Here is a 52,852-nt window from a genome sequence, read left to right as displayed (position 1 = left end):
GGGAGCAACGCCGGCGACCAACGCGGCCAATCCGGCGCCGCCGGCGACTGGAACCACACCGCCCGCGACTGGAACCACACCGCCCGCGACTGGAACCACACCGCCCGCGGCTGGCGCCACGCCGCCGGCCGCAGGCACGACGCCGCCCGCGCCGGCGACGGCCGAGGCGACCGTGCCGGTCGGGCAGAAGGCGATCTTCTATGAGGAGCGCACCAGCACCCAGCAGGGCACGGCCGAGCCCGGCAGCATCGTCTGGTCACTTGTGCAGGAGTCGCCCGGCGGCGATCTGCCGCCGGAGCCGGCGATCCGCGCCGAAGCGACGATCCCCGGCAAGAATATCCAGCTGCGCATGACGATCCGGCGCAACGCCGACCAAACCTTGCCGGCCAGCCATATCATCGAAATGATCTTTCTGACGCCGAAAGACTTCGACGGCGGCGGCGTCGACGGCCTTCTGCGCATTGCCATGAAGAGTTCGGAGCAGGATGCCGGCAGTCCGCTGATCGGTCTTCCGGCCAAGATCGGCGACGGCTTCTTCCTCGTGGCACTCAACGACACCAAGGCCGACGTGGACGCCAACCTGACGCTGCTGAGGGGACAGGCTTGGATCGACGTGCCGGTGGTCTACAAGACCGGACGCCGCGCGCTGCTCACCATGGAAAAGGGCATCCCGGGCGAGAAGGTGTTCGACGAGGCGCTGAAGGCCTGGGCGGCGAAGACGTCGGGGTGAGGTAAGGGCGACCCTCGGATTTTTTCGGTGATCGCAAACCTGCTACGGGATCAAAACAGGCGGTCCTTGGCCAAGGGCAGGCCGTGCCGCCTGACGTAATCATTCCAGCTATCGATGGCTTCCTTGTTCTCTTCCTGCCATCGACGCGTCTTTTCAGCCGACACCACAGCCGCGATAGCCGCCTCGGCGAGGCTGGACATGTCCATGCCCAATGCGTTGGCCTCGTCGATCAGCCGACAGTCAATCGAGAGCCCGACTGATTTCCGCTCAGATTTGGAACCGGGCCGAAGCATGTTGGAATCTCCGATCGCGCGTATCGTGAAACGCCACGAAGCTCGCAAGCAAGCTTGTCAGCCCTCCATCTCTTCCCGCAGCATCTCCAGCTCCAGCCATTCTTCCTCGAGCGCGGCGAGCGTCGTGCGCTCCTTGTCGAGCGCGGCGATGGTCTTCTGGAACGAGACGGGATCGCGGTCGTAGAAGGACGGGTCGGCGATGTTGTTCTCCAGTCGCGAGATCGAGGCCGTCACCGCCTCGATCTTCTTCGGCAGGGAGTCCAGCGCGAATTTCTGCTTGAAGGAGAGCTTTTTCGCAGGGCTCTTGGACGCTGGTTGTTCGGCTTTCGGCGAATTCTCGGCGGGTTCGGCCTTCGACCTTGCCTTGCGGTCTTCCAGCCTAGAGCCGCCGCGCTGCGCCAGCATGTCGGAATAACCGCCGGCATATTCGATCCAACGGCCGTTGCCCTCCGGCGCGATCACGCTGGTGACGGTGCGGTCGAGGAAGTCGCGGTCGTGGCTGACCAGGATCACCGTCCCGGCAAAGCCCGCGACCAGTTCCTGCAGCAGCTCCAGCGTCTCCATGTCGAGGTCGTTGGTCGGCTCGTCGAGCACCAGAAGATTCGCCGGCCGCGCCAGCACGCGCGCCAGCAGAAGCCGCGCGCGCTCGCCGCCCGAAAGCTCGCGCACCGGCGTGCGCGCCTGCTCCGGTTTGAACAGGAAATCCTTCATGTAGGAGACGACGTGACGCTGCTCGCCATTGACGAGCAGGTTCTCGCCGCGGCCGTCGGTCAGGCAATGCGCCAGCGTCTCCTGCGGGTCGACGGCCTCGCGTTTCTGGTCGAGCGTTGCGATCTCTAAATTGACGCCAAGCCGAACCGTGCCTGCGTCCGGCGCCAACTCGCCGGTCAGCATCTTCAAAAGCGTCGTCTTGCCGGCGCCGTTCGGGCCGACCAGGCCGACGCGGTCGCCGCGCTGGATGCGGGTCGAGAAACCCTTAACCACGGCGAGGTCGCCGAAGCTCTTGTCGATGGCCTTGGCCTCGATCACCAGCTTGCCGGATTCGGCGGCGTCGCTCGCCACCATGGTGGCGGTGCCCTCGGCGCCGCGATGGCTGCGGAAGCGCTGGCGCATGGTCTGCAATTCGCCGAGGCGGCGCATGTTGCGCTTGCGCCTGGCGGTCACGCCATAGCGCAGCCAGTGCTCCTCGCGCACGATCTGCCGGCCGAGCTTGTGCTGGTCGCGCTCTTCCTCCTCCAGCACCTGGTCGCGCCATTCCTCGAAATGGGCAAAGCCCTTGTCCAGCCGCCGCGTCTGGCCGCGATCGAGCCAGACGGTGGCGCGCGAGACGCGCTCGAGAAAGCGGCGATCATGCGAAATCAGGATGACGGCGGAAGAGGTGCGGGCAAGCTCTTCTTCCAGCCATTCGATGACTGACAGGTCGAGATGATTGGTCGGCTCGTCGAGCAGCAGGATGTCGGGCTCCGGCGCCATGACACGCGCAAGGGCCGCGCGACGCGCCTCGCCGCCGGAAAGGTCGTTCGGCCGTTCCTCGCCGGTCAGGCCGAGATGTTCCATCAAATAGGTGGCGCGATGCGGGTCGTCGGCCGGGCCGAGGCCGGCCTCGACATAGGCGCGCACGGTGGCGAAGCCATCCATGTCCGGCAGCTGCGGCAGATAGCGGACCGTCGCCGAGGGCTGCCTGAACACCTCGCCGTCCTGCGGCTCGATCATGCCGGCGGCGATCTTGAGCAGGGTCGACTTGCCCGAACCGTTGCGTCCGACCAGCGCGATCTTCTCGCCGGCGGATGCGCTGAGCGCCGCGCCGTCGAGCAGCGGGGTGCCGCCGAAGGTCAGTTTAATGCCGTCAAGATTGAGGAGTGGCGGCGCCATATCAGCTTTCTGGAAGGGGATAGGGGTGGGCCAGAAGCAGCGCCCGGCCGCGCTCCAGCGCGATGCCAAGCTGCCCTTTGACCTCGTTTGATATAGTGAGCGAGGAGCCGAACGCCACCTCGACGCGGTCGAGTGGCCATTTGGCGCCGGTGACCGTCAGCCCGGCGAGCTCCGAGAAGCCGAGCACCGAAAACAAGGTGCCGTCCGCATAGTCGAAGGCGGCGCTGCCCGGCAAAACGGGAACACCTTCCTGCGCGCCGCTGGTCAGCAGCACCGTCGTGCCCGCCTCGGCCAGCCGCACGGCCAGCGCCAGATGCAGGAAAGCATGGTCGGCGCGCTTGCCGCCGAAGGCGCCAGCCAGAACGAGGCTGGTGGCGCCACGCTTAAGCGCTTCCGCTATAGCGAGCTCGCCATCGGTGATGTCCTTCTCGGCCGGGAAGACCTTTCGGGGCACCGCGGCGAGATCATCCGGCAGGTTCGCCGGCACGGAATCGAAATCACCGACCCAAAGCTCCGGCATCAGGCCGAGCATGCGAGCGTGGCCGATACCGGCATCGGCGGCGATGACGCGTGAGCCTTCGATCTGACGTTCGAGCCGGGGCGTGCGGATAAGGTCGCCGCCAAGCAGGATGGTGAATGTGCTCATGGGCGTCGCCCTTACCAGCCCTGCCCGCGAAACGGAAGCCGGACAGCCCGCGCTTCGGTTGCGAGTCCGCTGCCCCGGGACATTATCTGCCCGGCAAACTTCCGCTTGCGCCGCGCTTCGGCCGGGCCTATCTGTCGAAACGCTCTAACGGGGTGCCGGACGTGATCCGGCTGAGAGGCAATCAAGCCAACCCGCCGAACCTGATCCGGTTTGTACCGGCGGAGGGATTAGACGTTTCGGACCATCCGGCGCCTCAATTCCTTGTCACCAGAACGAAGGAGGCGCCGATGCGCTCGCTATTGTCCCAGCTTGTTCTCGCAACCGGTCTTGTTTCGCTTCTGGCGGGCGTCGCGCCTGCCGAGGCAAAGGACAAGCTCACCGTCTATACCTATGAAAGCTTTACCGCCGATTGGGGGCCAGGGCCTGCCGTCAAGAAGGAATTCGAGGCCGAATGCGGCTGCGATCTCGAATTCGTCTCGGTGGCCGACGGCGTGGCGCTGCTCAACCGCGTCAAGCTCGAAGGCGCCGGCACCAAGGCCGATATCGTGCTCGGCCTCGACACCAATCTCACTGCCGACGCCAGGACTAGCGGCCTGTTCGCGCCGCATGGCGAAGTGTCCGGCATTGACGTGCCCGGCGGCTGGAAGGACGACACTTTCGTGCCTTTCGACTATGGTTATTTCGCCGTCGTCTATGACACGCAGAAGCTGAAGAACCCGCCGAAGAGCCTGAAGGAGCTGGTCGAGGGTAGCGGCACGGACAAGATCGTCATCCAGGATCCGCGCACCTCGACGCCCGGACTCGGCCTGCTCTTGTGGGTGAAGTCGGTCTATGGCGACAAGGCGCCGGAAGCCTGGGCCAAGCTCAAGCCGAAGGTCTTGACGGTGACGCCGGGCTGGAGCGAAGCCTATGGCCTGTTCACCAAGGGCGAGGCGCCGATGGTGCTCTCCTACACCACCTCGCCGGCCTACCACATGGTGGCCGAGAACACGGAGCGCTATCAGGCGGCCTCTTTCGAAGAGGGCGAATACCTGCAGATCGAGGTTGCCGGCATCACGACGACCGGCGCGAAGAACCCGCTGGCGCAGAAATTCATCGCCTTCATGACCGGACCGGAATTCCAGGACATCATTCCGGAAACCAACTGGATGTTCCCGGCCGGCAAGACCGACAAGCCGCTCAACCCGGCCTTCGACAAGCTGGTCAAGCCGACCAAGACCTTGCTGTTCAGCCCCGAGGAGGTGGCGGCCAACCGCAAGGCCTGGGTGGATGAGTGGCTGGCGGTGATGAGCAAGTAGGACGCAGGTGGCGCTTGAACACCCCTCTGTCCTGCCGGACATCTCCCCCGCAAGGGGGAGATCAAGCGCTTTGTCGGTTTCGCCAATCTCCTGCGCTGCAAGAGTGGCGCGGCGATCGAAGCTGCTAATCTCCCCCCTTGCGGGGGAGATGGCCGGCAGGCCAGAGGGGGATGGGCGGGAACTCGACGCGGATAATCCTTCCGCTCAAACCAAGCCCCTGTTTGGTTAGGGGAAATGCTGGCGTCCCGTCCCAAAGACTCTCGCGTCACCGCCGGTGTCGTCGCGCTGGCGGCCATCACGCTGCTCATCGGCGGTGCCTTCGCTGGGCTCGCTGTCGAAGCCGCGCAGGATCTCTCCGGCGCTGCCGCCGCCTTCGACGGCTACCTCCTGCGCGTTGCCCGCTTCACGCTGTGGCAGGCGGCTCTGTCGACGCTGCTCTCGGTCGCGCCGGCGCTGCTCGTGGCGCGCGCTCTGTCGAGGCATCCGGCTTTTCCAGGTCGCGGCCCGATCCTGCAATTGTTCACCGTGCCGCTGGCATTGCCAGCCATCGTCGCCGCGCTCGGCGTCTTGGCGCTCTACGGTCGCGCCGGATATTTTGCCGGCGCTTTCGCCCGGCTTGGCGGCGCAGAGTGGCCGGGAATCTACGGCCTCTCCGGCATCCTGGTCGCGCATGTCTTCTTCAACCTGCCCCTGGCGACGCGCCTGTTCCTCGAGGCGCTCGGCACCGTCCCCGCCGACCAGTGGCGGCTGGCGAGCCAGCTCGGCATGGGTGTCCGGCCGGCCTTCCGGCTGATCGAATGGCCGGTGCTGCGGGCGGCCCTGCCGGGGATTGCCGGGCTGGTCTTCATGCTCTGCATCACCTCCTTCACCATCGTGCTGACGCTGGGCGGCGGTCCGGCCGCGACGACGCTGGAGGTCGCCATCTACCAGGCGCTGCGCTTCGATTTCGATCCCGCGCGCGCCGTGGTGCTGACGCTGCTGCAGATCGCGCTGACCTTCATCGTGGTCGTCGCTCTCACACGGCTCGGCGCCAACACGGTCGGCGACGCCAATCTGCCGGTCGCGCCGCGCCGCTACCTTTCAGCGGGCCGGCTCGAAACCGTGCTGAATGCCGGCCTCATCGCGCTTGCCCTGCTGTTCGTCGCCGGACCGATGGCGGCGACGCTGCTTTCAGGCCTCGAGGCCGATCTCGGCCGGCTGGCGGGCGAGGAGGCGGTGCGCCGCGCGACCCTCACCAGCGCGGGCCTTGCCTTGCTTGCGGCGCTGCTCAGCGTGACGCTGTCGCTGGCGTTGATTGAGGCGCGGCGCGCGCTGGCCCTGCGCCGCCGCTCGGGGAACACCATGTCGCTGCTCGAACACGCCGCCGACACCGGCGCCGGCTTCGTGCTCGTGGTGCCGCCGATCGTGCTTGGCGCCGGCTGGTTCCTGGCGCTGCGCCATGTCACCGATGTTTTTGCCGTCGCCCCGGTCATGGTCGTCGCCGTCAACGCGGTGATGGCGATGCCCTTCGCCATCCGCGCCATTCGCCCGGCCTATGACGCGGCGAGCGAACGACATGAGCGGCTCTGCCTGGCGCTCGGCATATCCGGCTGGAACCGGCTCAGCCTGATCGACTGGCCGTCGCTGAGGCGGCCCTTGGCCACCGGCTTCGCCTTTGCCATGGCGCTGTCGCTCGGCGATCTCGGCGTGATCGCGCTCTTCGGCAGCGATTCCGTGCAGACCTTGCCCTATCTGCTTTTGGCACGCATGGGCAGCTACCGGACAGCCGACGCCGCGGGACTTGCCTTGCTGCTTGGCCTTGTCTGCCTGATGCTGGTGGTCGCCGCCGACCGGCTGGGGCGGGAAGGAAAGCGATGACGACGACCATTAAGGGCGCCGCCGCGCAAAAGCGCCTCACCGTCGCGCTGGATGACGTCTCATTCAGCTATGGCGAGTCTTCGTTTCGCTTCAATGCCGAATTCGCGGCCGGCAGGATCACCGCCATCATGGGGCCGAGCGGTTCCGGCAAGTCGACATTGCTCAATCTGATAGCCGGCTTCGAAACGCCCGACACCGGCAAGGTGCTGATCGGCGGCATCGATGTCGGCGACACGCCGCCTTCGGCGCGGCCGGTGTCGATGGTGTTCCAGGAAAACAATTTGTTTGCGCATCTTTCCGTTGAAGCCAATGTCTGGCTCGGCCGCTCGCCATCGCTGAAACTCGGCGACGCCGATCGCATTGCCGTCGCCGAGGCGCTGGCGCGGGTTGGCCTGGCGGGCAAGGAAAAGCGGCTGCCGCGCGAGCTTTCCGGCGGCGAGCGGCAGCGCGTGGCGCTGGCGAGGGTGCTGCTGCGCGACCGGCCGGTTTTGCTGCTCGACGAGCCTTTCGCGTCGCTCGGCCCGGCGCTGCGCGAGGACATGCTCGACCTTGTCGCCGGCATCCACGTAGAGCGCAAAATGACAATCCTCTTCGTCACGCATCAGCCGGAAGATGCACGCCGCATCGGCCAGGACGTGGCGTTTCTCGATGAAGGCATGATCGCGGCGACCGGGCCGGCCGACGATTTCTTCGATCGGTCTGGACCGGATGCGTTCAGGCGCTATATCGGCGATCAAGGCGGCACCGTTGCCGGATCACAACATATTGCCCGGAAGCGGACATAATTTATGGCCAAACCGGCAATGGGCGATCCGGCGTTTCCTTGCCTTGTCCGGGGAGTATGGCTAGGTCCGGCCATGCTGGTCCGGCTGGGCCGTGATTTGCCGAAAGATTTGGAAAGGAAGCCGACCTGTCGAGCGGCGCTAAGAAGGTGTGGATGAAGCCGCTGGCACGATTTTTCGCGCTGGCGAGCGTTGCCTTGCTTGCGAGCTGCCAGATGTTCACGCCGCCGGACGTGCAGGAGAGCGGCTTCCAGCCTTCCGACAAGCCGATCACCGTCGACAATGTCGTCGCCAATGCCAAGCTCGCCGAAATGGCGAAGGCGCAGCATCCGCGTATCCTGGCGACCTATGGCGGCGAATATTCCGACCCCAAGCTGGAACGCATGGTGGCCAAGGTCGTCGGCAATCTCACGGTGGTGTCGGCCAACCCGACCCAGACCTATCGCATCACCATCCTCAATTCGCCCAACGTCAACGCCTTCGCGCTGCCGGGCGGCTATCTCTATGTGACGCGCGGGCTGCTGGCGCTCGCCAACGATTCCTCCGAGCTTGCCGCCGTCATCGCGCATGAGATGGGCCACGTCACCGCCAATCATGGGCTGCAGCGGCAGCAGCTCGAAGCCGAGGAAGGCCTGGCGACCAAGGTGGTTTCCGACGTGCTCGGCGACAGCCCGACCGCCAAGGCGGCGTTGATCCGCGGCAAGCTCAGGCTCGCGCAATTCTCGCGCAACCAGGAACTGCAAGCCGACGCCATCGGCATCAAGTCGATCGGCGAGGCGGGCTACGATCCCTATGCCGCCGGCCGCTTCCTGCAGTCGATGTCTGCCTATACGGATTTCCGCTCGGTGAGCGGCGCCACCGACGCCAGCCTCGACTTCCTGGCGACCCACCCGAACACGCCGCAGCGTATCGAGCTGGCGCAGCGCCTTGCGCGCAATTTCGGCCCGCCCGGCGTCGGCACGCGCGACCGCGACGCATTTCTGGCCGGCATAGACGGCCTGCTCTACGGCGACACGCCGGAAGAAGGCTATGTGCGCGGCCAGACCTTCATGCACCCCAATCTCGGCGTCTCCTTCACCGTGCCGGATGGCTTCGTTATCGACAATTCGGCGGCCGCCGTCACGGCGACCGGGCCTGGCGACATCGCCATCCGCTTCGACGGCGTAGCGATCGACAAGTCGGTCTCGCTCACCGATTACATCCGCAGCGGCTGGGTGGCGGGGCTGGAAGACGCCAGCGTGCGCCAGGAAACGATCAACGGCAACGATGCGGCGACGGCGCATGCCAGCGCGCAAGGCTGGCAGTTCGATATTGCGGTGATCCGGGCCGGCGGGCAGGTCTACAGGCTGCTGACGGCCGCGCCCTCGGCCAGCACTTCGCTGGACCCGGTCGCGCGCTCGGTCAGCGGCTCCTTCCGCGTGCTGAGCCCGGCCGAGAAGGCGGCGCTGAAGCCGCTGCATATCCGGGTCGTCACCGTCCAGGCCGGCCAGACCATGGGCTCGCTCGCTGCGCAGATGGTCGGCGTCGACCGCAAGCTCGACCTGTTCCGGGTGCTCAACGCCATGTCGCCCGGCGCGAGCGTATCGGCGGGCGACAAGGTCAAGATCGTCACCGACAAATAAGACCGACGCCCCGCATTCCGGCGGCTTCCGCTTTATGGTGATGGCGTTTCGTTGAATCGCCATCACGATCCTTGTTGGAGCATGATGTCGTCCGAAACCGGTTCCCACTTATCGGAATCATGCTCTCTCGACGCTGCCGTTCGGTTGGCTGCGTCCACGCCATCGCTGCTGTTATCTGATCCCGTCAGAGCCGCCGGTGCTGCCAGTATCAGTGCCGCCGGAATCAGTGCTGCCGGTGCTGCCAGTGTCGGTGCTGCCGGAGTCGGTGCTCCCGGTGCTGTCACCGTCGGTGCTGCCGCTGTCAGATCCGCCGCCGCGGGGCTCGGGGTGATCGCCGCCATTGCCACGCCAAGATGCCGGTCCGGTGCCGTTCTGTATGCGCTTGGCTGGTATCTTGGTGACCGGTGGCGGCGCTTTTGGCGCGGGGGTACGGACCACCTTTATCTTCGTGACCACTTTGGTCACCACCTTGGGCTTGCACACCGGGACCGTATTTTCGCTTCGCTTGGGCCAGAGACCGAGAATGGCCATCGAATAAGCCTCCTGCCGGTCGATGCCGGCTCGGAGGAAAGCCAAGGCGCGGGCCGGGTCGGCGGGCACGCCGTTGCGGCCTTCCTTGAAGATCAACGCAAGGTCCTTGGTGGCATCGACATGCCCCATCGCCGCTGCCTGGAGCAGCAGGTCCAGTCCCTTTCCGGTGTCGCGCTGGACGCCGACACCGTCGAACAAAGCGCGCCCCAAGGCAGTCATGCCGTAGGGATCTCCCTTGTCCGACGCCTGCGCATAGAGGCTGTTGGCTTTGGTCAAATCCGGAGCCGCGCTCATTCCGGATGCGGCGATGTAGCCGAGCTCGTAAACGGCACGGACGTGCCCCTCATCGGCCGCATCCTGGATCACATTCCTCGCTTCGTCGATCCGGCCCGACGCCAGCAGCGCCCGCCCCAACTCGTAGCGGAAGCGCGCAATGTCGGGATAGGACTTCACCGCCGCCTCGCAAGCTTCGACAGCTCCGCCGCCGATCTCGTTCGGCAAGCGGCCCGAGACAACGCCCTGCAGGTCGAGCGGCTCGCCGGCGGCTTGGTCGCAAGGGTCGACGCTCGGCGAGAGTTGCATCGTCGACCGCTTCGCGGCGCTGCCCGCGCGGATCTCGATGCCGACTTCGACGGGAGCAGCCGAGCCGATCTGCGGCTCGTAGCGCAGTTTGTCGATGTCGGCGGCCGTCAGGCTCGATTCCGGCGACAGGACACGATCGGGCAGGGACAGCGTGCCGGCCGCCGGGTAGTTCGCAAGCTTGAGGCTGATCGAGGCATCCTTGGCCGGAAGCTCCAGTTTCAGCGGAACCGGGCCGACGCCGACCGGGACGCGGATGTCACGACCTCCAATCGCTTCGGCGGCATCGGCGACTTGGATTCCGCGCTCCGCCACCTGCTCGTTCTGTTGCGTATCGGGCGACGGCGCTGGTTCCTCCGCCCCGCGCATCAGCACGACGTCATCGATCAGCGAGGAATTCTCCCACGGAACCTGCTTGCCGTTGGTCGCCTTGACGACATCGCGGCGCACGGCTGCCATCACCGAGCGTATCTCCTGGTTCGGCGCCATCGCGCGGCGGGAGAAGGACGATGAAAACGGGCTGAGATCGCCGGATCCGTCATAGGCGACAGCGCCGGGCTCGGTGGCGAAGGCAATCAGCGTGTTCTGCGAGCCTGTCACCTGCGCAAGGCCGCTGCCGCCGGCGACGATCAACTGATCGCGCAGCCAATAGTCCTTGCGCGGGAAAGGATCGTTGCGGCAGGCGTCGAGGATGATCATCTGGACCTTCGATCTCGAGCGCAGCTGCCGCAGTATGTCGTCGACCTTGATGGCCTGGACTTCCATGTCGGCCGCATCTTTCAGCGACGCATCGACCGGGATCAGGAAATTCTCCCCGCCGATCTGAAAGCCGTGGCCGGAATAATAGATGACCGCCAGATCGGCGCCGTCCGCCGCCGCCAGATAGTTGCGGAACTTCTCTTCGAACTGAAGCCTGGTGAGGTCCTTGGCCGCGAACACCTCGAAGCCGGCCAGCCGGAATGTCTTCGATACATCCTCGGCGTCCTTGTCGGGATTCTTGAGGGCCGGGATTTCGCGGTATTGCGAATTGCCGATCACGAGGGCCACCCTTCGATCGGCATGCGCTTCAAACGTCGTGAGACCCACGAGGATCAAGGCTGCAAGGAACGCGCAGCATCGCAGCATGGCAAATCCCCCATGTGTTGTGATCTGGGGGAGTCAAAAAGCCGATTGCGGCGCAACGGTCTGTTAAAGAGCTCACAATCGCCGTTATTACCCGACGAAAATTCCCTTGATGGCGAGGTATTCTTGTTTAATAAATTTCTTATCTTGAGCTTGGCCCGGACTAACCTCAGGCGGCTTGCGCCAGAAATTCCGGGTTCTGCTTCACCAGGGCCAGCTTCAGCTTTTCCATGGCGCGGGCCTCGATCTGGCGGACGCGCTCCTTGGATATGCCGAGCTGTTCGCCGAGCGATTCCAGCGTGGCGCCGTCATCGCTCAGCCTGCGCTCCTCGATGATGCGAAGTTCGCGGGCGTTGAGCGCGCCGAGCGCGCTCTTCAGCCAGACCGCCCGGCGCTGGACATCGATCCTTTCGCCGACGATCTCGTCGGGAAGCGGGTCTTCGCAGACCAGGAAATCCATTCGCTCGGCGGCGCCGTTCTCGTCGGCCAAAGGCGCGTTGAGCGAGCTGTCGGGTGAGGACAGGCGCGAATCCATCATCGCCACGTCGGCTTCCGGCACGCCGAGCGCCGCCGAGACCTCGCGGTAGAGCGAGGCGTTGGAGAGCGGCTCGGCGCCGTTGGCCAGCCGTGCTCGCAAACGCCGCAGGTTGAAGAACAGCGCCTTCTGCGCCGAGCTGGTGCCGCCGCGCACGATCGACCAGTTGCGCAGGATATAATCCTGCATCGAGGCGCGGATCCACCAGGTGGCATAGGTCGAGAAGCGCACTTCGCGCGCGGGCTCGAAGCGGGCCGCTGCCTCAAGCAGACCGACATGGCCCTCCTGGATCAAATCGCCGAGCGGTAGGCCGTAATGGCGGAATTTCGAGGCCATTGAGATGACCAGCCGCATATGAGCGACGGTGATCCTGTGCAGCGCGTGCTGGTCGTTCTCTTCCTTCCAGCGGAGCGCAAGGACATGCTCCTCGTCGCGCTCGAGGTAGGGAGCCTTCATTGCCGCCCGGACCAATGTCCGTCCTGCCGCGTCCTCGATCATGCCGGCTCCTTTTGCGACGATTGCGCGTATGGCGGTTGAAAAGATGCCGCCGCGCCCTACAACAGCCATGCAACGTGTCAGGCGCATGGATGGTTCCGCCGCCCGAGAGGGCAGATGGTGCCGACGAAAACATTCTGTTATCTGCCGGAAAAAGCCGCTTGGCGGATTCCTGGCCAGTTTTGAGAATCAGATTTCTGGCAGAGCCGATTTTTGAAATCTGGTTCCTTATTTTGCTGCCTTCTATCTGCCAGTTTCCGGCCGTCACAATCGCGCCGGGGCACCGGTCAAAACGGGATCACAGAAAAATGAAATGGCTCAAACCGCTTCTTATCGCCGGAACGCTGCAGGTTCTGGCGATCGCCGCCGGCCATGCCGGCGCCAATCTCGACCAGATCAAGCAGGCCGGCGTGTTCAAGGTCGGCACTGAAGGCACCTACGCGCCTTTCACCTATCACGACGAATCCAACGCGCTGGTCGGCTTCGACGTCGAGATCGCCAAGGCCATCGGCGACAAGCTCGGTGTCAAGGTTCAGTTCCTCGAAGGCAAGTGGGACGGCCTGATCGCCGGCCTCGACGCCAACCGCTACGACGCCGTCATCAACGAGGTCGGCATCACAGACGCCCGCAAGGCCAAGTATGATTTCTCCGATCCCTATATCGCCTCGAAGGCGGTGCTGATCGTGCGCGGCGACGACACCGACATCAAGACCTTCGCCGACCTCAAGGGCAAGAAGGCCGCGCAGTCGCTGACCTCGAACTTCGGCAAGCTCGCCGAGAAGAACGGGGCCGAACTCGTCGGCACCGACGGGTTCGACCAGTCGATCCAGCTTCTGCTCACCGGCCGCGCCGACGCCACCATCAACGACAGCCTGTCCTTCCTCGACTTCAAGAAGCACAAGCCGGACGCCAATGTGAAGATCGCCGCGCAGGAAGAGAATGCCGACTATTCCGGCGTCATCGTGCGCAAGGGTGATCCGGAGTTGGTCGCGGCCATCAACAAGGCACTGGCCGACATCAAGGCCGACGGCACCTACCAGAAGATCGCCGACAAGTATTTCGGTCAGGACGTCTCGAAGTAAGGCAATCGTCCTTTTGCTCGCAAACCGGCGGGCCGTCTTAGACGGCCCGCCATTTTTTGCATGACATTCCGTGGGGCCGTCTAAGACGGTCCGCCATTTTTTGCACGACATTCATCGGGGCCGTCTTTGACGGCCTGCCGATTCTTGCATGATAGTCAGTCCATACGGGGGAACGCGCCGCCGTATCTGGAAGGGAGAAGCGCCCCGTGCCGCACTGGCTGCAATTGATGCTGGAATCGTTGCCGACGCTGCTATGGGCGGCGCTGATCTTCACCGTGCCGCTGACGCTTTTGTCCTTCGCGCTTGGGCTCATCGCCGGACTGGTGACGGCGCTGATCCGGCTGTTCGGCCCGAAGCCGCTGGTCTCGGTGGTACGCTTCTATGTCTGGATCTTTCGCGGCACACCGCTGCTGGTGCAGCTCTTCCTGATCTTCTACGGCCTGCCGTCGGTCGGCATCCTGCTCGATGCCTTTCCCGCCGCGCTGATCGGCTTCACGCTCAACATCGGCGCTTATACGTCGGAGATCATCCGCGCCGTCATCGGCTCGGTGCCGAAGGGCCAGTGGGAGGCGTCCTACTCGATCGGCATGACCTGGAGCCAGGCGATGCGGCGCACCATCCTTCCGCAAGCCGGCCGCGTCGCGGTGCCGCCGCTCTCCAACACCTTCATCTCGCTGGTCAAGGATACCTCGCTGGCGGCGGCGATCACGGTGCCCGAGATGTTCCAGGCCGCGCAGCGCATCGTCGCCACCACCTATGAGCCGCTGATCCTCTATGTCGAAGCGGCGGCGCTTTATCTCGCGTTGAGCTCGGTGCTGTCGGCGCTGCAGGCGCGGCTCGAAGTGCGGCTCAACCGTTATGGCGGATTCCTGGAGGCCAACGCATGATCGGCCTCACCAACGTCGAAAAGCGCTTCGGCGACAATCTGGTTCTGAAGGGCGTCACCGTCAGCCTCGACGAGGGCAGCGTGACGGCGCTGGTCGGCCCCTCGGGCGGCGGGAAAAGCACGCTCTTGCGCTGCATCAACTTGCTGGAAATCCCGACCTCCGGGTCCTTGCGTATCGGCGACGAGACGCTTGCGTTCCATCCGGGCGTCAAAGTGCCGGTCAAGGATATCCAGCGCATCCGCCTGCAGACCGGCATGGTGTTCCAGAATTTCCAGCTCTTCCCGCACCGCACAGCGATCGAGAATGTCATGGAAGGGCTGGTGACGGTGCTGAAATGGCCTGAGCCGAGAGCGCGCGAGCGGGCGCTGGCGCTGCTCGAAAAGGTCGGCATGGTGCACAAGGCCGATGCCTGGCCGGCGACGCTGTCCGGAGGCCAGCAGCAGCGCGTGGCGATCGCCCGGGCGCTGGCGCCGTCGCCGCGCGTGCTGCTTTGCGACGAGCCGACCTCGGCGCTCGATCCGGAACTGGCGCAGGAAGTGGTCGACGTGCTTGGGCAGCTAGCCCGCGAAGGCACGACGATGGTGATGGCCACGCATGATCTGAGGCTCGCCTCCAAGATCGCGCAGGAGGTCGTCTTCCTCGATGCCGGCTCGATCGTGGAGAAGGGGCCGGCCTCGGTTGTCTTCGACAATCCGGAGCGCGAGCGGACCAAGCGCTTCATCGCCTCGCTCAGGCAAGAAGAGGCGCAGAAGGAAGCGGGCGGCTGAGCCTCCTAACTTTTTACTTGCGGGGCCAATCGCATAGGGCGCGCCGGCCCCCTCATCCGGCCGCTTCGCGGCCACCTTCTCCCCATGGGGAGAAGAGCTTGGCGCCGGCGCTGACAACCTCCTCTCCCCTCGGGGAGAGGTCAGCCGAGCGAAGCGGAGCCTGGGTGAGGGGCGCCATATGCGAGAGTCCACAAGCAAAAAACCCGGCGCGAGGCCGGGTTCTTTGTAAACTCAAAAGCGAAAAAGCTCAGGCAGCTTCTTCCTGCTCGGCTTCCTCGTTGTCGGCCTTGGCGCCGCGCTTCGGACCCTTGTTGAGGTTGACCTCGATGAGGCGCACCGCCTCGGTCTCCGACATGCGGTTCACCGCGGCGATCTCGCGGGCCATGCGGTCGAGCGCGGCTTCGTAGAGCTGACGCTCGGAATAGGACTGCTCCGGCTGGTTGTCGGCGCGGTAGAGGTCGCGCACCACTTCCGAGATCGAGATCAGGTCGCCGGAGTTGATCTTGGCATCATATTCCTGGGCGCGGCGCGACCACATGGTGCGCTTGATGCGGGCGCGGCCCTGCACGACCTTGAGCGCGCGGTCGACATAGTCCTCTTCCGACAGCTTGCGCATGCCGATCGAGGTCGCCTTGGCGACCGGCACCTTCAGACGCATCTTGTCCTTCTGGAAATCGATGACGAACAGTTCCAGCTTGTGACCCGCAACTTCCTGCTCGTCGATCGCCACGATCTGACCAACGCCATGCGCCGGATAGACGATGAATTCGCCGGTCTTGAACCCGTGGCGGGCCGCGTTGGACTTCTTCTGCGGGGTGATCGTTGCCATTACGCCCTGAACTCCTTAGTTGTGTAGCCGGCATCATGCCGACTCGAACCCATGGGGTCGGCAATAGCCGACCATTAGCCGCACAACAGGGATGAACCCACCGGAAAAGCAGGGACCGGCATATCGCACGAATGCGACCGCCTGCCCCAGATCGCTCTGGTCCGGATCTAAAAGCTCACCTTTCAGTGATTTGGGGCGTTAGCGCCATAAATCGACGTTGTGTCACCGGCATGTTTTGCTGATGTAGCACAAAAAGTCGGAAGAATCAAGGTTTTGCTGCATTCGCTAACGCCAAGCGGCAGCGCTGCCCGTCAAGACAGTAATTGTATCGGTCCCGGTACGTCGCGTCATGCCGGTGTTGCCGGCCGCTCTATCAATCGCCTTCGCCGGGCTCCGCCGAAAAATACTTTTCGAACTTTCCGGTCTCGCCGTCAAAGGTCTTGGCATCCGCCGGCGGCTCTTTCTTGGCGGTGATGTTGGGCCATTTCTCGGCGTATTCCGAGTTGATCTGCAACCATTTGTCGAGACCGCCCTCGGTGTCCGGCTTGATCGCGTCGGCCGGGCATTCGGGCTCGCACACGCCGCAGTCGATGCACTCGTCGGGATGGATGACGAGCATGTTCTCGCCCTCGTAGAAACAGTCGACCGGACAGACCTCGATGCAGTCCATATATTTGCATTTGATGCAATTGTCGGTCACGACATAGGTCATTGCAGGCTCCGGAACGTCCCATTTTGTTGGGCTTTTTGGCTGAGGTAACGCCTTTGCCCGCCGCATGCAAGGGCAGGGATTGCCGGCGGAGCCGGGGGGCCGGAATGGAATTCCGGCCGGAAGGGTACATCAAGGTCACCCGGCCCGACCGCTGCGCGTTTTTCCTGGAATTGCTCCGGCCTCGACCCTCGGCCGATCAGGTCTCAATCGTCGCCGAGCAGACGGTCGGTCTGCCGGCGCTCGCGTTTGGTCGGGCGGCCGCTGCCGGCCTCGCGCAGCGCCGGAATGGCGTCCGGAACCGCGTCGCCTTTGGGCGTCGGCGCCGGCGACATGTCCTCGTAAAGCAGCCGCGCCTCGTCGGCCGGGCCGCGTCGCATGCCGCAATTCACCACCTTCCAGACCAGGATACGGCCCTCGAGCGTGATGGTGAGCACGTCGCCCGGCTTGACCAGATCCGAGGCCTGCGCTGCTTTGTCGCGATTGATGCGCACGCGTCCGGCGACGACGACCTTTGCCGCCAAGGACCGCGACTTCACCGCGCGCGAGAAGAACAGCCATTTATCGATGCGCTGGCGGCCCTCTCCAACCATCGCGGCTAGCTTTGTTGGAGCATGATCTTATCCGAAAACCGGTTCCCACTTTTCGCTGACGCGGTCCTTCGGTTCGGGATCATGCTGTCTCTTTGTTGGAGCATGATCTTGCCCGAAAACCGGTTCCCACTTTTTGGGATCATGCTCGAACCTATTTCTTCAGCTGGTCGCGCAAGGCGGCGAGCTTGGCGAAGGGCGAATCCGGGTCGAAGCGCTGCGGGCGTTCTTCGCGCGGCTTGCCCTGGAAGGCCGGCTTGCCGCCAGGAGCGTTGCTACCGCTCTGAGCATTGCCCTTGCCGTCCTGCCTGTTGCCCTTCCAGTCGGGCCGGCTCTCGCGGCGGCCCCCCTCGTGGCGATCTGGGCGCTCGCCTTGCGGCCTGCCTTCGCGCCGGTCGCCTGCATCCGGCCTCGGCTTGAACTTCGAGCGGTCGAAGCGCGGCTTGCCGGCGCCCTCATGCGCCGGCTTGTCACCGGGCTGGCCGCCTCCGGCGCCTGCCTCGCGTGCGGGCTGGCCACCGCGCGGACGATTGTCGCGGCGGTTGTCATGACGGTGACGCGGCCGCTGATGGTCGAAACGCGCCTGGCGCCATAGGAGCACAGGTTTTGGTTCCTCGGCGTCGGCTGGCGCCTCGCCGGCACTACCCTCCCCCTCGTGGGAAACGTCGGCGCTACCACCCCCACCCGCGTCGCTTCGCGCCGCGACCTCCCCCATCGAGGGGGAGGTAAGGGCGTCGGCGCTTTCGAGCGACTGGGGCGTTGCCGTAATGTCCACCGCTGCGGCGTCTTCCACCGCGGGAGCCTCTTCCGTAACCTCGGCCGGAACTTCAGCCGGCTCTCCCGCAACAGGTTCCGCTGCCACTTCCGCGATCGCTTCAGCCGGAGCTTCGGCGGCAGCCGGCTCCGAGCCCTCGACCGCCTCCGCGACCGTGTCAGTTGCCGCAGCTTGCGCCTCTGCTGCCTGCGCGCTGTGCGCCGCTTCTTCCGCGGCGAGCTTGGCCGCGGCCGCTTCGCGGGCGGCGGTGTCCAGCGCGTCGAGCTTCGCCTTCACCTCGGCGGCCGGCTTGGCCTCCGAGCGATAGCCGAGACCTTTCAGAATCTCCTCCATGTCGTCGGCCGTGGCGCCGAGGATCGACATCATCGGCGGCGTCACCATGAAGGAGTGGCCGTCATAGGCGCTGTCCGGACGCTGGCCGAGCCCGGGCTTCCAGTTGGTCGCCGGGCGGATGAGGTCGGCAAGCCGCTCGAGGATATCGACGCGTACGGCGCGGCGGCCGAGATTGCGGTAGCCGGCGAGCTTGTAAAAGGTCTTGTCGAAGGCCGGGTCGATGACGACCGAGGTACGGCCGGAGGCGAGCGCGTGCACCACGTCGCCGAAGCCCGGCTTGTCCTTGCCGTCGTTCTTGAGTGCCCAGAGCAGCGTCACCAGTCCCGCCGGCGCCGGCTTGATCAACGCCGGCACAAAGACATGGTAGGCGCCGAAGCGCACACCGAGGCGGCGCAATGCGGCACGGCCTTCCTGGTCGAGCGACTTCATCTCTTCCGCGATGTCGCGGCGATTGATCAGGCCGAAATGCTCGACCAGCTGGAAGGCGATGCCGCGCGCGATGCCGGTGATCTGGTCGGCGTTCTTCAAGTCGACCAGCGGCTTCAAAAGCGACTCGATCTGGAAGTTGACGAAACGCTCGGCGCGCGCCGCGACCTTGTCACGGGCAGGGCCGGTCAGCTGCTCGTCGGCAAGCAGGACCAGGCGCGGCTTCAGCGCCTCGTCGCCGGCGACCAGCGTGCCGATCGGCGCGCCGATCCAGCGCAACACGCCGTCGGAGCCGAGCGCCAGGTCGCCATTGGCGCAGGCGGCAAAGCGTTCGGCGCGCGCGTCGAACTCGGCCGCGAGCGCCTTCTGGGCAGCGGTGCGCACCGCCTTGGCGTCCTCGCCGCCGGCGCTCTGGTCGGCGGTGAAGCGGAACCCTTGCAACTCGCCGACATGATGGCCTTCGACGAGGACGGTTCCGGTAGGGCTGATTTCGGCTTCAGGCATGGTATTTTCTCTAAGGCGCCGCATGAGGACGGAAGTCCTGCGGTCTACGAAGCGTTTCGTCAACCGCTCATGCAGCGCATCCGACAATCTGTCTTCGATTTCGCGCGTCTTTTCCTGCCAGTGTAGCTGATCGGCCAGCCAGCCCGGTCGGTTGGAGACGAAAGTCCAGGTGCGGATCTGGGCGATCCGGTGCGACAGCGTGTCGATATCGCCATCCGTCGTGTCGGCGCGCCGCACCTGCTCGGCCATGTAATTCTCATCGACATGGCCATGGCGCGCAAGGTCCATATAGATCGAGGCGATGAGGTCGGCATGCTGCGCCGGCGCGATCTTGCGGTAGTCGGGAAGCGCGCAGGCTTCCCAAAGCAGTGCCACGCGCTCCTTGCCGGTGGCCAAGGCGCGGATGTCGCCATCGCGCGACAGGTGCTCCAGGGCCTGCGCATCCACTGCCGGCAAAGCACGGGTCAAGCCTTCGACCGGCGCATTGGCCTCGGTCGAGCGTTTCAGCGCATCCAGGCTGGAAAAGTCGAAATCGGCGGTGCGCCATTGCAGCACCTTCACCGGGTCGAAATCATGCGCCTCGATCTTTTTGACCAGGTCCTCGTCGAACGGATCGACCTGGCCGGTGACGCCGAACGTGCCGTCGCGCAGATGGCGGCCGGCGCGGCCGGCGATCTGGCCGAGCTCGGCGGCGGTCAGGTTGCGGTATTGATAGCCATCGAACTTGCGGTTCTGGGCGAAGGCGACGTGCTCGAGGTCGAGGTTCAGCCCCATGCCGATGGCGTCGGTAGCAACGAGATAGTCGACGTCGCCGGACTGGAAGATCTCGACCTGCGCGTTGCGGGTGCGCGGCGAGAGCGCGCCGAGCACGACGGCAGCACCCCCCTGCTGGCGGCGGATCAGCTCGGCGATAGCATAGACTTCGTCAGCCGAGAAGGCGACGATCGCGGTCCGCCGCGGCAGCCGGGTGAGCTTCTTCGAGCCGGCATAGGCGAGATGCGAAAGCCGCGGCCGCGTCACCACGGATACGCCCTTAAGCAGTTTCTGCAGAATGCCGTGCATGGTGGCGGCGCCCAGGAGCAGCGTCTCCTGGCGGCCGCGCAGATGCAGGATGCGATCGGTGAAGATATGGCCGCGCTCGAGATCGCCGGCGAGCTGCACCTCGTCGATGGCGACGAAGGCGGCGTCGGTCTCGCGCGGCATCGCCTCGACGGTGCAGACCGAATATTTCGCGCCGGCAGGCACGATCTTCTCCTCGCCGGTAATCAGCGCTACCTTGTGGGCACCGACCTTCTCGCAGACGCGCGCATAGACCTCGCGGGCGAGCAGCCTCAGCGGCAGGCCGATGATGCCGGTCCCATGCGCGACCATGCGCTCGATGGCGAGATGGGTCTTGCCGGTGTTGGTGGGACCCAACACGGCCGTCACGTCGCGGCCCGAAAGGATCAGCGGCTGGGAGTGTTTCGGCTGGATGTTCATCGGCTCGGAAATAAGTGTTTCTGCCGCTTTTGGTCGGAGGCGCGGCGGCGCCGCCGCGTGTGACAGCCGACACATAGGGATTTAGGGCGCCGAGCGAAAGCGGAATGTTCTTTTTGGGAGCTGCCAGGAATGGACGAGCCGGCCAAACCGGCTGCCCTTAACGGCTGGAACGAGTCTGGAACGAATCAGCGACGAATCGGTGACTCGTTCTGATTCAGGTTTTGTTCACGGCTATATGTGGATTGTTTGACGATGAGTCTCACCACATGCTGAATCTGGAGATTGGCCCGATTCCTGCTTGGCCTCTGCCCGATGCGAAGCGCCGTTAACCTTTGCCGTGAACAGTCCCAGGCTGTTTGAGCCCACCAGGCAAACTTATGAAATTGTTGATCTTTCCTACCGGCGATTAACCATTGCAGCGCTGATTGAAGCTCCGGCCGTTAACTTTCCGGCCAAAGCCGGAACGAATCGGCGACGAATCAGCGATGGGATGACTTTCTTGTTTTGTTCACCCAACATATGGTGTTGTCCACAGCTTGCGCACCGATAATTCACAGCTTGTGAACGGGTTTTACACAATGGGAGACGGAGAACGTTAACTTTTGCGACCCGCAACGGGACATTTTCGCCAAGCGCCGAGATAGGCCAGCGCGCACCCGAACCCGGAGCGACCGGTTCAGATCTCGCCCGCCCCCGTAGCGTAGCGTTGCAGGACCGGGCCGACATTCTTGATGATCTCGTCTTGCGACAAGGCCACGACAGGCGGCAGCCGCAGCAGATAGCGGCAGGTCGCCAGACCCAGCAACTGGCTGGCGACCAGCCCGGCGCGACGGCCGGCGTCGGCAGGGTCGCCGAAGGCTGCCACGACCGGCCTGACCTGATTGGCGAATACGTCGCGCACCTTCTCGGCGGCGAATTCGTTCGACGCCGCCGAGCGCAGGAGAATGACCATGCCGGTGGCGGTGGGCGAGCCTTCCCATATGCGCAGAAAGCGTCTGATGATTGCGTCACCGATGGAAGCCTGGTCGGTCACCTGCGTTTCCGGCAGTCGCAGGTCGAAGAGCGCCGCCCTGGCGAACAATTCGTCCTTGCTGTGAAAGTAGCGGATCACCATCGCCGGATCGATCGAAGCGCGGGCCGCGATGTCACGGATCGAGGCCCCATCATAGCCATGCTGGACGAATAATTCTCTAGCGGCCTCGAGGATCTGCGCTTTGGTGCGCTCAGATTTGCTCGGCTTTTTCGGCTGATTCGTGCTCATGAAACTCCGAATATCAACGACTGTTGACAAATTCAAGTGCTCAGGGTAAAAGTCAACGATCGTTGATAAATGGAGAAAGAAATGTTGCCCGAGACCACAGAAGTCGTAATCATTGGCGCCGGTCCGACCGGCCTCACATTGTCCATCGCCCTTCATCAGGCGGGTGTCGACCACGTTCTGGTCGAACGTCTCGCCGAGGGCCTCAACACCTCGCGCGCCGGGGTGGTTCATGCACAGACGCTGGAAACGCTTGAGCCACTTGGCGTCGCCGGGAGGCTGGTCGAACTTGGGCTGAAGCTCGACAACTTTGCCATCCGCGACCGCGGCCGGACGCTGCTGAATCTCGACTTCAGCGATCTACCTTCGGTACATCCCTATGTGCTGATGATCCCGCAGAACCTGACCGAGAAAGTGCTCGCAGAACGTATCGGCAAGCTGGGCGGTGTCGTCCATCGCGGCGTCGAGGCGAAGATGGTGACGCAAGATGCCGATGGCGCGCAGGTCACAGTCGTCCAGAACGGCCGTGAACAGACGATCTCGGCACGCTACGTCGTCGGTGGGGACGGCATGCGCAGCGTGGTCCGCGAAGCAGCGGGCATCGGCTTCGACGGCGAGGCCTATGACGGCGTTTTCATGCTCGCCGATGTGCGCCTCGACTGGCCGCTTGGACCGACGGAAGTGTCGTTGCTGTTCTCGCCGGCTGGACTGGTCGTCGTGGCGCCGCTGCCGGATGGATCGTACCGGGTCGTCGCGACCATGGACGAGGCGCCAGAGAAGCCGGGCATTGCCGACATCCAGGCTTTGCTCGACAGCCGTGGGCCGATCGGCAGTCGGGTGCGGGTGCTCGACTTGACATGGAGCTCGCGCTTCCGCGTGCATCATCGCATCGCCAAGTCCTATCGCGAGGAGCGTCTGTTCGTGATGGGCGATGCCGCCCATGTTCACAGTCCGGCCGGCGGCCAGGGCATGAACACCGGCCTGATCGATGCCGTGGTGCTGGGAGAACTGCTCGGCGACGTGATCAACGGCGTCCGCCCGGAAAGCGAGCTCGATCTCTATGAGACGCTGCGGCGTCCTGCGGCGCAGGAGGTGATCGAGCTTGCAGGCAGGCTGACAGGCATGGCGCTCACCCGCACGCCGTTGCGACGCTTCCTGCGCAATCTGGTGCTCGGTTTCGTCAATCTGAACCCGATCGCCAAGCGCAGGATTGCCCTGAAGCTGTCGGGTCTCAGCCGCGCGAAAATGGCCAGGCTGCCGGCACCGTCGCAGCCGGGTGTGCGCAAGCAGGTCATGAAAAGCGAATTCAAGCTCGTCGCTTGAGCTGCGTGCGGAGTGCCGGCTGGACGAAGTGAGCACCTGCAAAAATGCCGGCGAAACCGCCGGCATTTCGCATGCTGCAGCCAACGATATTCGCTCAGACGAAGTACTGGCCGCCATTGGCGGTGATCGTCGAGCCGGTGATGAAGCCGGCCTCGTCGGAAGCCAGGAAGACGACGCAGCGCGCGATCTCTTCCGGCTCGCCGAGGCGGCCGACCGGGATCTGAGCGATGATCGACTCCCGCACTTTTTCCGGCACGGCCATGACCATGTCGGTGGCGATGTAGCCGGGGCAGACGACATTGATGGTGATGCCGGCGCGAGCCCCCTCTTGAGCTAGCGCCTTTGTGAAGCCGATGTCGCCGGCTTTCGAGGCCGAATAATTGACCTGGCCCATCTGGCCCTTCTGGCCGTTGATGGAGGAGATGGTGATGACGCGACCGAACTTGCGGTCGCGCATGCCGCTCCACAGAGGATGCGTCATGTTGAAGACGCCGGAGAGGTTGGTGTCGATCACTTCCTTCCACTGCGCGGGCGTCATCTTGTGGAACATGGCGTCGCGGGTGATGCCGGCATTGTTGACCAGCACGGAGACCGGACCGAGATCGGCTTCGACCTGCTTGATGCCGGCGACGCAGGCCTCGTAGTCGGCGACGGACCATTTGTAGATGGGGATACCGGTTTCGGCCTTGAATTTCAGGGCCGCCTCGTCATTGCCGGCATAGTTGGCCGCGACCGAATAGCCGGCGTTCTTCAAGGCGACCGATATCGCAGCACCAATGCCGCGTGATCCGCCCGTGACGATTGCTACCTTGCTCATGTGGTCCTCCCTTTAAAACAGTCTGAGCGAACAGAGAGTAGCGAGTAGGGGTCCGATATCCCGCCGCGCGACGCTTTCTTCGCTATTCGCTATTCGCTACTCCCTACCCCCTATTCGCTATTGGCTCAGTTCAGCGCTTCCACGCACATGGCGACGCCCATGCCGCCGCCGATGCACAGCGTGGCGAGGCCCTTCTTGGCCCCGCGGCGGCGCATCTCATAGACCAGCGTGTTGAAGACGCGGGCACCGGAGGCGCCGATCGGGTGGCCGATGGCGATGGCGCCGCCATTGACGTTGACGATGGAGGGATCCCAGCCCATGCCCTTGTTGACGGCGCAAGCCTGCGCGGCGAAGGCCTCGTTGGCCTCGACGATATCGAGGTCCTTGACCGACCAGCCGGCCTTTTCCAGCGCCCGCTTCGAAGCCGGGATCGGACCCGTGCCCATGATCGCCGGATCGACGCCGGCGGTCGCCCAGGAGGCGATGCGCACCAGCGGGGTGATCCCACGCCTTGCAGCCTCGGCCTCGGTCATCAGCAGCGCGCCGGCGGCGCCGTCATTGATGCCGGAGGCGTTGGCAGCGGTGACCGTGCCGTCCTTGTCGAAGGCGGGCTTCAGCTTGGTCATGGCGTCGAGCGTCGCGCCATGGCGGATGTACTCGTCCTGGTCGACGACGGTGTCGCCCTTCTTGCCCTTGATGGTGAAGGCGACGATCTCGTCCTTGAACCTGCCGGCCTTCTGCGCGGCCTCCGCCTTGTTCTGCGAGGCGAGCGCGAACTCGTCCTGGGTTTCGCGGGTGATCTGGAACTGGCGGGCGACGTTCTCGGCGGTGTTGCCCATGTGGTAGCCGTTGAAAGCGTCCCACAGGCCGTCCTTGATCATGGTGTCGATCATCTTGTAGTCGCCCATCTTGACGCCGGCGCGCAGATGCTCGGCATGCGGCGACAGCGACATCGATTCCTGGCCGCCGGCGACGATCACCTTCGCGTCGCCGGTGGCGATCTGCTGCATGCCGAGCGCGATGGCGCGCAGGCCCGATCCGCAAACCTGGTTCAAGCCCCAGGCCGTGGTCTCCTTCGGCAGGCCGGCATTGATCGAGGCCTGACGGGCCGGGTTCTGGCCTTGCGCGGCGGTCAGCACCTGGCCGAGGATGACCTCGTCGACTTCCGCCGCCTCGACCTTCGCGCGCGCCAGCAATTCCCTGATGACGACGGCGCCGAGCTCATGCGCCGGCGTGGCGGCGAAACTGCCGTTGAAGGATCCGACCGCGGTGCGGGCGGCGCTGGCGACGACGATGGAATTGGAAGCGGACATTTTCTTCTCCAGACTTCGAGGTGTCGTGTTTGGGGCTATCCTTGGAGACTTTCTTGCCGGTTCAAGCAGCCGAGTCAAACCGGAAATGGGCATGGCCGCCATGCGCGGCAAGCAGAACGTGCGCCGGTTGCGGTAACATGCCGTTGTCCGCGCGGCGGATTTTGTCATGGCCATGCAGCATTAAATGATGCCGCAGTGCACAAACTGCTTGGAATTGTGACGCTTTTGCGCGTATCCTCGAAAAGGGCGCAATCGTTACCGGCCGCTTACTCCTAAAGGTGCCGGTGTCCTGGGGAGGATATGGATGGCCGCAAAAGACGACCCGATCGTCATCAAGAAGTATGCCAATCGCCGGCTCTACAATACCGGCACGAGCACCTATGTGACGCTCGAGGACTTGGCCGAGATGGTCAAGAAGGGCGAGGAGTTCACGGTCCAGGACGCAAAGACGGGTGACGACATCACCCATCCGGTGCTGACGCAGATCATCTTCGAACTGGAGAACAAGGACGGGCAGAACATGCTGCCGATCCCGTTCCTGCGGCAGCTCATCTCCTTCTACGGCGATCAGATGCAGATGATCGTGCCGAGCTTCCTCGAACAGTCGATGATCGCCTTCTCCAAGGAGCAGGAGCGGTTCCGCGAGCAACTAAAGGGCGCTTTCGGCAAGACGCCGATCGACATGATGAAGACGCCGATCAAGGCGCTCGAGGAACAGACGCGCCGCAATGTCGAGATGTTCCAGAACGCCATGCGCATGTTCACGCCGTTCCCGCCTGCCGGCGGCAATTCCGCGGCCCCTGCCGAGCCGCCGAAGAAGGAAGAGAAATCCGACGATCTGCAGGAATTGAAGGCGCAGATTGCGGCCATGCAGCGCAAGCTGGACACGATGTCCTGACGGGTGTGCCGCCGTCTGGCGGTGGTCGCGAACGCTGGAGATTGGCGCAAAGGCCCCTCCCTTAGTCATCCTCGGGCTTGAACCGAGGATCCTGTGTGTTGGTTCTGGTGTATGGTTGAAGTGGGAAGGAGACCGAGTGGATCCTGGTCGTCCTTTCGGACAGGCCGTGGCATGGCCCGGTCCCTTCCCACCGGTGAACCATCAACCTGAACAGTTGCACGGGGCTGTTCCAAGCAGACCCCGCACCACAGGAAGAGGCGTGGACATGATAGCCCAGAACTATGTTGGCTGCGACATCTCCAAGCAGTGGCTGGACTTTTTTGATGAGACAAGCGGCCGTCTTCGGCGCGTCGACAACCAGGCCGATGCGATCGCGGCCTATGTGGCAGGGCTTGATCCCAGCCGGGACTTCGTCGTCATGGAGGCGACAGGGGTCCATGACCGGCTGCTGCGCCATGCGCTGGCCAAGGCCGGCGTGCCGTTCTCGCGGCACAACCCGGCGCACACCCACCACTATGCCAAGTCGACCAGACGGCGCGCCAAGACCGATCCTCTCGACGCCAGGATGCTGAGCGACTATGGCCGTCGCTATCAGCCTGAGGCCGAGCCGGCGCCACGCGAAGAAGGTGAGCGGCTTCAGTCGCTTGCCGGCCACCGCGATCAACTGGTCGCGATGCGGGCAACGCTGAAGAAGCAACTCGGCGAGGCTTTCGAGGCGATCGTCATCACCAGCCTCAAAGACCTGATCGCCGGCCTCGATGCTCGCATCAAGGCGTTCGAGGGCCAGATTGCCGAAGTCATTCGTCAAGCCGAGGACACCGCCCGCGATTACACGCTGATGGTCTCCGTGCCCGGCGTCTCCAAGGTCGGCGCATTCTCCTTGCTGGCGCTCTTGCCCGAGCTCGGCCAGCGCTCACCCAAGGCGATCGCCGCGCTCGTCGGCCTTGCCCCGTTCGACAACAAGAGCGGCAAGCTCAACCGCAGGAGCCAGATCCAGGGCGGGCGATCGCGCGTGCGCCGCGCCCTCTACATGGCAGCCCTCACGGCCATCAGAACCTGCGACCGGTTCAAGTCCTTCTACACCGCACTTGCCGCCCGCTCAGGCTCCAAGAAACTGGCTATCATCGCCGTCGCAAGGAAGCTCCTCGTCGTCCTCAACGCCATCATGCGCGACAAAACCGCATTCGCATGAACACAGTTGCCATTCCGTGACCTCGCCCGAAGGGCAAAAGCGGCGCAAGACAGAGGTCGTTTTGGACCGCCGCAACGCGTGTAGGTAACGGCATGGATTCCAGTGTCTGCGCCGCGTCGCTTCGCCCCTTGCTTCGCCCTGGAATGACGAAGCCGAGGGTTTCGGCCAGTCGCAAGAGGCACCTGGGCTGCTGTCCAACCGGACTACTTCTGGTTCCACCGCCGGATGATCGGCTCTGTCAGGTCGTGCTCGTAGCCCAGGATGCTGAGGCTGGCGGTGTCGAGCACGAAGTGCTCGCCACCTTCCGGCGGCAGGCCGACCCAGCGCGCCGCGAACACGCGCAGGAAATGCGAGCTGGAGAAGATGAGCACATTGCCGGCAACTGCGCGCAGCTCGGCGATGATGGTATCGGCGCGGGCGCCGACATCGGCCGCCGTCTCGCCCTGCGGACAGCCATCGCGAAACAATTGCCAGCCGGGTCGCTTGGACAGGATCTCCGTGGTCGTCACCCCTTCATAGGCGCCGTAATCCCATTCCTGCAGGTCGGGCTTCTTCACCGCGCGCTCGCCGAAGCCGGCGAGCCGACAGGTGTCGAAGGCGCGCTGCGAGGGGCTAGACCAGATCGCCTGGAACGTCAGTCCCTTGAGCCGGTCGGCAACAGCGCGCGCGGCCTCCTCGCCTTTCGCCGTCAGCGGGATGTCGGTGCGGCCGGTGTGCCTGCCCGAGAGGCTCCATTCAGTCTCGCCATGACGGACGAGATAGATCTCGGGATACGCGTTGCTCATCGTCCGTCCTCTCGGCTGATTGTTTCGCCGGGAATCCGGCTCGCGCAGCCTATGCGGCGGCCGACAAAAAGAACAGGCCGCGGCAGAGCCGCGACCTGTCCGGCATCGGGAGGATGCCGTTTGTCTTCCGCAATTTCGGACGGTGATCAGGCAGGCTGCAGGCCGCCCGACAGCGCAAGGTCAGCCTCTTCCGGCAACTGACCGGCCATGGCGGCGGCGAATTGCTTCTGGTCGAGCTCGCCTTCCCAGCGGGCCACAACGATGGTCGCGACCGCGTTGCCGACGAAGTTGGTGAGCGCGCGGCATTCCGACATGAAGCGGTCGACGCCGAGGATCAGTGCCATGCCGGCGACCGGCACCGAGGGCACGACCGAGAGCGTGGCGGCCAAGGTGATGAAGCCGGCGCCGGTGATGCCGGCCGCGCCCTTCGAGCTCAGCATCGCGACGAGCAAAAGCAGGATCTGGTCGCCGAAGGTGAGTGGCGTGTCGGTCGCCTGGGCAATGAACAGCGCGGCAAGCGTCATATAGATATTGGTGCCGTCAAGGTTGAAGGAATAGCCTGTCGGGATGACAAGACCGACCACCGAGCGGTTGCAGCCGGCGCGCTCCATCTTGGCCATCAGGCCGGGAAGTGCCGCTTCCGACGACGAGGTGCCGAGCACCAGGAGCAGCTCTTCCTTGATGTAGCGGATCAGCGCCAGGATGGAAAAGCCGTTGTACCATGCGACGGCACCCAGCACTACGAGCACGAAGAGCAGCGACGTCAGATAGAAAGTGCCGATCAGGAAGGCGAGATTGGCGATCGCGCCGATGCCGTATTTGCCGACGGTGAAGGCCATGGCGCCGAAAGCGCCGATAGGGGCGGCCTTCATCAGGATCGCGACAAGGCGGAAGACCGGCGCGGTCAACGCCTGGAGGAAATCGACGACCGGGCGGCCGCGTTCGCCGACCAGCGCCAGGGCGATGCCGAACAGCACCGAGAAGAACAGCACCTGCAGGATGTCGCCCTGCGCAAAGGCGCCGGTGATGGTGTCGGGGATGATGTTCATCAGGAAGCCGACAATGGTCGTGTCATGCGCCTTCTCGGTGAAGGTCGAGACCTTCGAGGCGTCGAGCGTGGCCGGATTGATGTGCATGCCGGCGCCAGGTTGGACGACGTTCGAGACGACGAGGCCAACGACGAGCGCCAGAGTCGAGAAGACGAGAAAATAGATCATCGCCTTGCCGGCAACGCGGCCGACCTTGTGCAGGTCGGAAACACCGGCAATGCCGGTCGCCACGGTGAGGAAGATCACCGGTGCGATCACCATCTTGACCAGCTTGATGAAGGCATCGCCAAGCGGTTTCAGCGAGGCGCCCAGGTCAGGATAGAAATGGCCAAGCAGGATGCCGGCGGCGATCGCCACCAGAACCTGGACATAAAGATGCCGGTAAAAGGGAACCTTGCCGCGCGGTTCGGCGGCAACGATTGCTGTCTGCATGATATCCTCCATTCGGCCCCCGATCGAGACGCTCGACCTCCCTGGGGGCTGTTGACCTCCACAGCCTCGCGGCTGATGCGGATGCATTTGCAACGCGCGTGCCAGATGACGGCCGAAGCCTCGAAATATTGATTTTGTTGGTTTTTTCGAATCGACGACTGGCATCTTCGAGAGCTTTCCGTGCGCTAATCCGCATAGGTCGAATTGTGCTTTGTGCGAATTCATGCACAGATGCGGCATGCTGCAACGCCCTGCCGCTGCCCTCGCACTGACGCCCGAACTGCTTGCCGGGCGGGCACGCCGCGCCTGGCTATTGTTCGCGGCGGTGGCGCTGGCGATCATCGCGGCAGCACTTTACGGCGCAGGCCTCTATGGCCGCTCGACCGAGATCGAGGCCTTGGCCACGCAGGGACGCACCGACGCCAATCTCAAGGTCGCGCTGCTGCGAGCGGTGCTGGAAAATCCGCGCGCGCTGCCGCTGCTGCTCGCGGAGGACCAGCAGGTGCATGACGCGTTGAGCGAACGCAGCCCTGCCTCGATCGACGTGCTCAACCGCAAGCTCGAAGGGCTGGTGTCGGGCACCAAGGCCTCGGTGCTCTACGTCACCGGCACGGACGGCCTGGCGATCGCTTCCAGCAATTGGCGCGAACCGGTGAGCTTCGTCGGCAATGACTATGGTTTTCGGGCCTATTTCTCGGGCGCAATGGAAACCGGCACGGCTGAATATTTCGCGCTCGGCAATGTCAGCAAACGTCCGGGCCTCTACATCTCGCGCCGCGTCGAGGGCGCCTCGGGGCCGCTCGGCGTCGTCGTGGTCAAGATGGAGTTCGACCAGCTCGAGGCCGACTGGCACGAGGCCAATCGCCCGGCCTATGTCAGCGACGAGCATGGCGTGGTGCTGATCACCAGCGTGCCCTCCTGGCGCTTCATGACGACGGCGCCGCTGGAGGCTCCGGTCAGCGCCGACATCCGCGCCAGCCAGCAATTCAGCGATGCGCCGCTGGTGCCCCTGCCGATTACAAGGCCGCAGGCACTCTCCGCCGACGTCGCGCTGGTTCATGCCATCACGCCCGGGGGCAGCGACGCCGAGTATCTGCGGCTGTCGACCGCGGTGCCGTCGACGCCATGGCGGCTCGACTATCTCGTTCCGGCCGAGGCGCCGATCGCGGCGGCGCAGCGCGAGATGCGGCTGCTGACGCTGGGTATCCTCGTCCCGCTCATCGCCTTTGCCGCCTATCTGTTGTGGCGCCGCCAATCCGGCCAGATGCGGATTGCCGCCGAACAGGCCGCGCGGGTTGAGCTCGAGCGCCGTGTCGTCGAGCGCACGCAGGACCTCAGCCTGGCGCGCGACCGGCTGCAGGCCGAGATCGCCGACCATCGCAGCACGGAGGCGAAGCTGCAGGTGATGCAGCAGGAGCTGGTCCAGGCCAACCGGCTCGCCACCCTTGGCCAGGTCGCCGCCGGCGTCGCGCATGAAATCAACCAGCCGGTGGCGACGATCCGCGCCTATGCCGACAATGCGCGCGTCTTCCTGGAGCGCAAGCAGAGCGCCTCGGCCGAAGAGAACCTTGGCGCCATCGCCGCGCTGACCGAGCGCATCGGCTCGATCACAGAAGAGCTGAAAGCCTTTGCCCGCAAGGGCCGCACCGCCGCCGAACCGGTTGAACTGCGCAGCGTGATCGAAGGCGCCGTGGTGCTGCTCAGGAGCCGCTTCGCCGGCCGGCTGGACGCGCTGGCGATCACGCTGCCGCCGGCGACGCTGAAGGTGATGGGCAACCGGCTGCGGTTGGAGCAGGTGCTGATCAACCTGTTCCAGAACGCGCTGGAAGCGCTCGATGGCCGTGATGGCCCGCGGGTCGAAGTCTCCGCCACCGAAACCGCCGAAGACGTGGCGCTGGTCGTTTCCGACAACGGGCCGGGCATCCCGCCCGCGATCCTAAAATCCCTGTTCACACCCTTCAACACCTCGAAGGAAAGGGGCCTCGGGCTCGGCCTCGTCATTTCCAAGGACATCGTCGCCGACTATGGCGGGCGCATCGAGGTTTCGAGCAGCGGTCAGGGAACACGCTTCACCATCCATTTGTCGAAAGCCGGCGCAGCATGACCAGGCATGACCCAGCACCGGTGATCCTGATCGATGACGACAGCGATCTGCTCAAGGCGACAATGCAGACGCTGGAGCTTGCCGGCTTTGCGGTGTCGGCTTACGCGGTGGCGAGCGAAGCCTTGGCGGCGATCGACAGGAATTTCGGGGGCGTGATTGTCTCGGACATCCGCATGCCGGAGATCGACGGCCTGCAGCTTTTCGACCACGTGCTGCGGCTCGACCCCGACATTCCGGTCATCCTGATCACCGGCCATGGCGATATCGCAATGGCGGTCAAGGCGATCAAGGACGGCGCCTACGACTTTATCACCAAGCCTTTCGCCGCCGACCGGCTGGCGCAGAGCGTTGCGCGCGCCGCGGAGAAACGCCGGCTGGTCATGGAAAACCGCGCTTTGCGAGAAGCGGCAGAGCAGGCACAGGAGGGATTGCCGCTGATCGGCCAGACGCCGGCGATGGAGCGGTTGCGCCGGACATTGCGGCAGATCGCCGACACCGACGTCGACGTGCTGGTGACCGGCGAGACCGGCTCCGGCAAGGAGGTGGTGGCGAGCTTGCTGCATCGCTGGAGCCGCCGCGCCAAGGGCAATTTCGTCGCGCTCAACTGCGGCACACTGCCGGAGGCGGTCATCGAAAGCGAGTTGTTCGGCCACGAGGCCGGCGCCTTCACCGGCGCGCAGAAGAAGCGTGTCGGCCGTATCGAGCATTCGAGCGGCGGCACGCTGTTCCTGGACGAGATCGAAAGCATGCCGGCCTCAACGCAGGTACAGATGCTGCGCGTCTTGGAAATGCGCGAGGTGACGCCGCTCGGCACCAATGAGGTGCGCCCGGTCGACCTGCGCGTCGTTGCCGCCGCTAAGGTCGATCTCGGCAATGCCAGCCAGCGCGGCGCTTTCCGCGAGGACCTCTATTACCGGCTCAATGTGGTGACGCTTTCGATCCCGCCGCTGCGCGAGCGGCGGGACGATGTGCCGCTGCTGTTCGGCTACTTCGCCGAGCGTGCCGCCGCCCGCTTCCGTCGCACCGTGCCGGCGATCTCCGCCGCGGTCCAGCGTCATCTGAGGGACCATGACTGGCCGGGCAATGTGCGCGAGCTTGCCCATTTCGCCGAACGTTTCGTGCTCGGGCTCGATGATGTCGGCGAAACGCCTTCCCGTGCGGCAATGGAGAACGACGCCGCGATGCCGTTGCCTGAACGGCTCGATCGCTACGAGGCCGAGATCATACGCGAGACACTTGGCCGCAATGACGGCGACGTCCGGCGCACCATCGAGGCGCTCGGCATTCCGCGCAAGACCTTCTACGACAAGCTGCAGCGGCACGGCATCGTGCGCAGTGATTTTTCCAGATGATCAAGGCCAGAGATGGAGCATGATGTCGTCCGCAAACGCTTCACACTTTTCGGCATCATGCCGGTGGGAACCGCAACGCCGCTACCGCCGTTGAAACTGACCGGAAACCGTGGCACGCGGGCATCAGCCGGGCGGCGAATGCATCGCAGTGGCGGCTTTGCCGGGTTGCGCTCGGCTGGCGTTGATGGTTTGTTGCCGCCCAGCGGAGAACGAATGATGCGCGAATCCCTCGGTCAAGACGAATACGGCTCGACCAGCCCCTTCGACCCGGACGACCTGCCCAATCTCAATGCGATGGGGCCGGCGATGGGCGGCGGCAATGATTTCGAGAAATACGCGGTCGCCGTCATTATCGTCTTCGGCGCGCTGATCATCGGCGGCCTAATGGCCGCCTCCATGTCCTTCGGCCATCGCAACGGCTTCCTCTTCGCGCTCGGCGGCGCCACCGCGGCCTGGATTTCCGGCAATGCGCTGCTGCTCGACCGGCCGCGCATCTATGCGCTGTTCGTCGCCATTGCCGCCGTCATGCTGATCGCTTCGACCATCACGCTGGTCATCTGAAAAAGCAATCCAGCTGGTTTGCGATAAATCAGCCCAGGCCTCTCCGCATCAGGCTTCGGATAGCGCCACAGGTGCTTCGGCCTCCCATTCGACCACATCGGCCTTGATCGGATGGTAAAGCATAGCCCGTTGTGTGAATGCGGTATCGTCTTCGTGAAAATAAGCCATCATCGATGGGCGCCAGACGAACGTCCCCGGACTGAGATGGGGGTTCTTTGCCGCATTCAGATAGTTTCGTCGCCTTCGGCCCCAAGGCACGAACGGCCCTGTCCCGCCGATGTCCTCGATCCTTAGACCATGAACGCGCGCAATGGTCGGCACGAGGAATTCGTAGTGCCCACTCCATTCGCCTGTCGAGAGCGCCTCCTCGTAGACGCCGATCAAGCGTCTCGAAACGCGCATGATCGGCAGAAATGCTCTTGTGAACCTTGATTTCGGGCACGGTCCTTTTGCCGAGTTCCAGAATGTCCAGCGCGGATCGCGGCGACGAGTATTGACCGTCGTCGCCAGCAAGTCCGCGCCGTTGCTTGAAAACTGTTGGAAAAAATCGAGCCATCGGCCGGCAAAGTCGACATCATATTCGAGAACCCAGACGAATTCCCGATTTGCGGACTTCGCCAAAGGGAAAAGGACGATATCCATATAGCCCATCGACAAGTGCCCGTTATTCACGGCTTGCCGCACGCGCACGGAGGTCCGGTCGATCTCGAATTCTCCTCGTCCGGCAACGAGGTCGCTCAAAGTCCACGGATTATAGGCGAGCTGCCAGTCGATGATCTGTTCCGTTTCGCGGCGGAGACGGTCAAAATGAGCCTGTATTCGACCGTTCAGCACATGCGTTATGAAGATTCCCGCCTGCCGGCCACCTGCCGATGGGCCGAGCAATGGCCGCTGAAACGCCGCGAAGCTAAAGGGATTCATCGACAGGCGATCCTGCGGAAAAGCCGCTTCCATCCCTCGGTTGCCTCCGCGGGTGCAGGCTGCTCGTCGTGGAGCCGAAGGGCCAGGGCCGATACGTCCGAATCATCCAGCGGGCTAAAATCATAAAGGGCCGGATCGAAGTCCTCGTAGAGATACTGATACTTCAACAATTCGAACGCGCCCGGCTCCATCCTCTCGTAGAATTCGAGTTTGCCGGCCCTCTGCTCGCGGCTTCGTACAACCCAGTCGAAATGGTAGATGTGGCACTCCGAGGGTGCGTACAAGACGTCGGATTCATTGAACGAGAAACCCGGCGTGTGGATCTTCTTCCTGAATCTTACTGAATCGACGAGGCACCCTCTAAACTGAAAGTCTTGCGCTGGCAGATTAGGCACATTCGCAGCAAAAACAGCCATGGAATCGATAACGGCTACGGCGCGGCGCGGAACTGCGATCACCGGTTTGTTTGTCGGGGCCGCAACATCGCGCAGCCAGGTCAACAAGGCAGGCGAGGGGAACTTCATCGTCGTCCAACTGGAAAATACGCTTTGCGCGTGAAACGGCTGCAATCTTCGGCAGAATGCCTTCGACATAAGACCGCCCCCACCTGACGGACAGCTTGGTGGCCAAGTCTACTTTGCGAAGCACATCTTCTATGTATCGCGGCGATGAACGGCTATCGACAAAATACCGGATTTCAATCCCGAGCCGTCGATATTCTTCGGCAATTATCAGACTGTGCGGCGCTCCGTCACGCGTAGGAACCACCAAAGAAAAACTCTGACTCATATCGACAGCCGCTATAGCGCCGCCCCGGAGGCTCGGCATGTTAAAGCATTGAGGGACATCGTCCGCTCCTTCGCCTTCTACCGATTTTCCGTTAATCTTCAATGGCCTGAGCCATCGTGGCGCCGACGTGTCGTCCAGGATCGCATTCCTTGCCCGGGCGGTGACAACACTATCGCTGCGGTCGATTGGGTGCCGCCGGCCGAGGCGGCGCCCACTGCCATGTTAAATGGCCGAACTGATTCATGGGCCCTGAGCCTAGTATCCCAGCGCCTCGCCGGCGGCCGCGCGGCTGTCGATGGCGCCATTGTAGCGGGCGCCGCCACCCTTCTCAATCTCCGCCAGGCTCTTGCCGCCGACCAGGATGCCGGCCGCCTGGCCCCAGGTCTGGTCGCTGAGATCGAGGTGATAGCCCATTGCGGCAAGCAGCTTCTCCGTGTCCGGCGACAGCCCGAAAGGCTCGACATAGACAGTATCCGGCAGCCATTGATGATGGATGCGCGGCGAGTCGATTGCCTGCTGGATGTCCATGCCGTGATCGACGACGTTGACGATCGCCTCCAGCGTGATGGTGATGATGCGCGAGCCGCCCGGGCTGCCGATGACCATGAACGGATTGCCGTCCTTCGTGACGATCGTCGGGCTCATCGAGGATAAAGGCGTCTTCTTCGGCTGGATGGCGTTGGCCTCGCCCTGGACCAGCCCGTAGAGGTTGGGCACGCCGGGCTTCTGGGTGAAATCGTCCATCTCGTTGTTGAGCAGGATGCCGGTGCCGCCAGCGACGACGCCGGCGCCGAAGGAGCCGTTCAGCGTATAGGTGACCGCAACCGCATTGCCGTCCTTGTCGATGATCGAATAATGCGTGGTTTCCTTGGACTCGCCGAAGCCTTTCGGCATCAGCTCCTTCGAGACGCCGGCACGGAACGGATCGATCTTGTCGCGGATGTCCTTGGCATACTTCTTGTCGAGCAGCTTCGAGACCGGGTTGTCGACGAAATCCGGATCGCCGAGCGCCGAATTGCGGTCGACATAGGCATGGCGCATAGCTTCGACCATGACATGGACCGTCTCAGCCGAGCCGGCACCGAGATAGGAGAGCGGATAGCCCTCCAGCACGTTGAGTATCTCGCAGATGATGACGCCGCCCGAGCTCGGCGGCGGCGAGGAGATGATCTCATAGCCGCGGTAGGAACAGGTCACCGGCTTCAGCTCACGCACGGCATATTGCTCGAAATCGCTCTTGGCGAGGATACCGCCTTTCGTGCTGCTCGCCTTGACGATTTCATCGGCGATGGCGCCCTTGTAGAAAGCGTCAGACCCCTTTTCCGAGATCGCCGACAGCGAGGCGGCGAGGTCCGGCTGAATGAGCTTCTCGCCGATGCTGTAAGGCTTGCCGTCTTTCTTCAGGAAGATGGCGGCGGCAGCCGGGTCCTTCGCCAACCGGTCGGCGCTGCCGGCGAACGAAGCCGCATCGCCCTGGTTGAGCACGAAGCCGTCTTTGGCGTAGGCAATCGCCGGCGCCATCAGATCTTGCCTCGACAAGGTCCCGTATTTCTCACGCGCCATCTCGAAGCCCGCGACCGAGCCGGGCACGCCGACCGCCAGATAGCCGTCGAGGCTGGCGCCCTTGATCGGCTTGCCGTCCTTGTCGAGATACATGGTTTTGGTCGCGGCGAGCGGCGCGCGCTCGCGGAAATCGAGAAAGGTCGTTCGGCCATCCTTCATGCGCACGGTCATGAAACCGCCGCCGCCGATGTTTCCGGCGTTGGGATAGACGACGGCCAGAGCGTAGCCGACGGCAACCGCGGCATCGACCGCGTTGCCGCCTTTCTTAAGCACGTCGACACCGACTTCGGTTGCCAGATGCTGGGCGGTCACCACCATGCCATGCTCGCCTTTGGCGGGAGTTGGCGAAGCGGCAAAAACGGCGGCTGGCGTGAAGGCAAAGGTGAGCGAAAGGCTGACGGCGATCAGCGTCCGGCGGGTCAAGGGCATGGCGGTGCTCCTGGCGTTGGGGGGACGCCTAGGAAAGACCGTGCCGGCGGACCTGTCCATCGCCAATGGCGCTGGACCAGATCAAATCCAAATCTGCCCGTCACACGATGCCGCCGCCACCTCCGGCGACCGCGGGCCGCTCTGCCGCGACCTTGGCCCGGTAGCCGGCTTGGCGATAGGCGGCGACGGGATCGATGGCGCCTCCGGTTTTCAGCCGTGCCATGGCGAGGATCGGCTCGACATCGGTACGGTAGGCGCTTTTAAGCGTTTGGGTCGCCATCAGCGCGTCATTGTCATCCTGGAAGCCTTCCAGCGTTGTGCGGTCAACCAGCAGTGCCTGCGCGTAGGCGCGCTGCACCTCGACCGCCGACAGCATCAAGCTTTCGATCGGATCGGTGACGTTGTGGCTCTGGTCGAGCATATGTGCGGGGTGGAAACCCTTGGCGCCCAAAAGCTCGGCATCGACCAGTTCGTTGAAGACGAGGAACAGCCGGTAAGGATCGATCGAGCCGGCATCGAGGTCGTCGTCGCCATATTTGGAATCGTTGAAGTGGAAGCCGCCCAGCTTGCCGAACTGGATCAGCCGCGACACGATCATCTCGATGTTTACGTTGGGCGCGTGATGGCCGAGGTCGACCAGGCACAAGGCCTTGTCGCCGAGTTCCTTGGCAATGATGTAATTCGTGCCCCAATCCTGCACCACCGTCGAATAGAAGGCCGGCTCATACATCTTGTGCTCGGTGAACAGCCGCCAGTCGTCCGGCAGGCTGGCATAGATCTCGCGCATGGAGTCGAGATAGCGCTCGAAGGCCTTTGCGAAATTGACCTGGCCGGGGAAGTTGGAGCCATCGCCGATCCATACCGTCAGCGCTTTCGAGCCAAGCGTCTTGCCGATCTCGATGCATTCGAGATTGTGCTCGACCGCCTGGCGGCGCGTGCCGGCATCGGCATGCGACAGCGAGCCGAATTTGTAGGAGAGCTTCTGGTCCTTGGCGTCGGAGAAGGTGTTGGAGTTCATCGCGTCGAAGCCGAGGCCGAAGCGGGACGCCGCCTGCTTCAGCCGGTTCGGATCGGCCCTGTCCCACGGGATGTGCAGCGAGACGGTCGGCGTCGCCTGTGTCAGTTGGCTGATGACGGCGCAGTCCTCGATCTTGTCGAAGATGTCGCGTGGCTCGCCCGTGCCCGGAAAGCGGGCAAAGCGCGTGCCGCCGGTGCCGACGCCCCAGGACGGGATCGCCACGGCGAATTTTTCCACCTTGTCGCGGATCGCGTCGATGGCGATGCCGCGCCGGTCCAGGCGCTCGCCGAGCGAGGCGTAGTCGCGCTCAAGGTCGGCTTCGCGCGCGGCATTGCTTTTTTCGACGACGTCAGTCGAGATGATCGTTTCGGACACTGCACTTCCTCCCAGTATTCGCCGGCTGGCGTCGCCCCTCATCCGCCCTTCGGGCATCTTCTCCCCGTAGAACGGGGAGAAGGGAAGCGCGCGCCTAACGTGTAAAGCTCTGCGCGTTGCCGGCGTCGACGTTGACGATATTCCCTGTGGATTTGGCCGACATGTCCGAGGCGAAGAAGTAGATCGCTTCGGCGATATCCTCCGGGAAGACCGAGCGCTTCAGCATCGAGCGCGAGCGGTAATGCTCCTCGAGATCGTCCGTCGACATCTTGTAGGCGGCGGCGCGCTGTTCCTTCCACTCGCCGGTCCAGATTTTTGAGCCGCGCAGCACGGCGTCCGGATTGACGACGTTGACCCTGATCTGCGCCTCCGCCCCTTCCAGCGCGAGACAGCGGGCAAGATGGATCTCGGCAGCCTTGGCCGTGCAATAGGCGGACGCGTTCGGCGAAGCGGCAAGCCCGTTCTTGGAGGCGACGAAAACCACATTGCCGCCGATCTTCTGGGCGCGGAACAACCGGAAGGCCTCGCGCGAAACCAGGAAATAGCCGGTGGACAGGATGTCCATGTTCTTGTTCCACAAGGCCAGCGTCGTTTCCTCGATCGGCGCCGAGGAGGCAAGACCTGCATTGGACACCAGGATGTCGATGCCGCCGAACTCGACCGCGGTTTCGGCGAAGCCCGAGGCGACCTGATCTTCCGACGTCACGTCGATCCGCACCGGACGGACGAAGTCTTTTCCGAACGCTTTAGACAGTTCGTCATTGGCGCTGGCCAAAGCGGCATCGTCGATATCGGCGAGCACCACGCAGGCGCCTTCGCGAAGCAGCCGGTTGGCGGTGGCGCGGCCGATGCCGCCGGCGCCGCCGGTGACCAGCGCGATCTGGCCGGCCAGCACCTTCGGCTTCGGCAGGCGCTGCAGCTTGGCTTCCTCGAGCTGCCAGTATTCGATGTCGAAGGCTTCCTGTGCAGGCAGGCCGACATAGGACGAGACGGTCGAGGCGCCGCGCATGACATTGATAGCGTTGACGTAGAACTCGCCGGAGATGCGTGCCGTCGCCTTGTCGCCAGCGAAGGTGAACATGCCGACGCCCGGCATCAGATAGACAACCGGATTGGGATCCCGGATGGCAGGCGAGTCGGGATGCTTGCAGCTGTCGTAGTAGGCCTGGTAGCCGACGCGGTATTCGGCGATGTCGTCCGCCAGGCGGGCGATGACGGCATCGACATCCGGCTTTGCCGGGTCGAACTCGATCACCAGCGGCCGGATCTTGGTGCGCAGGAAGTGATCGGGACATGACGTACCCAGCGCCGCCAGCGGCCTCAGGTCTTTCGAGTTGACGAATTCGAGCACGGCCGGCTGGTCGTCGAAATGGCCAAGCTTGTGGCTCTTCTCGGAGATAAGGCCGCGGATCCGCGGCATCAGCTTGGCGGCAATGGCGCGGCGCGCCGATGCGTCGAGCGGCTTCACCACTTCGCCGCCGAAGATCGCCTTGCCCTCGGATTTCCGCTCGAACCAGTCGATCGCCTGGTTGATCACCGAGATCGTCGTTTCGTAGCATTCCTTCGGCGTGTCGCCCCAGGTGAACAGGCCGTGGCTTTCCAGCACGACGCCCTTGGCGTCCGGGTTTTCGAGGCAGAATTTCTCCAACCACAGGCCGAGTTCGAAGCCTGGCCGCTTCCACGGCAGCCAGCCGATGGCGTCGCCAAAAATCTCCTTGGTGATCGCCTTGGAATCCTTGGCTGCGGCAACCGCGATGATGGCATCGGGATGCATGTGATCGACACAAGCCTTCGGCACGAAAGCATGCAGCGGCGTGTCGATCGAGGCCGCGCGCGGATTGAGGTTGAAGGTGCAGTGAGGGAGATAGCCCACCATCTCGTCCTCGTGCTCTACGCCGCGATAAAGGCCCTTCAGCGCCCGCAGCTTGTCCATGTAGAGGGTGGCGAAACCGTCAAGCTTGATCGAGGCGCTGTCGCCGCCCGAGCCCTTGACCCACAGGATTTCGACATCCTCGCCGGTGAGCGGATCCTTCTGCCAGACCTTGGACGAGGTGTTGCCGCCGCCATAATTGGTGACGCGCTTGTCGGAGCCCAGCGTGTTCGAGCGGTAGACCAGGAGCTCGGGGCCGCTCATTCCCTCGGCTTTTGCATCGTCCCACAGATTGGCGAGGCGCGAACCGGAGCGCTTGTCGAGCATAGGTATCCTCCCTGGAGCGCGAGCGCCGCGCCCTCATTTCTCGCCCGGGAATGTCTACGCAAGCGTCGCGCTTGTCAATCACAAACGATCAATATCGATCATATTGCATTGCACAATGAAAATATATGATCGGAAATGATTGACACTGCGTGTTTTCTAAGGCCTGATGCTTGGGCAGGGAGGAACCATGCACGAAAAAGAGCGCCACAGGATCATTCTGTCCGCCGTCCAGGAAAAGCCTGTGGTGACGGTGCAGGAGATGGTCGAGCTGACGGACTCATCCGAGGCGACGATCCGGCGCGACATCGCGGCGCTGCATGTGCAAAAGCGCCTGCGCCGGGTGCGCGGCGGCGCCGAGGCGATCTCGCCGCCGCAATTCATCGGCCTTGCCGGCCGGCCCTTCTCCGTGAATGAAACGCTGAACGCCGCGCAGAAACGGGCGATCGCGCGGGAAGCCGTGAACCTTTGCGCGGACGGCGAGCCGATCATCATCAATGGCGGCACCACCACTTTCCAGATGGTGCATTTCCTGACCGGACGCCGCATGCCGATCTTCACCAATTCCTTCCCGATCGCCGAGCATCTGCTCAAGCACTCGAAGAATACGGTGATGCTGTCGGGCGGCACGATCTACCGCGAGCAGAACATCGTCCTGTCGCCCTTCGACAATGACGTGACGCGCAACTTCTATGCGCGGCGCATGTTCATGGGCGCGCAGGGGCTGGGGCCGCTCGGGCTGATGGAGGGCGATCCGCTGCTGATCCAGGCCGAGCAGAAATTGATCGACCAGGCCGACGAATTGGTGGTGCTGGTCGATTCCTCGAAATTCCGCATGCGCTCCAGCCTGATCCTGTGCGGGCTGTCGCGCATCGCGACCGTGGTCACCGACGACGGCATCGAGGACCGCGAGGCCAAGATGCTGGAAACAGCGGGCGTGGCGCTGATCGTCGCCCGCAGACAGTCAAGTGACAAGGAAGAATCTTCACTGCAGGCCTGAGGAAAACTCGCGCCCGCAGCGGCGATGGAATGCAACGCTCAAGGGAGGATATACGATGAGCTTTTTGAAGAAACTGCTGGTTACGGCGGCCTTTTCCGCCGCCATGTTCGTGAATGCCGCCTATGCCGAGAACGTCAAGATCGCGCTGGTGGTGAAGTCGCTCGGTAACGGCTTCTTCGACGCCGCCAACAAGGGCGCCGAGGAAGCGGCCAAGGAACTGGGCGATGTCGACGTCATCTACACCGGCCCGACCAAGGCGACCGCCGAAGCGCAGATCGAGGTCATAAATTCGCTGATCGCGCAGAAGGTCAACGCAATCGCCGTTTCGGCCAATGACGCCGACGCGTTGGTGCCTGTGCTGAAGAAGGCGATGGAACGCGGCATCACCGTGATCTCGTGGGACTCGGGCGTCGCCAAGGAAGGCCGCCAGCTCCACCTCAATCCGTCCGACACCAATTTGATCGGCGAGACCATCATCAAGCTCGCCGCCGACTATCTGCCGGAAGGCGGCGACGTCGCCATCCTGTCTGCCTCCTCGACCGCGACCAACCAGAACGCCTGGATCGAAGCGGCCAAGAAGGTGCTGCCGGAGAAGTTCCCGAAGATCAAGCTGGTCGCCACCGTCTATGGCGATGACGATTCGGCCAAGAGCACCGACGAAGCCAAAGGGCTGTTGAAGTCCTATCCGAATCTCAAGGCGATCATCGCGCCGACGACCGTCGGCGTCGTCGCCGCCGCACAGGTGGTGACCGACGAAGGCTTGATCGGCAAGGTCAACGTCACCGGCTTGGCGCTGCCATCCGAGTTCAAGAAGTTCATCGACAATGGCGCCAGCCAGGCGGTTGCGCTGTGGAACCCGATCGACCTCGGCTACTCGGCGATCTACCTCGCCCATGACCTGGCGGTGAAGAAGGAAGAAGCCAAGCCCGGCGCCACGCTGTCGATCGGCCGCGTCGGCAAGGTGACGCTCGACGACACCAACTCGGCCGCGATGGCTCCGCCCTTCCAGTTCGACAAGACCAACATCGAGAAGTTCTCCAAGATCTATTGATCCTGAGAACCAGGGCGCAGCCCCCTCATCCGGCCGCTTCGCGGCCACCTTCTCCCCGGTGGGGAGAAGAGCTTGGAGCCAGGCTCGGAAGTCTCCTCTCCCCTCGGGGAGAGGTCGACCGAGCGAAGCGGAGGTCGGGTGAGGGGAAGTCTGCACGCAATAGATTGACTGGGCTTGATACGATTATGGACACGACGGCCCATGACGGCACGGTAAAGGAGCGGCTCCCCGCCTCGGCTCCTCGCCTGACGCTCACCGGCATCTCGAAAAGCTTCCCGGGCGTGCGCGCGCTGCACAATGTCAGCTTGTCGCTCTATCCGGGACAGGTCACGGCGCTGATCGGCGAGAACGGCGCCGGCAAGTCGACGCTGGTCAAGATCATGACCGGCATCTACCAGCCCGATTCAGGGGAGATCGGCATCGACGGCCAGGCCACGACGCTGCCCAGCGCGCATGCCGCCTTCGGCCACGGCATCACCGCCATCCATCAGGAGACGGTGCTGTTCGACGATCTGTCGGTCGCCGAAAACATCTTCCTCGGCCACGCGCCGCGCACGCGCTTCGGCACCATCGACTGGCGCACCATGCGCAAAAACGCGCGCGAGGTGCTGGAGACGATGCGCGCCGGCCATATCGATGCCGACACGCGGCTGAAGGACCTCGGCATCGCCAACAAGCATCTGGTGGCGGTGGCGCGTGCGATGTCAATCGATGCGCGCATCGTCATCATGGACGAGCCGACCGCGGCACTTTCGATGAAGGAGATCGAGGAGCTTTTCCTGCTGATCGAATTCCTGAAGAGCGAAGGCAAGGCGGTGCTCTTCATCAGCCACAAGTTCGACGAGATCTACCGCATCGCCGACCGCTACACCGTCTTCCGCGACGGCGAGATGGTCGGCGAAGGCCTGCTGAAGGACACCGGCCAGAACGAGATCGTGCGCATGATGGTCGGCCGCAACGTCGACCACATCTTCCCGCAGCGCGAGCCGAAGATCGGCGCGCCGGTGCTCTCCGTCTCCGGCCTGTCGCACCCGACAGAGTTCGACGACATCGGTTTCGAATTGCGCAAGGGCGAGATCCTCGGCTTCTACGGACTGGTCGGCGCCGGGCGCAGCGAGGTGATGCAGGCGATCGCCGGCATCACCCGCACCAGCCGAGGTACCATCTCACTCGACGGCAAGACGATCGCCCCGAAATCGGCGGCGGATTCGATCGAGGCCGGCATCGTCTACGTGCCGGAAGAACGCGGCAAGCAGGGCGTGGTGATCGGCCTGCCCATCTTCCAGAACGTGTCGCTGCCGTCGCTGAAGCGCACCTCGAAATCCGGCGTGCTGAGGCTCGCGGAAGAGTTTTCGCTCGCCCGCTCCTACACCGAGCGGCTTGATCTGCGCGCCTCATCGCTCAGCCAGGATGTCGGCACGCTTTCCGGCGGCAACCAGCAGAAAGTCGTTATCGCCAAGTGGCTGGCGACCACGCCCAAGGTGATTATCCTCGACGAGCCGACCAAGGGCATCGACATCGGCTCCAAGGCCTCCGTGCACGGCTTCATGGCCGAGTTGGTCGCGCAAGGCCTTTCGGTGATCATGGTTTCGTCGGAACTGCCCGAAATCCTCGGCATGTCCGACCGCGTCGTGGTCATGCGCGAGGGCCGTATCGCGGCCACCTATGACAACAAAGGGCTCGACGCCGAGACGCTGGTTCGGACGGCAGCGGGGATCGCGGCATGAAGAGCTTCCTCAAATATCGCGAGATCTGGCTGCTGGCCGGCATCGTCGTGCTGGTCGGCCTGATCTCGGCACGCTTCCCCGGCTTCGCCGACCCCGCCAATCTGCGCCAGGTGTTCAACGATACCTCGATCCTGATGATCCTGGCGCTCGGCCAGATGGTGGTGATCCTGACGCGCTCGATCGATCTCTCAATGGCGTCCAACGTCTGCTTCACCGGCATGGTGGTGGCGATGCTCAACGCCGCGCATCCGGCGATCCCGATCCCGGTGCTGATCGTCATCGCTCTTGCCGTCGGCCTGGTGCTGGGCGCCATCAACGGCTTCCTGGTCTGGCGGCTGAACATTCCTTCGATCGTGGTGACGCTTGGCACGCTCACCATCTATCGCGGCGCGACCTTCGTCGTCTCCGGCGGCGCCTGGGTCAACGCGGACCAGATGAGCTCCGACTTCATCAATTTCCAGCGCGCCGCCTTCCTCGGCCTGCCAATGCTGTCCTGGATCGCGCTTTTGGTCATCGCGCTGTTCTTCCTGGTGATGACGCGCACGCAGATCGGCCGCTCGATCTACGCCATCGGCGTCAATCCGACCGCCTCGGTCTATGCCGGCATCGATGTCGGCCGTACAAAATTCATCGTCTTTTGCATTTCCGGGATGATCGGCGGGCTCGCCGGATATCTGTGGATCTCGCGCTACGTAATCGCCTCGGTCGAGGTTGCCAACGGCTATGAGCTCAACATCATCGCCGCCTGCGTCATTGGCGGCATCTCGATCGCCGGCGGCATCGGCTCGGTCGGCGGCGCGGTGCTGGGCGCGCTGTTCCTTGGCATCATCTCCAACGCACTGCCGGTCATCAACATCTCGCCCTTCTGGCAGATGGCGATCTCGGGCAGCGCCATCATCCTGGCCGTCGTGCTCAATGCGCGCGGCGAACGCCGGCAGGGCCGCATCATCCTTAGAAAGGCGGAAGCGGCATGACCGACACCCCTGCCCCGCGCCACATCCCCGACCGGTTGGACAAGCCGCTCTCCTCGGCGATCTTCTCCTGGGAGGCGCTGCTCGTCGTCATCGCGGTCCTCATCTTCGCGGTCAACAGCTTCGCCTCGCCCTATTTCCTCGACCCGTGGTCGCTGTCGGATCTGACCTTCAACTTCACCGAAAAGGGCCTGATCGCTTTAGCCATGGCGCTGCTGATCATCTCGGGCGAGATCGACCTGTCGGTCGCGGCGATCGTGGCTTTAGCCTCGACGATGATGGGCATGGCGGTGCAGGCCGGCGCCGGCACGCCGGTTCTGGTGGCAATCGGCGTCGTCGTGGGAGTCGGCTGCGGCGCCTTCAACGGGCTGCTGGTCACCCGGCTTGGCCTGCCATCCATCGTCGTCACCATCGGCACGATGAGCCTGTTCCGCGGCATTGCCTTCATCATCCTCGGCGACCAGGCCTACAAGGGCTATCCGGAAGGCTTTGCTTTCTTCGGCCAGGGCTATGTCTGGTGGGTCTTCTCGTTCGAGCTGGCCCTGTTCCTCGTCGCGGCGCTGATCTACTGGTTCGTGCTGCACCGCACGAGCTTCGGCCGTCGGGTCTTCGCCATCGGCAACAATCCGGTCGCCTGCCAGTTCTCCGGCGTGCGTGTTGCCCGGATAAAATTCATCCTGTTCTGCCTGACCGGGCTGATGTCGGGCATCGCCTCGGTGCTGATCACCTCGCGGCTCGGCTCGACGCGACCGTCGATCGCGCAGGGCTATGAGCTTGAGGCTATCACCATGGTGGTGCTGGGCGGCGTCTCGATCCTCGGCGGCGCCGGCAGCATCCTGGGTGTCGTGCTTGCCGCTTTCATCATGGGGCTGGTGACGTTCGGCCTCGGCCTGCTCAACGTCCCCGGCATTGTCATGTCGATCTTCATCGGCCTGCTGTTGATCATCGTCATCGCGCTGCCGATAGTCTGGCGGCGGCTGCGCGAGGGGCGCTTCGCCTGATGGAAAAATACGCCTTCAAGATGAAGCTCAATCCCGGCATGAAGGCCGAATATAAGCGCCGCCATGACGAGATCTGGCCCGAGCTGGTCGCGCTGCTGAGAGAGGCCGGCGTCTCCGACTATTCGATCCATCTCGATGAGGAGACCAACATCCTGTTCGGGGTGCTGTGGCGCCGCGATGACCACGGCATCGCCGATCTTCCGAAACACCCCGTGATGCAGCGCTGGTGGGCGCAAATGGCCGACGTCATGGAGACCAAACCCGACAACGAGCCGGTGGCGGTGACACTGGAAACCGTGTTCCATATGGCATGATCGTCGCCGTCATCGATATCGGCAAGACCAACGCCAAGGTGGCTCTGGTCGATCTCGCGACACTGAGCGAGATCGCGCTGCGCCGTGTCGCCAACGCGCCAGTGCGGCAGGCGCCCTACCCGCATCACGATGTCGAGGCGCTGTGGACATTCATCCTGAACAGCCTCGCCGATCTCAACCGCGAACGGCGGGTCGATGCGATCTCGATCACCACGCATGGCGCGACCGGCGTGCTGGTCGATGGCTCAGGCGAACTGGTGCTGCCTGTGCTCGATTACGAATTCGACGGCCCCGACCAGCTTGCGGCCGACTATGACGCCGTGCGCCCGCCGTTCGAAGAAGCCGGCACGCCGCGGCTGCCGTTCGGCCTCAATCTCGGCGCGCAGTTCTTCTGGCAGCAGAAGCGTTTCCCGGCGGAATTCACCAAGGCCGCCGCGATGCTGGTGTATCCGCAATATTGGGCGCTGCGGCTGACCGGCGTCGCCGCCAATGAGGTGACCTCGCTCGGCTGCCATACCGATCTCTGGAGCCCCTGGACATCCGATTACTCGTCGCTGGTCGACAGGATGGGCTGGCGCCGGCTGATGGCGCCGGTGCGGCCGGCAAAGGACCGGCTTGGCCCGATCCTGCCGGAGCTTGCGCGGCGGACAGGGCTCGACCCGCAGACGCCCGTGTTCTGCGGGCTGCACGATTCCAATGCCTCGCTGCTGCCGCATCTGCTGTCCGACCGACCGCCCTTCTCAGTTGTTTCGACCGGCACATGGGTGGTGTCGATGGCGGTCGGCGGCAGGAAGGTGGAGCTCGATGCGGCGCGCGACACGCTGGTCAATGTCAACGCGCTCTGCGATCCGGTGCCGTCGGCGCGTTTCATGGGCGGGCGCGAATTTTCGCTGCTGACCGAGGGACAGCCACAGGAATGGAGCGAAGCCGATGTCACCGCCGTTCTGGCGCGCCAGGTCTTGCTGCTGCCTTCCACCCAACAGGGCTCCGGGCCATTCCCGCATCGCGGCGCACAGTGGGTCAATGCCGACGAGCCAACCCCCGGCCAGCGCTTCGCCGCCATCTCGTTCTATCTGGCGCTGATGACTGCGACCTGTCTCGAACTGATCGGCGGCGACGGAACGACGACTGTCGAAGGACCCTTCGCGCAGAACCGGCTCTTCATCCGCATGCTGGCGGCGGCAACGGAGCGGCCGGTGATCGCATCGGAGACCTCGACGGGGACCAGCATAGGCGCCGCGCTGCTGGCGTCGGATGGTGCTATCGTTTTGAGCAGAGGCGAACGCACCGGGCCTTCGGCCGAGCGCGCCTGGCGCGATTATGTAAGGGCGTGGCAGTTGGCCGTTCAGACGTAACCGACAGGTTGGCGCCGCCCCTCATTGCCCTGCCGGGCATTTCTCCCCGTATAGTGACGGGGAGAAACACGCTCTCCTTGCAGTTTTCGCCGATCGCCAGCGTTGCAGAATGGGTGCCGGTATCGCGGCCAGCTCTCTTCTCCCCGTTCAACGGGGAGAAGGTGCCGGCAGGCGGATGAGGGGCAGCGCCGACCTCGGCAATTAGACCTCTCAGCGCGCCGTCCCGTAAAGCAGTCCCCGCGGGTCGATCTGCGGCTTGCGGCCGGCGACGACGTCGGCCAGGAACTGTCCCGAGCCGCAGGCCATGGTCCAGCCGACATGGCCGTGGCCGGTATCGAGATAGAGGTTGCGGTATTTCGCTTGGCCGATGACCGGCACCGAATTCGGCATCATCGGCCGCAGGCCGGCCCAGAGCACGGCCTTCTTCTCGTCGAAGGCGCCGGGGAAAAGATCCTTGCCGGTTTCCAGGATGGTCCTGAAATCACCCGGCTTGAAGCTGCGGTCGAAGCCGGTGAATTCGGCCGTCGAGGACATGCGCAGACGATTGCCGAGCCTCGAATAGCCGATCAGCCGGTCCTCGTCGGCGCCGCCCATGGTCGGGCCCTTGCTCTCGTCCTCGAGCGGGATGGTCGCGGTGTAACCCTTCACCGGGTAGACCGGCAGGTCGATGCCGTAGCGGCGGCCGAGCAGGCCGCTTTCCGGCCCCATGGAGATGACGACCGCGTCGCCGGTGACCGGCCCGGCAGAGGTCATGACCGCGCGCACCTGGTCGCCCTCGATGTCGAGGCCCTGGACCGTCGTGCCGAACAGGAATTTGACGCCGAGCTTCTCGGCTGCATAGGCGGCGAGCCTGTCGGTGAACTGCTTGGAATCGCCGGTCTGGTCGATCGGCGAATAGATGCCGCCGGCGATCTTTTCCTTCACGCCGGCAAGCCCTGGCTCCAGCTCGACCAGACGCTCGCGGCCGACGATCTCGATCGGCAGGCCGCGCTCGCCGAGGTAGCGGTAATTGTCGGTGCCGGTGTCGAGGCTCTTTTGCGAGCGGAAGAAGTAGAGGATGCCCTTCTTGCGCTCGTCGTAATGGATGCCGGTCTCCTCCGACAGTTGATTGATGCAGTCGCGAGAATGGAGCGCGAGCCTGAGCTTGACGTCGGTGTTGGCGCGTAGCCGCGTCACGGTGCATTCGCGCAGGAAGCGCAGGCTCCAGGCATAGAAATAGGGATCGAGGCGCAGCCTGACCTTGATGCCGAGATCATGGTTCCAGAGCGCGCGCAGGAAGGTCTTCAGCGCGGCGGGCGAAGCCCAGGCGGTGGCATCGCCGGGCGACACCAGGCCGGCATTCGACTGGCTGGTGCCGCGCGCCGCCGTTTCGTGGCGCTCGATCACCGTCACTTCGTGACCGTCCTTAGCCAGATAATAGGCGGCCGCCGTGCCAACCACGCCGGCGCCGAGAACCAAGACCTTCATGCCGTTCCCTCAGCGCGGCGGCGCGCGCCTCTGCGCGCCGCTGAATGGGTCTCAATACCGTGTACGGACGCGCCGGACGAGCCCTTGGCCCAACAGTCAGCTTCCGATGGAGTTCTTGGTCGTCAGAATCCGTTCCCAGGCCAGCGCGTCGTTGACGATCAGGTCGAGATCGTCACGCTTCGGCGTCCAGCCGAGTTCCTTGCGGGCAAGCTCGGAATTGGCCACCACGGCGGCGGCGTCGCCCGGCCGGCGGTCCCCCGTGCGCACATCGAAGTCATGGCCGAAGACGCGGCGCACGCTGTCGATCACCTCGAGCACCGAATAGCCGTGGCTGTAGCCGCAATTGGCCACGAGACTCCCGCCGCCGTCGCGCAGGCGCTGCAGCGCCAGCCGGTGCGCGGCGGCGAGATCGCTGACATGGATGTAATCGCGCATGCAGGTGCCGTCCGGCGTCGAATAGTCGGTGCCGAAGACCTGCATGAAGGGGCGCTTGCCGAGCGCAGTCTCGCAGGCGACCTTGATCAGATGCGTGGCGCCGGGCGTCGATTGTCCCGTGCGGCCCTTTGGATCGGCGCCGGCGACGTTGAAATAGCGCAGTGCCGTGTAGCGGATGTCATGCGCCAGCGCCGCGTCGCGCAGCATCCATTCGCTCATCAGCTTGGAAAGGCCGTAAGGCGATTCCGGCGCAAGGCGGGCATCCTCGCGCACCGGCTCCAGCCCGGCGCCGCCATAGACAGCCGCCGTGGAGGAGAAGATGAAGTGCGGCACGCCCTCGCGCACCGCCGTTTCGATCAGCGTGCGGGTCTTGCAGGTGTTGTTTTCGTAATAGCCGAGCGGGTCGGCGACCGATTCCGGCACCACGATCGAGCCGGCGAAGTGGATGATGGCATCGATCTTGTTGTCGCGGATGATCCGGCCGACCAGGTCGCGGTCGGCGACATCGCCGACGACGAGCTTTGCTTCCGGGGCCACCGCCCATTCGAAGCCGGTGGAAAGCCTGTCGAGCACCACGACGCTCTCGCCGGCGTCCAGCAGTTCCCAGACCATGTGGCTGCCGATATAACCGGCACCGCCTGTCACTAAAACCGTCATCATCTACCTCGCTGATCAAGATTTTATCGGAAACTGTCTTAACAGCCACCGTGCTGGAAAACCCGCCGCAAGCCCACGAGCCTCCCTATGTTAAGTCCGTAACAGTTCGTCGCGCCCGAGGCATCGTACTGAAACAAAACTGCCTCAAACAGCCGGGAATAGGCCACGATCCGGCATCGTTAGGAACAGGGCAAGGGCGTGGCATTTTGACCGGTTGGGCGCGGTGGACGCGGCATGGGGCAGTGATTATGATCCGGCCCAAAATTTGGGAAGTCGACATGAACTATCAGCGGTTCTTCGAGGACGCGATCGACCAGCTCCACGCCGAGCGTCGCTACCGCGTTTTCGCCGACCTGGAGCGCATTGTGGGCAAGTTCCCGCGCGCCATCTGGCGTTCCAACGGCCGCGCCCAGGAAATCACCGTATGGTGCTCCAACGACTATCTCGGCATGGGCCAGAACGCCGATGTCATCGCCGCCTTCCAGAACGCGGCCGGCAAGATGGGATCGGGCGCCGGCGGCACCCGCAACATCTCCGGCACGTCCAACCCGCTGGTCGAGCTCGAGCAGGAGCTCGCGGACCTGCATGACAAGGAAGCGGCCCTCGTCTTCACCTCCGGTTTCGTCTCCAACGAGGCCTCGATCTCGACCATTGCCCGGCTCTTGCCCAACTGCCTGATCATCTCGGACGAGCTGAACCATGCCTCGATGATCGAAGGCGTGCGCCGCTCGGGCGCGGAAAAGAAGATCTTCCGCCACAACGACGTCGCGCATCTGGAAAGCCTGCTTCAGGCGGCGGGCCGCGAGCGCGCCAAGCTGATCGTCTTCGAAAGCGTCTATTCGATGGACGGCGACATCGCGCCGATCAGGCAGATCGTCGAGCTCGCCGAACGCTACAACGCCATGACCTATATCGACGAGGTCCATGCTGTCGGCATGTACGGGCCGCGCGGCGGCGGCATCACCGAACGCGAAGGCCTGGCCGACCGCATCGATATCATCGAGGGCACGCTGGCCAAGGCCTTCGGCACGCTGGGCGGCTACATCGCCGGCACCAGCGCTGTCATCGACGCGGTGCGCTCCTATGCGCCGGGCTTCATCTTCACCACGGCGCTGCCGCCGGCGATCGCGGCTGCCGCCACCACCTCGATCCGTCACCTCAAGCGCTCACAGGCCGAACGCGACGCGCAGCAGCGTCAGGCGGCGCGCACCAAGCAGGTGCTTGCCGCGGCCGGGCTGCCGGTGATGGACTCGGCCACCCATATTGTGCCGGTGCTGGTCGGCGATCCCGAGCTTTGCAAGATGGCCAGCGACCGTCTGCTCGGCGTGCACGGCATCTATATCCAGCCGATCAACTACCCGACGGTCCCACGCGGCACCGAGCGACTGCGCATCACGCCGACGCCGTTCCATTCGGACGCGCTGATCGCCGAGCTGCAGGACGCGCTGGTCGAGACCTGGGATGCGCTGGGCATTCCCTATGCCAGCTCCGGCCGTCCCGCCGTCGCCAAGAGCGACCGGATCATTCCGCTGCTGGTGCCGAAGTCAGGCGGGTGACTTGCAACTGTCGGGGCGCTGGCCGCGCTCCGCTTATTGCTGTTCTCCAACGCTGCGCCGCTCCTAAGTCACGGCATGGCAACTGTGTTCATGCGAATGCGGTTTTGTCGCGAATGATGGCGTTGAGGACGACCAGGAGCTTCCTTGCGACGGCGATGATAGCCAGTTTCTTGGAGCCTGAGCGGGCGGCAAGTGCGGTGTA

At 63.9% G+C, this 52,852-nt stretch carries 42 protein-coding genes, 1 pseudogene and 1 riboswitch; of the genes and pseudogenes, 22 read left to right on the top strand and 21 right to left on the bottom strand.

All coding sequences use genetic code 11. The features are described 5' to 3' along the window. Positions 1-730, top strand: a pseudogene (locus O7A05_RS31040) (hypothetical protein); the annotation flags it as partial. A 50-nt stretch (positions 731-780) separates the two neighbouring features. Here the strand turns inward: O7A05_RS31040 and O7A05_RS31035 are convergent. Genes O7A05_RS31035 through O7A05_RS31025 form a run of 3 tightly spaced genes read right to left on the bottom strand, consistent with a single transcriptional unit; the run spans position 781 to position 3,541 of the window. Continuing rightward, positions 781-1,023, bottom strand: coding sequence for a type II toxin-antitoxin system CcdA family antitoxin (locus O7A05_RS31035; RefSeq protein WP_337097085.1), 243 nt, complete (start codon positions 1,021-1,023; stop codon positions 781-783). 57 nt (positions 1,024-1,080) lie between these two features. Further along, entirely contained in the window at positions 1,081-2,895 is a 1,815-nt protein-coding gene (locus O7A05_RS31030) for an ABC-F family ATP-binding cassette domain-containing protein (protein WP_337097084.1), read from the bottom strand. Between the two features lies 1 nt (position 2,896). Then, positions 2,897-3,541: a thiamine diphosphokinase gene (locus tag O7A05_RS31025; RefSeq protein ID WP_337097082.1), complete on the bottom strand. Its 645-nt coding sequence runs from the start codon at positions 3,539-3,541 to the stop codon at positions 2,897-2,899. Between the two features lie 138 nt (positions 3,542-3,679). Beyond that, positions 3,680-3,785: riboswitch (TPP riboswitch) on the top strand. 43 nt (positions 3,786-3,828) lie between these two features. On the opposite strand from O7A05_RS31025, the gene thiB reads away from it, so the two are divergent. The 4 genes from thiB to O7A05_RS31005 all read left to right on the top strand — a co-directional run bounded on the left by thiB (position 3,829) and on the right by O7A05_RS31005 (position 9,100). Continuing rightward, positions 3,829-4,839 carry a thiamine ABC transporter substrate binding subunit gene (gene thiB / locus O7A05_RS31020; RefSeq protein WP_337097081.1) on the top strand — a complete coding sequence of 337 codons (1,011 nt, stop codon included), beginning with the start codon at positions 3,829-3,831 and terminating at the stop codon, positions 4,837-4,839. Between the two features lie 234 nt (positions 4,840-5,073). Then, positions 5,074-6,696, top strand: a complete 1,623-nt coding sequence (gene thiP / locus O7A05_RS31015) for a thiamine/thiamine pyrophosphate ABC transporter permease (protein WP_337097080.1) — start codon at positions 5,074-5,076, stop codon at positions 6,694-6,696. Further along, positions 6,693-7,481, top strand: coding sequence for a thiamine ABC transporter ATP-binding protein (gene thiQ, locus O7A05_RS31010; RefSeq protein WP_337097079.1), 789 nt, complete (start codon positions 6,693-6,695; stop codon positions 7,479-7,481). Before thiP ends, thiQ begins: the two co-directional genes overlap by 4 nt. A 152-nt stretch (positions 7,482-7,633) precedes the next feature. Next, on the top strand, positions 7,634-9,100 hold the full coding sequence (locus tag O7A05_RS31005; protein ID WP_337097078.1) for a M48 family metalloprotease: 1,467 nt from the start codon (positions 7,634-7,636) through the stop codon (positions 9,098-9,100). Positions 9,101-9,271: 171 nt separating this feature from the next. Here O7A05_RS31005 and O7A05_RS31000 read toward each other — a convergent pair whose 3' ends face one another. Then, the gene (locus tag O7A05_RS31000; RefSeq protein WP_337097077.1) at positions 9,272-11,257 is read right to left on the bottom strand and encodes a caspase family protein; all 1,986 of its coding nucleotides are present in this window, start codon (positions 11,255-11,257) and stop codon (positions 9,272-9,274) included. 244 nt (positions 11,258-11,501) lie between these two features. Continuing rightward, positions 11,502-12,365, bottom strand: coding sequence for an RNA polymerase factor sigma-32 (locus O7A05_RS30995; RefSeq protein WP_337097087.1), 864 nt, complete (start codon positions 12,363-12,365; stop codon positions 11,502-11,504). A gap of 305 nt (positions 12,366-12,670) precedes the next feature. Here O7A05_RS30995 and O7A05_RS30990 point away from each other — a divergent pair, with 305 nt between their 5' ends. The 3 genes from O7A05_RS30990 to O7A05_RS30980 all read left to right on the top strand — a co-directional run bounded on the left by O7A05_RS30990 (position 12,671) and on the right by O7A05_RS30980 (position 15,098). After that, positions 12,671-13,444 carry an amino acid ABC transporter substrate-binding protein gene (locus O7A05_RS30990; protein ID WP_337097076.1) on the top strand — a complete coding sequence of 258 codons (774 nt, stop codon included), beginning with the start codon at positions 12,671-12,673 and terminating at the stop codon, positions 13,442-13,444. A gap of 206 nt (positions 13,445-13,650) precedes the next feature. Continuing rightward, a complete protein-coding gene (locus O7A05_RS30985; protein ID WP_337097074.1) occupies positions 13,651-14,331 on the top strand; it encodes an ABC transporter permease subunit in 681 nt (226 codons plus the stop codon). Further along, positions 14,328-15,098, top strand: a complete 771-nt coding sequence (locus O7A05_RS30980; protein WP_337097072.1) for an amino acid ABC transporter ATP-binding protein — start codon at positions 14,328-14,330, stop codon at positions 15,096-15,098. The genes O7A05_RS30985 and O7A05_RS30980 overlap by 4 nt, the downstream gene beginning before the upstream one ends. A 247-nt stretch (positions 15,099-15,345) precedes the next feature. Here the strand turns inward: O7A05_RS30980 and O7A05_RS30975 are convergent, their stop codons facing one another. The 5 genes from O7A05_RS30975 to O7A05_RS30955 all read right to left on the bottom strand — a co-directional run bounded on the left by O7A05_RS30975 (position 15,346) and on the right by O7A05_RS30955 (position 22,004). Beyond that, positions 15,346-15,927 carry a CarD family transcriptional regulator gene (locus tag O7A05_RS30975; RefSeq protein WP_040991750.1) on the bottom strand — a complete coding sequence of 194 codons (582 nt, stop codon included), beginning with the start codon at positions 15,925-15,927 and terminating at the stop codon, positions 15,346-15,348. Between the two features lie 373 nt (positions 15,928-16,300). Next, positions 16,301-16,639, bottom strand: coding sequence for a ferredoxin FdxA (fdxA, locus tag O7A05_RS30970; RefSeq protein ID WP_095767304.1), 339 nt, complete (start codon positions 16,637-16,639; stop codon positions 16,301-16,303). Between the two features lie 203 nt (positions 16,640-16,842). Then, positions 16,843-17,229 (bottom strand): RNA-binding S4 domain-containing protein, encoded by a 387-nt coding sequence (locus O7A05_RS30965; protein ID WP_337097071.1) that lies wholly within the window; start codon positions 17,227-17,229, stop codon positions 16,843-16,845. Positions 17,230-17,380: 151 nt separating this feature from the next. Continuing rightward, positions 17,381-20,743: a helicase-related protein gene (locus tag O7A05_RS30960; protein WP_337097069.1), complete on the bottom strand. Its 3,363-nt coding sequence runs from the start codon at positions 20,741-20,743 to the stop codon at positions 17,381-17,383. 676 nt (positions 20,744-21,419) lie between these two features. After that, positions 21,420-22,004 carry a TetR/AcrR family transcriptional regulator gene (locus tag O7A05_RS30955; RefSeq protein WP_337097067.1) on the bottom strand — a complete coding sequence of 195 codons (585 nt, stop codon included), beginning with the start codon at positions 22,002-22,004 and terminating at the stop codon, positions 21,420-21,422. Between the two features lie 81 nt (positions 22,005-22,085). Here O7A05_RS30955 and O7A05_RS30950 point away from each other — a divergent pair, with 81 nt between their 5' ends. Continuing rightward, positions 22,086-23,324 carry an FAD-dependent monooxygenase gene (locus tag O7A05_RS30950; RefSeq protein WP_337097065.1) on the top strand — a complete coding sequence of 413 codons (1,239 nt, stop codon included), beginning with the start codon at positions 22,086-22,088 and terminating at the stop codon, positions 23,322-23,324. A gap of 94 nt (positions 23,325-23,418) precedes the next feature. On the opposite strand, the gene phbB is transcribed toward O7A05_RS30950, so the two are convergent. Further along, positions 23,419-24,141: a beta-ketoacyl-ACP reductase gene (gene phbB / locus O7A05_RS30945; protein WP_337097063.1), complete on the bottom strand. Its 723-nt coding sequence runs from the start codon at positions 24,139-24,141 to the stop codon at positions 23,419-23,421. A 125-nt stretch (positions 24,142-24,266) separates the two neighbouring features. Beyond that, on the bottom strand, positions 24,267-25,454 hold the full coding sequence (locus O7A05_RS30940) for an acetyl-CoA C-acetyltransferase (protein ID WP_337097061.1): 1,188 nt from the start codon (positions 25,452-25,454) through the stop codon (positions 24,267-24,269). Positions 25,455-25,758: 304 nt separating this feature from the next. On the opposite strand from O7A05_RS30940, the gene phaR reads away from it, so the two are divergent. Continuing rightward, positions 25,759-26,352, top strand: coding sequence for a polyhydroxyalkanoate synthesis repressor PhaR (gene phaR, locus O7A05_RS30935; RefSeq protein WP_224510770.1), 594 nt, complete (start codon positions 25,759-25,761; stop codon positions 26,350-26,352). Between the two features lie 265 nt (positions 26,353-26,617). Next, entirely contained in the window at positions 26,618-27,544 is a 927-nt protein-coding gene (locus O7A05_RS30930; RefSeq protein WP_337097086.1) for an IS110 family RNA-guided transposase, read from the top strand. A gap of 203 nt (positions 27,545-27,747) precedes the next feature. Here the strand turns inward: O7A05_RS30930 and O7A05_RS30925 are convergent, their stop codons facing one another. Both O7A05_RS30925 and O7A05_RS30920 read right to left on the bottom strand, forming a co-directional pair. Then, positions 27,748-28,329 carry a histidine phosphatase family protein gene (locus O7A05_RS30925; protein ID WP_337097059.1) on the bottom strand — a complete coding sequence of 194 codons (582 nt, stop codon included), beginning with the start codon at positions 28,327-28,329 and terminating at the stop codon, positions 27,748-27,750. A gap of 146 nt (positions 28,330-28,475) precedes the next feature. Next, positions 28,476-29,810, bottom strand: a complete 1,335-nt coding sequence (locus O7A05_RS30920; RefSeq protein WP_337097057.1) for a dicarboxylate/amino acid:cation symporter — start codon at positions 29,808-29,810, stop codon at positions 28,476-28,478. 238 nt (positions 29,811-30,048) lie between these two features. Here O7A05_RS30920 and O7A05_RS30915 point away from each other — a divergent pair, with 238 nt between their 5' ends. From O7A05_RS30915 to O7A05_RS30905, 3 genes are all read left to right on the top strand, one after another. Further along, entirely contained in the window at positions 30,049-31,914 is a 1,866-nt protein-coding gene (locus O7A05_RS30915; RefSeq protein ID WP_337097056.1) for a sensor histidine kinase, read from the top strand. Then, the gene (locus O7A05_RS30910; protein ID WP_337097054.1) at positions 31,911-33,266 is read left to right on the top strand and encodes a sigma-54-dependent transcriptional regulator; all 1,356 of its coding nucleotides are present in this window, start codon (positions 31,911-31,913) and stop codon (positions 33,264-33,266) included. The genes O7A05_RS30915 and O7A05_RS30910 overlap by 4 nt, the downstream gene beginning before the upstream one ends. A 213-nt stretch (positions 33,267-33,479) precedes the next feature. Continuing rightward, on the top strand, positions 33,480-33,827 hold the full coding sequence (locus O7A05_RS30905) for a hypothetical protein (RefSeq protein ID WP_224512899.1): 348 nt from the start codon (positions 33,480-33,482) through the stop codon (positions 33,825-33,827). Positions 33,828-33,875: 48 nt separating this feature from the next. Here O7A05_RS30905 and O7A05_RS30900 read toward each other — a convergent pair whose 3' ends face one another. From O7A05_RS30900 to O7A05_RS30880, 5 genes are all read right to left on the bottom strand, one after another. Next, positions 33,876-34,781: a hypothetical protein gene (locus tag O7A05_RS30900; protein ID WP_337097050.1), complete on the bottom strand. Its 906-nt coding sequence runs from the start codon at positions 34,779-34,781 to the stop codon at positions 33,876-33,878. After that, the gene (locus tag O7A05_RS30895) at positions 34,745-35,341 is read right to left on the bottom strand and encodes a hypothetical protein (protein ID WP_337097048.1); all 597 of its coding nucleotides are present in this window, start codon (positions 35,339-35,341) and stop codon (positions 34,745-34,747) included. The genes O7A05_RS30900 and O7A05_RS30895 overlap by 37 nt, the downstream gene beginning before the upstream one ends. A 451-nt stretch (positions 35,342-35,792) precedes the next feature. After that, complete coding sequence (gene ggt, locus O7A05_RS30890) at positions 35,793-37,529, bottom strand: gamma-glutamyltransferase (protein ID WP_337097046.1); 1,737 nt, start codon at positions 37,527-37,529, stop codon at positions 35,793-35,795. Between the two features lie 100 nt (positions 37,530-37,629). After that, on the bottom strand, positions 37,630-38,964 hold the full coding sequence (gene rhaI / locus O7A05_RS30885; RefSeq protein WP_337097045.1) for an L-rhamnose catabolism isomerase: 1,335 nt from the start codon (positions 38,962-38,964) through the stop codon (positions 37,630-37,632). A gap of 52 nt (positions 38,965-39,016) precedes the next feature. Then, positions 39,017-41,119, bottom strand: coding sequence for a bifunctional rhamnulose-1-phosphate aldolase/short-chain dehydrogenase (locus O7A05_RS30880; protein WP_337097044.1), 2,103 nt, complete (start codon positions 41,117-41,119; stop codon positions 39,017-39,019). A 187-nt stretch (positions 41,120-41,306) separates the two neighbouring features. Here O7A05_RS30880 and O7A05_RS30875 point away from each other — a divergent pair, with 187 nt between their 5' ends. The 7 genes from O7A05_RS30875 to O7A05_RS30845 all read left to right on the top strand — a co-directional run bounded on the left by O7A05_RS30875 (position 41,307) and on the right by O7A05_RS30845 (position 48,535). Then, positions 41,307-42,116, top strand: a complete 810-nt coding sequence (locus tag O7A05_RS30875) for a DeoR/GlpR family DNA-binding transcription regulator (RefSeq protein WP_337097043.1) — start codon at positions 41,307-41,309, stop codon at positions 42,114-42,116. Positions 42,117-42,171: 55 nt separating this feature from the next. Next, the gene (rhaS, locus tag O7A05_RS30870) at positions 42,172-43,167 is read left to right on the top strand and encodes a rhamnose ABC transporter substrate-binding protein (RefSeq protein ID WP_224512909.1); all 996 of its coding nucleotides are present in this window, start codon (positions 42,172-42,174) and stop codon (positions 43,165-43,167) included. Between the two features lie 185 nt (positions 43,168-43,352). Beyond that, the gene (locus O7A05_RS30865) at positions 43,353-44,894 is read left to right on the top strand and encodes a sugar ABC transporter ATP-binding protein (RefSeq protein WP_337097042.1); all 1,542 of its coding nucleotides are present in this window, start codon (positions 43,353-43,355) and stop codon (positions 44,892-44,894) included. After that, positions 44,891-45,868 (top strand): ABC transporter permease, encoded by a 978-nt coding sequence (locus tag O7A05_RS30860; RefSeq protein ID WP_337097040.1) that lies wholly within the window; start codon positions 44,891-44,893, stop codon positions 45,866-45,868. Before O7A05_RS30865 ends, O7A05_RS30860 begins: the two co-directional genes overlap by 4 nt. After that, positions 45,865-46,866: an ABC transporter permease gene (locus tag O7A05_RS30855; protein WP_337097038.1), complete on the top strand. Its 1,002-nt coding sequence runs from the start codon at positions 45,865-45,867 to the stop codon at positions 46,864-46,866. Before O7A05_RS30860 ends, O7A05_RS30855 begins: the two co-directional genes overlap by 4 nt. Beyond that, a complete protein-coding gene (gene rhaM, locus O7A05_RS30850) occupies positions 46,866-47,180 on the top strand; it encodes an L-rhamnose mutarotase (RefSeq protein WP_337097037.1) in 315 nt (104 codons plus the stop codon). Before O7A05_RS30855 ends, rhaM begins: the two co-directional genes overlap by 1 nt. Then, on the top strand, positions 47,177-48,535 hold the full coding sequence (locus tag O7A05_RS30845) for an FGGY-family carbohydrate kinase (protein ID WP_337097036.1): 1,359 nt from the start codon (positions 47,177-47,179) through the stop codon (positions 48,533-48,535). Before rhaM ends, O7A05_RS30845 begins: the two co-directional genes overlap by 4 nt. 210 nt (positions 48,536-48,745) lie before the next feature. Here the strand turns inward: O7A05_RS30845 and O7A05_RS30840 are convergent, their stop codons facing one another. Both O7A05_RS30840 and galE read right to left on the bottom strand, forming a co-directional pair. Beyond that, a complete protein-coding gene (locus O7A05_RS30840; RefSeq protein ID WP_337097034.1) occupies positions 48,746-50,002 on the bottom strand; it encodes a D-amino acid dehydrogenase in 1,257 nt (418 codons plus the stop codon). 96 nt (positions 50,003-50,098) lie between these two features. Next, complete coding sequence (galE, locus tag O7A05_RS30835; protein WP_337097033.1) at positions 50,099-51,094, bottom strand: UDP-glucose 4-epimerase GalE; 996 nt, start codon at positions 51,092-51,094, stop codon at positions 50,099-50,101. Positions 51,095-51,372: 278 nt separating this feature from the next. Here galE and hemA point away from each other — a divergent pair, with 278 nt between their 5' ends. Then, a complete protein-coding gene (hemA, locus tag O7A05_RS30830; protein WP_337097031.1) occupies positions 51,373-52,650 on the top strand; it encodes a 5-aminolevulinate synthase in 1,278 nt (425 codons plus the stop codon). Positions 52,651-52,852 lie beyond the last annotated feature (202 nt).

This window comes from Mesorhizobium argentiipisi (SeqCode), from assembly GCF_037179585.1.
In the GTDB taxonomy this organism is placed as follows: Bacteria; Pseudomonadota; Alphaproteobacteria; order Rhizobiales; family Rhizobiaceae; genus Mesorhizobium; species Mesorhizobium argentiipisi.
The sequence above is the reverse complement of the archived record's forward strand: the minus strand, read 5'-3'. Positions and strand labels throughout refer to the sequence as shown.

Excerpts from the sequence above, each read along its gene's own strand:
- O7A05_RS31035 (WP_337097085.1), bottom strand. The coding sequence starts at position 1,023 with ATGCTTCGGCCCGGTTCCAAATCTGAGCGGAAATCAGTCGGGCTCTCG.
- O7A05_RS31030 (WP_337097084.1), bottom strand. The coding sequence starts at position 2,895 with ATGGCGCCGCCACTCCTCAATCTTGACGGCATTAAACTGACCTTCGGC.
- O7A05_RS31025 (WP_337097082.1), bottom strand. The coding sequence starts at position 3,541 with ATGAGCACATTCACCATCCTGCTTGGCGGCGACCTTATCCGCACGCCC.
- thiB (WP_337097081.1), top strand. The coding sequence starts at position 3,829 with ATGCGCTCGCTATTGTCCCAGCTTGTTCTCGCAACCGGTCTTGTTTCG.
- thiP (WP_337097080.1), top strand. The coding sequence starts at position 5,074 with ATGCTGGCGTCCCGTCCCAAAGACTCTCGCGTCACCGCCGGTGTCGTC.
- thiQ (WP_337097079.1), top strand. The coding sequence starts at position 6,693 with ATGACGACGACCATTAAGGGCGCCGCCGCGCAAAAGCGCCTCACCGTC.
- O7A05_RS31005 (WP_337097078.1), top strand. The coding sequence starts at position 7,634 with ATGAAGCCGCTGGCACGATTTTTCGCGCTGGCGAGCGTTGCCTTGCTT.
- O7A05_RS30995 (WP_337097087.1), bottom strand. The coding sequence starts at position 12,365 with ATGATCGAGGACGCGGCAGGACGGACATTGGTCCGGGCGGCAATGAAG.
- O7A05_RS30990 (WP_337097076.1), top strand. The coding sequence starts at position 12,671 with ATGAAATGGCTCAAACCGCTTCTTATCGCCGGAACGCTGCAGGTTCTG.
- O7A05_RS30980 (WP_337097072.1), top strand. The coding sequence starts at position 14,328 with ATGATCGGCCTCACCAACGTCGAAAAGCGCTTCGGCGACAATCTGGTT.
- O7A05_RS30975 (WP_040991750.1), bottom strand. The coding sequence starts at position 15,927 with ATGGCAACGATCACCCCGCAGAAGAAGTCCAACGCGGCCCGCCACGGG.
- fdxA (WP_095767304.1), bottom strand. The coding sequence starts at position 16,639 with ATGACCTATGTCGTGACCGACAATTGCATCAAATGCAAATATATGGAC.
- O7A05_RS30965 (WP_337097071.1), bottom strand. The coding sequence starts at position 17,229 with ATGGTTGGAGAGGGCCGCCAGCGCATCGATAAATGGCTGTTCTTCTCG.
- O7A05_RS30960 (WP_337097069.1), bottom strand. The coding sequence starts at position 20,743 with ATGAACATCCAGCCGAAACACTCCCAGCCGCTGATCCTTTCGGGCCGC.
- O7A05_RS30955 (WP_337097067.1), bottom strand. The coding sequence starts at position 22,004 with ATGAGCACGAATCAGCCGAAAAAGCCGAGCAAATCTGAGCGCACCAAA.
- O7A05_RS30950 (WP_337097065.1), top strand. The coding sequence starts at position 22,086 with ATGTTGCCCGAGACCACAGAAGTCGTAATCATTGGCGCCGGTCCGACC.
- phbB (WP_337097063.1), bottom strand. The coding sequence starts at position 24,141 with ATGAGCAAGGTAGCAATCGTCACGGGCGGATCACGCGGCATTGGTGCT.
- O7A05_RS30940 (WP_337097061.1), bottom strand. The coding sequence starts at position 25,454 with ATGTCCGCTTCCAATTCCATCGTCGTCGCCAGCGCCGCCCGCACCGCG.
- phaR (WP_224510770.1), top strand. The coding sequence starts at position 25,759 with ATGGCCGCAAAAGACGACCCGATCGTCATCAAGAAGTATGCCAATCGC.
- O7A05_RS30930 (WP_337097086.1), top strand. The coding sequence starts at position 26,618 with ATGATAGCCCAGAACTATGTTGGCTGCGACATCTCCAAGCAGTGGCTG.
- O7A05_RS30925 (WP_337097059.1), bottom strand. The coding sequence starts at position 28,329 with ATGAGCAACGCGTATCCCGAGATCTATCTCGTCCGTCATGGCGAGACT.
- O7A05_RS30920 (WP_337097057.1), bottom strand. The coding sequence starts at position 29,810 with ATGCAGACAGCAATCGTTGCCGCCGAACCGCGCGGCAAGGTTCCCTTT.
- O7A05_RS30915 (WP_337097056.1), top strand. The coding sequence starts at position 30,049 with ATGCTGCAACGCCCTGCCGCTGCCCTCGCACTGACGCCCGAACTGCTT.
- O7A05_RS30910 (WP_337097054.1), top strand. The coding sequence starts at position 31,911 with ATGACCAGGCATGACCCAGCACCGGTGATCCTGATCGATGACGACAGC.
- O7A05_RS30905 (WP_224512899.1), top strand. The coding sequence starts at position 33,480 with ATGATGCGCGAATCCCTCGGTCAAGACGAATACGGCTCGACCAGCCCC.
- O7A05_RS30900 (WP_337097050.1), bottom strand. The coding sequence starts at position 34,781 with ATGGAAGCGGCTTTTCCGCAGGATCGCCTGTCGATGAATCCCTTTAGC.
- O7A05_RS30895 (WP_337097048.1), bottom strand. The coding sequence starts at position 35,341 with ATGTCGAAGGCATTCTGCCGAAGATTGCAGCCGTTTCACGCGCAAAGC.
- ggt (WP_337097046.1), bottom strand. The coding sequence starts at position 37,529 with ATGCCCTTGACCCGCCGGACGCTGATCGCCGTCAGCCTTTCGCTCACC.
- rhaI (WP_337097045.1), bottom strand. The coding sequence starts at position 38,964 with ATGAGGGGCGACGCCAGCCGGCGAATACTGGGAGGAAGTGCAGTGTCC.
- O7A05_RS30880 (WP_337097044.1), bottom strand. The coding sequence starts at position 41,119 with ATGCTCGACAAGCGCTCCGGTTCGCGCCTCGCCAATCTGTGGGACGAT.
- O7A05_RS30875 (WP_337097043.1), top strand. The coding sequence starts at position 41,307 with ATGCACGAAAAAGAGCGCCACAGGATCATTCTGTCCGCCGTCCAGGAA.
- rhaS (WP_224512909.1), top strand. The coding sequence starts at position 42,172 with ATGAGCTTTTTGAAGAAACTGCTGGTTACGGCGGCCTTTTCCGCCGCC.
- O7A05_RS30865 (WP_337097042.1), top strand. The coding sequence starts at position 43,353 with ATGGACACGACGGCCCATGACGGCACGGTAAAGGAGCGGCTCCCCGCC.
- O7A05_RS30860 (WP_337097040.1), top strand. The coding sequence starts at position 44,891 with ATGAAGAGCTTCCTCAAATATCGCGAGATCTGGCTGCTGGCCGGCATC.
- O7A05_RS30855 (WP_337097038.1), top strand. The coding sequence starts at position 45,865 with ATGACCGACACCCCTGCCCCGCGCCACATCCCCGACCGGTTGGACAAG.
- rhaM (WP_337097037.1), top strand. The coding sequence starts at position 46,866 with ATGGAAAAATACGCCTTCAAGATGAAGCTCAATCCCGGCATGAAGGCC.
- O7A05_RS30845 (WP_337097036.1), top strand. The coding sequence starts at position 47,177 with ATGATCGTCGCCGTCATCGATATCGGCAAGACCAACGCCAAGGTGGCT.
- O7A05_RS30840 (WP_337097034.1), bottom strand. The coding sequence starts at position 50,002 with ATGAAGGTCTTGGTTCTCGGCGCCGGCGTGGTTGGCACGGCGGCCGCC.
- galE (WP_337097033.1), bottom strand. The coding sequence starts at position 51,094 with ATGACGGTTTTAGTGACAGGCGGTGCCGGTTATATCGGCAGCCACATG.
- hemA (WP_337097031.1), top strand. The coding sequence starts at position 51,373 with ATGAACTATCAGCGGTTCTTCGAGGACGCGATCGACCAGCTCCACGCC.